Source organism: Sediminibacterium soli, from assembly GCF_009939225.1.
GTDB lineage: Bacteria > Bacteroidota > Bacteroidia > Chitinophagales > Chitinophagaceae > Sediminibacterium > Sediminibacterium soli.
Map to the genome: position 1 here is coordinate 57,672 of NZ_JAACJR010000006.1, position 57,671 is coordinate 115,342.

General features: G+C 50.7%; 52 protein-coding genes and 1 pseudogene (2 of these 53 cut by a window edge). 32 read left to right on the forward strand and 21 right to left on the reverse strand.

What is annotated here, in order from left to right:
* The 10 genes and pseudogenes from amaB to panC all read right to left on the reverse strand — a co-directional run.
* A protein-coding gene (amaB, locus tag GWC94_RS04185) for an L-piperidine-6-carboxylate dehydrogenase (RefSeq protein WP_161833774.1) crosses the window boundary here: on the reverse strand, nucleotides 1-672 show its start. 852 nt of this gene lie to the left of the window's left edge; the window shows 672 of its 1,524 coding nt (coding positions 1-672); its start codon is at nucleotides 670-672; the stop codon falls past the left edge of the window.
* Between the two features lie 241 nt (nucleotides 673-913).
* Complete coding sequence (locus GWC94_RS04190) at nucleotides 914-1,612, reverse strand: LytR/AlgR family response regulator transcription factor (protein WP_161833775.1); 699 nt, start codon at nucleotides 1,610-1,612, stop codon at nucleotides 914-916.
* Between the two features lie 2 nt (nucleotides 1,613-1,614).
* On the reverse strand, nucleotides 1,615-2,709 hold the full coding sequence (locus GWC94_RS04195; RefSeq protein WP_161833776.1) for a sensor histidine kinase: 1,095 nt from the start codon (nucleotides 2,707-2,709) through the stop codon (nucleotides 1,615-1,617).
* Between the two features lie 201 nt (nucleotides 2,710-2,910).
* Nucleotides 2,911-3,726 carry a 3-methyl-2-oxobutanoate hydroxymethyltransferase gene (panB, locus tag GWC94_RS04200; protein ID WP_161833777.1) on the reverse strand — a complete coding sequence of 272 codons (816 nt, stop codon included), beginning with the start codon at nucleotides 3,724-3,726 and terminating at the stop codon, nucleotides 2,911-2,913.
* A 38-nt stretch (nucleotides 3,727-3,764) separates the two neighbouring features.
* Nucleotides 3,765-4,058, reverse strand: a pseudogene (locus GWC94_RS04205) (four helix bundle protein); the annotation flags it as partial.
* A gap of 184 nt (nucleotides 4,059-4,242) precedes the next feature.
* The gene (locus GWC94_RS04210; RefSeq protein ID WP_161833778.1) at nucleotides 4,243-5,139 is read right to left on the reverse strand and encodes a Ppx/GppA phosphatase family protein; all 897 of its coding nucleotides are present in this window, start codon (nucleotides 5,137-5,139) and stop codon (nucleotides 4,243-4,245) included.
* The gene (gene ppk1, locus GWC94_RS04215) at nucleotides 5,120-7,210 is read right to left on the reverse strand and encodes a polyphosphate kinase 1 (RefSeq protein WP_161833779.1); all 2,091 of its coding nucleotides are present in this window, start codon (nucleotides 7,208-7,210) and stop codon (nucleotides 5,120-5,122) included. The genes GWC94_RS04210 and ppk1 overlap by 20 nt, the downstream gene beginning before the upstream one ends.
* A 123-nt stretch (nucleotides 7,211-7,333) precedes the next feature.
* A complete protein-coding gene (gene rfaE2, locus GWC94_RS04220) occupies nucleotides 7,334-7,831 on the reverse strand; it encodes a D-glycero-beta-D-manno-heptose 1-phosphate adenylyltransferase (protein WP_161833780.1) in 498 nt (165 codons plus the stop codon).
* Nucleotides 7,818-8,831, reverse strand: coding sequence for a lysylphosphatidylglycerol synthase transmembrane domain-containing protein (locus GWC94_RS04225; protein ID WP_161833781.1), 1,014 nt, complete (start codon nucleotides 8,829-8,831; stop codon nucleotides 7,818-7,820). Before GWC94_RS04225 ends, rfaE2 begins: the two co-directional genes overlap by 14 nt.
* Before the next feature lie 33 nt (nucleotides 8,832-8,864).
* Nucleotides 8,865-9,719, reverse strand: a complete 855-nt coding sequence (gene panC / locus GWC94_RS04230; RefSeq protein ID WP_161833782.1) for a pantoate--beta-alanine ligase — start codon at nucleotides 9,717-9,719, stop codon at nucleotides 8,865-8,867.
* Nucleotides 9,720-9,824: 105 nt separating this feature from the next.
* On the opposite strand from panC, the gene GWC94_RS04235 reads away from it, so the two are divergent.
* The 7 genes from GWC94_RS04235 (at nucleotide 9,825) to GWC94_RS04265 (ending at nucleotide 16,736) form a co-directional block, all read left to right on the forward strand.
* Nucleotides 9,825-10,643 (forward strand): glycogen/starch synthase, encoded by an 819-nt coding sequence (locus GWC94_RS04235; protein WP_161833783.1) that lies wholly within the window; start codon nucleotides 9,825-9,827, stop codon nucleotides 10,641-10,643.
* 13 nt (nucleotides 10,644-10,656) lie between these two features.
* Nucleotides 10,657-12,141, forward strand: coding sequence for a DUF4270 family protein (locus tag GWC94_RS04240; protein ID WP_161833784.1), 1,485 nt, complete (start codon nucleotides 10,657-10,659; stop codon nucleotides 12,139-12,141).
* 60 nt (nucleotides 12,142-12,201) lie between these two features.
* Nucleotides 12,202-13,455 (forward strand): methionine adenosyltransferase, encoded by a 1,254-nt coding sequence (metK, locus tag GWC94_RS04245; protein WP_161833785.1) that lies wholly within the window; start codon nucleotides 12,202-12,204, stop codon nucleotides 13,453-13,455.
* 75 nt (nucleotides 13,456-13,530) lie between these two features.
* Nucleotides 13,531-14,085: an NUDIX domain-containing protein gene (locus GWC94_RS04250; protein ID WP_161833786.1), complete on the forward strand. Its 555-nt coding sequence runs from the start codon at nucleotides 13,531-13,533 to the stop codon at nucleotides 14,083-14,085.
* Between the two features lie 12 nt (nucleotides 14,086-14,097).
* Entirely contained in the window at nucleotides 14,098-14,841 is a 744-nt protein-coding gene (gene rlmB / locus GWC94_RS04255) for a 23S rRNA (guanosine(2251)-2'-O)-methyltransferase RlmB (protein WP_161833787.1), read from the forward strand.
* Nucleotides 14,841-15,722, forward strand: a complete 882-nt coding sequence (locus tag GWC94_RS04260; RefSeq protein ID WP_161833788.1) for a hydroxymethylglutaryl-CoA lyase — start codon at nucleotides 14,841-14,843, stop codon at nucleotides 15,720-15,722. The genes rlmB and GWC94_RS04260 overlap by 1 nt, the downstream gene beginning before the upstream one ends.
* A gap of 9 nt (nucleotides 15,723-15,731) precedes the next feature.
* On the forward strand, nucleotides 15,732-16,736 hold the full coding sequence (locus tag GWC94_RS04265) for a GSCFA domain-containing protein (protein ID WP_161833789.1): 1,005 nt from the start codon (nucleotides 15,732-15,734) through the stop codon (nucleotides 16,734-16,736).
* 13 nt (nucleotides 16,737-16,749) lie between these two features.
* Here GWC94_RS04265 and miaE read toward each other — a convergent pair whose 3' ends face one another.
* A complete protein-coding gene (gene miaE / locus GWC94_RS04270) occupies nucleotides 16,750-17,364 on the reverse strand; it encodes a tRNA-(ms[2]io[6]A)-hydroxylase (RefSeq protein WP_161833790.1) in 615 nt (204 codons plus the stop codon).
* An 80-nt stretch (nucleotides 17,365-17,444) separates the two neighbouring features.
* Here miaE and GWC94_RS04275 point away from each other — a divergent pair, with 80 nt between their 5' ends.
* The 15 genes from GWC94_RS04275 (at nucleotide 17,445) to GWC94_RS04345 (ending at nucleotide 32,269) form a co-directional block, all read left to right on the forward strand.
* Nucleotides 17,445-18,554, forward strand: a complete 1,110-nt coding sequence (locus tag GWC94_RS04275; RefSeq protein WP_161833791.1) for an aminotransferase class I/II-fold pyridoxal phosphate-dependent enzyme — start codon at nucleotides 17,445-17,447, stop codon at nucleotides 18,552-18,554.
* A 177-nt stretch (nucleotides 18,555-18,731) separates the two neighbouring features.
* On the forward strand, nucleotides 18,732-19,889 hold the full coding sequence (locus GWC94_RS04280; RefSeq protein WP_161833792.1) for a homogentisate 1,2-dioxygenase: 1,158 nt from the start codon (nucleotides 18,732-18,734) through the stop codon (nucleotides 19,887-19,889).
* Nucleotides 19,890-20,150: 261 nt separating this feature from the next.
* Complete coding sequence (locus tag GWC94_RS04285; protein ID WP_161833793.1) at nucleotides 20,151-20,555, forward strand: hypothetical protein; 405 nt, start codon at nucleotides 20,151-20,153, stop codon at nucleotides 20,553-20,555.
* A gap of 90 nt (nucleotides 20,556-20,645) precedes the next feature.
* Nucleotides 20,646-21,800 (forward strand): TlpA disulfide reductase family protein, encoded by a 1,155-nt coding sequence (locus GWC94_RS04290; protein ID WP_161833794.1) that lies wholly within the window; start codon nucleotides 20,646-20,648, stop codon nucleotides 21,798-21,800.
* A gap of 87 nt (nucleotides 21,801-21,887) precedes the next feature.
* Nucleotides 21,888-24,674, forward strand: a complete 2,787-nt coding sequence (locus GWC94_RS04295) for a TolB family protein (protein WP_161833795.1) — start codon at nucleotides 21,888-21,890, stop codon at nucleotides 24,672-24,674.
* 120 nt (nucleotides 24,675-24,794) lie between these two features.
* On the forward strand, nucleotides 24,795-25,013 hold the full coding sequence (gene infA, locus GWC94_RS04300; RefSeq protein WP_026752042.1) for a translation initiation factor IF-1: 219 nt from the start codon (nucleotides 24,795-24,797) through the stop codon (nucleotides 25,011-25,013).
* A 61-nt stretch (nucleotides 25,014-25,074) separates the two neighbouring features.
* Nucleotides 25,075-25,191 carry a type B 50S ribosomal protein L36 gene (ykgO, locus tag GWC94_RS04305; protein ID WP_071790319.1) on the forward strand — a complete coding sequence of 39 codons (117 nt, stop codon included), beginning with the start codon at nucleotides 25,075-25,077 and terminating at the stop codon, nucleotides 25,189-25,191.
* Between the two features lie 101 nt (nucleotides 25,192-25,292).
* On the forward strand, nucleotides 25,293-25,673 hold the full coding sequence (gene rpsM, locus GWC94_RS04310) for a 30S ribosomal protein S13 (protein ID WP_161833796.1): 381 nt from the start codon (nucleotides 25,293-25,295) through the stop codon (nucleotides 25,671-25,673).
* Between the two features lie 163 nt (nucleotides 25,674-25,836).
* Nucleotides 25,837-26,247: a 30S ribosomal protein S11 gene (rpsK, locus tag GWC94_RS04315; protein ID WP_161833797.1), complete on the forward strand. Its 411-nt coding sequence runs from the start codon at nucleotides 25,837-25,839 to the stop codon at nucleotides 26,245-26,247.
* A gap of 146 nt (nucleotides 26,248-26,393) precedes the next feature.
* Nucleotides 26,394-26,999: a 30S ribosomal protein S4 gene (gene rpsD / locus GWC94_RS04320; RefSeq protein WP_161833798.1), complete on the forward strand. Its 606-nt coding sequence runs from the start codon at nucleotides 26,394-26,396 to the stop codon at nucleotides 26,997-26,999.
* Between the two features lie 115 nt (nucleotides 27,000-27,114).
* Complete coding sequence (locus tag GWC94_RS04325; RefSeq protein WP_161833799.1) at nucleotides 27,115-28,116, forward strand: DNA-directed RNA polymerase subunit alpha; 1,002 nt, start codon at nucleotides 27,115-27,117, stop codon at nucleotides 28,114-28,116.
* Between the two features lie 110 nt (nucleotides 28,117-28,226).
* Entirely contained in the window at nucleotides 28,227-28,757 is a 531-nt protein-coding gene (gene rplQ / locus GWC94_RS04330) for a 50S ribosomal protein L17 (RefSeq protein WP_161833800.1), read from the forward strand.
* Nucleotides 28,758-29,081: 324 nt separating this feature from the next.
* A complete protein-coding gene (gene carA, locus GWC94_RS04335; protein ID WP_161833801.1) occupies nucleotides 29,082-30,176 on the forward strand; it encodes a glutamine-hydrolyzing carbamoyl-phosphate synthase small subunit in 1,095 nt (364 codons plus the stop codon).
* Between the two features lie 99 nt (nucleotides 30,177-30,275).
* Nucleotides 30,276-30,698 (forward strand): type II 3-dehydroquinate dehydratase, encoded by a 423-nt coding sequence (gene aroQ, locus GWC94_RS04340; protein WP_161833802.1) that lies wholly within the window; start codon nucleotides 30,276-30,278, stop codon nucleotides 30,696-30,698.
* A gap of 32 nt (nucleotides 30,699-30,730) precedes the next feature.
* Complete coding sequence (locus tag GWC94_RS04345) at nucleotides 30,731-32,269, forward strand: ArnT family glycosyltransferase (RefSeq protein ID WP_161833803.1); 1,539 nt, start codon at nucleotides 30,731-30,733, stop codon at nucleotides 32,267-32,269.
* Nucleotides 32,270-32,329: 60 nt separating this feature from the next.
* Here GWC94_RS04345 and GWC94_RS16990 read toward each other — a convergent pair whose 3' ends face one another.
* From GWC94_RS16990 to GWC94_RS04380, 7 genes are all read right to left on the reverse strand, one after another.
* The gene (locus tag GWC94_RS16990; RefSeq protein ID WP_161833804.1) at nucleotides 32,330-36,994 is read right to left on the reverse strand and encodes a translocation/assembly module TamB domain-containing protein; all 4,665 of its coding nucleotides are present in this window, start codon (nucleotides 36,992-36,994) and stop codon (nucleotides 32,330-32,332) included.
* A 303-nt stretch (nucleotides 36,995-37,297) separates the two neighbouring features.
* Complete coding sequence (locus GWC94_RS04355) at nucleotides 37,298-38,551, reverse strand: response regulator (RefSeq protein WP_161833805.1); 1,254 nt, start codon at nucleotides 38,549-38,551, stop codon at nucleotides 37,298-37,300.
* Nucleotides 38,552-38,638: 87 nt separating this feature from the next.
* Nucleotides 38,639-45,064 (reverse strand): HAMP domain-containing protein, encoded by a 6,426-nt coding sequence (locus GWC94_RS04360; RefSeq protein WP_202628639.1) that lies wholly within the window; start codon nucleotides 45,062-45,064, stop codon nucleotides 38,639-38,641.
* Between the two features lie 189 nt (nucleotides 45,065-45,253).
* Entirely contained in the window at nucleotides 45,254-45,925 is a 672-nt protein-coding gene (locus tag GWC94_RS04365) for an energy transducer TonB (RefSeq protein ID WP_161833806.1), read from the reverse strand.
* A gap of 25 nt (nucleotides 45,926-45,950) precedes the next feature.
* Nucleotides 45,951-46,712 carry an MlaD family protein gene (locus GWC94_RS04370; RefSeq protein WP_161833807.1) on the reverse strand — a complete coding sequence of 254 codons (762 nt, stop codon included), beginning with the start codon at nucleotides 46,710-46,712 and terminating at the stop codon, nucleotides 45,951-45,953.
* Nucleotides 46,713-46,718: 6 nt separating this feature from the next.
* Nucleotides 46,719-47,447, reverse strand: a complete 729-nt coding sequence (locus GWC94_RS04375) for an ABC transporter ATP-binding protein (protein ID WP_161833808.1) — start codon at nucleotides 47,445-47,447, stop codon at nucleotides 46,719-46,721.
* A gap of 2 nt (nucleotides 47,448-47,449) precedes the next feature.
* Nucleotides 47,450-48,220, reverse strand: a complete 771-nt coding sequence (locus tag GWC94_RS04380) for an MlaE family ABC transporter permease (protein WP_161833809.1) — start codon at nucleotides 48,218-48,220, stop codon at nucleotides 47,450-47,452.
* 161 nt (nucleotides 48,221-48,381) lie between these two features.
* Between GWC94_RS04380 and GWC94_RS04385 the strand changes: the two genes are divergently transcribed.
* The 3 genes from GWC94_RS04385 (at nucleotide 48,382) to GWC94_RS04395 (ending at nucleotide 49,734) form a co-directional block, all read left to right on the forward strand.
* Nucleotides 48,382-48,930 (forward strand): hypothetical protein, encoded by a 549-nt coding sequence (locus tag GWC94_RS04385; RefSeq protein WP_161833810.1) that lies wholly within the window; start codon nucleotides 48,382-48,384, stop codon nucleotides 48,928-48,930.
* Nucleotides 48,931-49,018: 88 nt separating this feature from the next.
* Nucleotides 49,019-49,231, forward strand: coding sequence for a hypothetical protein (locus tag GWC94_RS04390; protein WP_161833811.1), 213 nt, complete (start codon nucleotides 49,019-49,021; stop codon nucleotides 49,229-49,231).
* 2 nt (nucleotides 49,232-49,233) lie between these two features.
* Nucleotides 49,234-49,734, forward strand: a complete 501-nt coding sequence (locus GWC94_RS04395) for a pyridoxamine 5'-phosphate oxidase family protein (protein ID WP_161833812.1) — start codon at nucleotides 49,234-49,236, stop codon at nucleotides 49,732-49,734.
* Between the two features lie 73 nt (nucleotides 49,735-49,807).
* Here the strand turns inward: GWC94_RS04395 and GWC94_RS04400 are convergent, their stop codons facing one another.
* Nucleotides 49,808-50,146, reverse strand: coding sequence for a response regulator (locus GWC94_RS04400; RefSeq protein WP_161833813.1), 339 nt, complete (start codon nucleotides 50,144-50,146; stop codon nucleotides 49,808-49,810).
* A 161-nt stretch (nucleotides 50,147-50,307) separates the two neighbouring features.
* Here GWC94_RS04400 and GWC94_RS04405 point away from each other — a divergent pair, with 161 nt between their 5' ends.
* The 5 genes from GWC94_RS04405 to GWC94_RS04425 all read left to right on the forward strand — a co-directional run bounded on the left by GWC94_RS04405 (nucleotide 50,308) and on the right by GWC94_RS04425 (nucleotide 53,828).
* Nucleotides 50,308-50,577, forward strand: a complete 270-nt coding sequence (locus GWC94_RS04405; protein ID WP_161833814.1) for a YtxH domain-containing protein — start codon at nucleotides 50,308-50,310, stop codon at nucleotides 50,575-50,577.
* A gap of 53 nt (nucleotides 50,578-50,630) precedes the next feature.
* A complete protein-coding gene (locus GWC94_RS04410; RefSeq protein ID WP_161833815.1) occupies nucleotides 50,631-50,981 on the forward strand; it encodes a phage holin family protein in 351 nt (116 codons plus the stop codon).
* Nucleotides 50,974-51,366, forward strand: coding sequence for a hypothetical protein (locus tag GWC94_RS04415; protein WP_161833816.1), 393 nt, complete (start codon nucleotides 50,974-50,976; stop codon nucleotides 51,364-51,366). Before GWC94_RS04410 ends, GWC94_RS04415 begins: the two co-directional genes overlap by 8 nt.
* Before the next feature lie 201 nt (nucleotides 51,367-51,567).
* Nucleotides 51,568-52,236: an OmpA family protein gene (locus GWC94_RS04420; RefSeq protein ID WP_161833817.1), complete on the forward strand. Its 669-nt coding sequence runs from the start codon at nucleotides 51,568-51,570 to the stop codon at nucleotides 52,234-52,236.
* Nucleotides 52,237-52,340: 104 nt separating this feature from the next.
* Nucleotides 52,341-53,828: an OmpA family protein gene (locus tag GWC94_RS04425; RefSeq protein ID WP_161833818.1), complete on the forward strand. Its 1,488-nt coding sequence runs from the start codon at nucleotides 52,341-52,343 to the stop codon at nucleotides 53,826-53,828.
* Between the two features lie 175 nt (nucleotides 53,829-54,003).
* Here GWC94_RS04425 and GWC94_RS04430 read toward each other — a convergent pair whose 3' ends face one another.
* Complete coding sequence (locus GWC94_RS04430) at nucleotides 54,004-54,168, reverse strand: DUF1328 family protein (protein WP_161833819.1); 165 nt, start codon at nucleotides 54,166-54,168, stop codon at nucleotides 54,004-54,006.
* 292 nt (nucleotides 54,169-54,460) lie between these two features.
* On the opposite strand from GWC94_RS04430, the gene GWC94_RS04435 reads away from it, so the two are divergent.
* The gene (locus tag GWC94_RS04435; protein ID WP_161833820.1) at nucleotides 54,461-54,790 is read left to right on the forward strand and encodes a hypothetical protein; all 330 of its coding nucleotides are present in this window, start codon (nucleotides 54,461-54,463) and stop codon (nucleotides 54,788-54,790) included.
* On the opposite strand, the gene GWC94_RS04440 is transcribed toward GWC94_RS04435, so the two are convergent.
* The gene (locus tag GWC94_RS04440) at nucleotides 54,765-56,093 is read right to left on the reverse strand and encodes a sensor histidine kinase (protein WP_161833821.1); all 1,329 of its coding nucleotides are present in this window, start codon (nucleotides 56,091-56,093) and stop codon (nucleotides 54,765-54,767) included. The genes GWC94_RS04435 and GWC94_RS04440 overlap by 26 nt on opposite strands.
* A gap of 256 nt (nucleotides 56,094-56,349) precedes the next feature.
* On the opposite strand from GWC94_RS04440, the gene rpoN reads away from it, so the two are divergent.
* Nucleotides 56,350-57,671, forward strand: partial view of an RNA polymerase factor sigma-54 gene (rpoN, locus tag GWC94_RS04445; RefSeq protein WP_161833822.1) — the 5' portion only. Its footprint extends 106 nt past the window's final position; the window shows 1,322 of its 1,428 coding nt (coding positions 1-1,322); the start codon lies at nucleotides 56,350-56,352; the stop codon falls past the right edge of the window.

A 57,671-nucleotide genomic window follows, 5' to 3' on the forward strand; every position in this document is an offset into this window, starting at 1 on the left:
CCATTCGCCGGTTTCGCGTGCACCCTGTACAAGACAGCATACGCCCTCGGGTACCTGGTTGGCGGCAAATACTTCTGCTATGATATGCTGTACGGCGATGCCGCACAAAGGTGTTTTTTCGCTCGGTTTCCAGATGGTTACATTGCCGCAAACCCAGGCCAGGGCGCTGTTCCAGCTCCATACCGCCACGGGGAAGTTGAAGGCGGAAATAATGCCCACCGCGCCCAGCGGATGCCATTGTTCGTACATACGGTGCGCCGGTCGCTCGCTGTGCATGGTAAGTCCGTATAACTGCCTGGATAATCCAACCGCAAAATCGCAGATATCGATCATCTCCTGCACTTCGCCCAGGCCCTCCTGCAGGCTCTTGCCCATTTCATAGCTGACCAGCCTGCCGAGGTCTTCTTTTTTTCGGCGCAGCGCTTCGCCTACCTGCCGCACGATCTCCCCGCGTTTTGGTGCGGGCCACATACGCCATACCGGAAATGCTTCCATCGCCCTGGTTACAACGGTGTCATAGGCGGCTTTGTCTGCAGAAACCACGGCGCCGATCAGGCTGCCGTCAACAGGGGAATAGGATTCGATGACCGGTCCTTTGCTGCCGAGCCATTGCGTTCCGGTAGACACGCCATGCTGCGATTCCCGGATGCCGAGTTGCCTGATAAAATCCATGGGTTGCAATTTGCGGATAAAGATAGGGGGGATAGGGGCAATTGCCGACAGACGCTGGCAGGGAAGGGGGTTCTAAAACAAAAAAGTACTGCCTCCGTTGAGAACAACCGGCAATACTTTTTGAATTGCAATGCTTGACACGTATGAAAAATATCAGGCATGAAGATATTTGTTGTTGTAACCGGTGGCCTAAAAATTAGGCGTAGGGCTTTTCTGAATCGGGGAAATTGCCCCGGAGACCCTATCTCGACTTTGAAAGCGCCAGTAACTGGTCGTACACCTGGCTGTAGCTGCTGCCGATGGGGATCTCTTTTCCGGCCACCCAGAGCCTGGTCTTGCTGAATTTTTCGATCCGGCTCAGCGGCACGATAAAAGAACGGTGCACCCTTACGAAATCGCGGGAAGGCAGCTTTTCCTGAATGCTTTTCAGCGTCATCAGCGTGAGTACCGGAGTGGGTTTGATATAGATCTTGATATAATCGTCCAGCGCTTCTATCAGTTCGATATCTTTCAGGTTGATCTTCATTATCTCGTAATTCACTTTTACGAAGATCGAGTTGAGCTGCATTTCCTGGCTGCTCAGGAATTCCATGTATTCATTGGCCTTGTAACAGGCTTTGAGAAAACGGTCGTACTCGAAAGGTTTCAGCAGGTAGTCAATGGCATCCACGCTGAACCCTTCAACGGCAAAATCCTTGAAAGCCGTGGTGAAAATAACCGGCGGTTTTTCCGTCAGTCCTTTATAGAACTGCATGCCGTTGATATCGGGCATCTGGATATCGAGGAACAGGAGATCGATCTTATGGTCCTGCAGGTACATTCTGGCTTCATCGGTGTTGGTGAACACTTTTTCCAGTTTCAGAAAGGATATCTTGCTGCAGTACTCGTTGATGAGCTGGAGCGCCAGCGGCTCGTCGTCTATGGCTATACAATGTATCATAATCACGTTTCTATCTCGAGGTGAACGGTATAATAGTTGTCTTTTTCAGCAGTTACCAGGCGGTGTTTTTCGGGATACATCAGCTCCAGTCTTCGCTTTACATTGGTGATGCCGATACCCGTATTTTCCAGCAGCGAATTATCGGTTGATACGATAAAGTTAGAAGAAGTAAAGTATACTTTGTTATCCCTGGTCCAGAGAGTGAACTGTATCTGCGATGCCTCCTTGGTGCTTACCCCGTATTTGAATGCGTTTTCCACAAAGGGAATAAACAGCAACGGTGCAATCAGTAAGGTATCGATGTCTCCGTCTGCAGAAAAACGCACCTGTACTTTATCGGTCAGTCGTACCTGCTGCAGTTCGATGAAATTATGGATAAAATCCACCTCGTTGCGCAAAGGCACCAGGTCGCGCTGCGTTTCGGTCAGTATGTAACGCATGATCGAAGACAGTTTCATCACCGCAGGCGCCGTTTTTTCGCTGCGCACCACGGCAAGCGAATAAATATTGTTGAGCGTGTTGAAGAAGAAATGCGGGTTTACCTGCTGCTTCAGGAAGGACAGTTCGGTGTTGAGTTTTTCGTTTTCGGTTTCTTTCCGCGTCTGTTCGGTACGCAGCCAGCGCTGGATCATAGAGGCGCAGGTGCCCACGGTAAATACGAGCAGGAACAGGAAGGTGTTGTACGGATCGGCAACAGGGCGGGTTCTTCTCGTCATCATACCCGGAAAGCGCGGCTTTCCCTGGAACGCGGGGTTGCGGATAAACTCGCGGTTGTTCGGGTTGAACACATCGGGCTCGGCGATCTGCAGCGCTATCTGTTTGGGAACGTATAAGAAGATCACCAGCGATGCTGCAATGGATATCACATACCACCACCATTTTTCCTTTACCAGAAAACGCGGTATCAGAAACAGCGTATTCAGGTAATAGAAAAACACAAGAAACACATTATTGCATACGATGGCCGCCAGCTGGTGATTGCTGATATTGAATTCGCGCAACCGCGGAAAGAATACGAGATACGGAAGAGTAAAGAAACCCACCCATGCGGCAATATGTGCGATAACGGTTAGTGCGGTTCGATTAGTGGTAGGCAAGGTATGGGGTTGAAGTCGGGTTCTTTAAAAACTTAAGATATGCTTTGTCTTTTAAACGGACAAACCTGCGTGTTCAGGTAGTTGCCGGGTCTTGACAGGCAAATAACCGGCTCTCATACAGTGCAGACAACCCAAATCTATTCAGCCTTCGGCATCTGTTTCCCGGATACCGGGGAAAACAGCGCACTTATCGGTGAATGCTTAATAAGATTCTTTTTCAGAAGGAAAATCTTTTGATTTAACATCACGGATGTATTGTCTTACCGCGTTGTCGATCGTATCCTGCAGATTGGCATACTGCCGAAGGAACCGCGGTTTGAATTCGTTGTTGATGCCCAGCATATCGTGCATCACGAGCACCTGTCCGTCGCAGTCGTTGCCCGCGCCGATGCCGATGGTGGGTATCGACAGACTTTCACTGACCTCTTTTGCCAGTGCGGCCGGTATTTTTTCGAATACGATCGCAAAGCAGCCGGCCTGCTGCAGCAGCAACGCATCGGCCCGGAGTTTGTCGGCTTCCGTCTCCTCTTTGGCTCTTACGGTATAGGTGCCGAATTTGTAGATAGACTGCGGCGTTAGCCCGAGATGCCCCATTACCGGTATGCCTGCCGAAACAATCTTCTGTATACTGTCCACCACTTCCGCGCCGCCCTCGAGTTTAATGGAATGGGCGCCTGTTTCCTTCATGATCCGGATGGCGGAAGCCAGCGCTATATCCGAGTTGGACTGGTAAGAGCCAAAAGGCATATCCACCACTACCAGGCTGCGATGAATGCCGCGCACCACGCATTGCCCGTGATAGATCATCTGCTCCAGCGTAATGGGCACGGTGGTCTCGTATCCCGCCATCACATTGCTGGCGCTGTCGCCCACCAGCACCACATCGATACCCGCCGCATCAAACAGCCGCGCAAACGAAAAATCATACGCCGTGATCATCGATATCTTCTCACCCGAAGCTTTCATTTTAGCCAGCGTATGGGTGGTGATTTTTTTGGGTTCTGAGTGGGTTGGCATATGGAGATTTTGGAATTGGGGATTGGGAAATCGGGGATTTATTTTGAACGGTTGCTCTTTGCGGTTTTTGTTGACGCCGTAAAAATAGCAGTTAATTGTTTTGCCTCCTTTAGCAAAGGTTCCACTTTTTCCCGGAATCCTGTCTGGGTTTCGGGGATGATACTTAACCAGAAGCAACTTTCATCGGCTTCCTCTTCCACGATAGCGATTTTTGAAATAAACTCCGAGTGACTTCTTGAACGACATGCCGCGCGGTAATTTGCTGCAACGGAACTCGCCGATCGGCCTAATTGATGAGAGATGATCGAAGCGCTTCGGGTATGTGGCAACGTGTCGACTGTCGACCAGTTGCAATATTTCTATGGAGAACATTCTCGTTCTGTCTTTCAATTCCTGCTCAGTCATAACGGGAATTTCTATGCAATTTCAATCAATCGTCATATAAAATTTCAGGTATTTATACTGAATAGTCAGGTCGGTCTCCAATTCCCCAATCCCCAATTCCAAAATTCCCAATTACGATGTGATTCCTTTTCCTTCCAGTTCGTAATACAAATGTTGCACGAGGCCGTCGGCGAGGCCGATTTTGGGGACGTAGATTTCTTCGGCATCGGCCCAGCGCATGGTGTTGATGTAGATCTGCAGGGCGGGAACGATCACATCGGCCCGGTCTTCGCGGAGTTTGTAAATGTTCATGCGGTCTTCGAGCGAAAAACTCGAGATCTCCTTGTAATAGTCTTTCAGCAGTTCCAGCGAAAGCGGTTTGCCGTCCTTTTTCTTGCTGAGCGAGAATATTTTATTGATGTTGCCACCGGTGCCGATGGCTGTCACTTTTTTGTAACCCTTTGTTTTTGCCTTGACATAGTCCTTTACATCGTTCCATTTGTCATCGTCCACCATATCCTTCAGCAAACGGATGGTGCCGATATTGAAAGATTTTTTGAACACGAGTTTGTTGTCGGCAAAAAAAGTGAGCTCGGTGCTGCCGCCGCCCACATCGATATACAGGTAGCTGTGGTCGGTGTCCATGTTTTCGGCCACATGGTTTTCGTAAATGATCGATGCTTCGAGGTCGCCGCTGATGACTTCGATCTCGAGACCGGTTTCGAGTTTTATTTTGCGGATAAGATCGGCGCTGTTGCCTGCATCACGCATGGCGCTGGTGGCGCAGGCTATCACATTTTTTACGCCGTATGCGTTGATGAGGTGGCCATAGGCTTTCATGGTCTGCAGCACCATACCTCTTTTTTCCTTGGAGATCTCGCCTTTATCGAAAACGTCAAAACCCAAACGCAGCGGAACGCGCACCAGGTTGAGTTTGTTGAACTGCGGCCTGCCTTCCTTGTCATGCGTTACATCCACGATCAGCAACCTCGCTGCATTACTTCCTATATCAATGGCTGCTAACCTCACTTGGCTCGTTGTTTTTCTTGAACAGGTACTGGTAGGTCTCTATCTGTGAACGTATCTTCTTTTTACCCGTGGAAGGTACATAGTTGTTGGATAACTCATTGTCGAGTATCCTGGCTTTCACATTGTCTCTTAATTGAATGTGGATAATCTCCCTGAGTTCCTGGCCTATTTCGGCATTTATAACCGGTATCGCCGCTTCCACACGATGATCCAGGTTGCGCACCATCCAGTCAGCGCTCGAGATATAGATCTTTTCCTTGCCCAGGTTATGGAAGATCATCACCCTCGCATGTTCCAGGTATTCGTCTACAATGCTGATGGCGCTCATATGTGCTTTTACTTTTTTGCCATAGATCATTGCGCAGAATATACCGCGCACGATCATCTGAACCTCCACGCCCGCAATGGCCGCTTCATCCAGTTTCCTGATCAGTATGGCATCGCTCAGCGAATTCACTTTCAGGATGATGGCAGCCGGTTTGCCGGCCCGGGCAAATTTGATCTCCCGGTCGATCAGCGTTATCAGCTGTTTGCGCATGGAGACCGGACAAACCAGCAGTGTTTTGCAGGCGCGCAGGTGCTGCACCCCTGTTTGCAGGTTCTCGAGGTAGCGGAAAATACGGTTGATATCGGCCATTACATTCCGGTTGGCGGTTAGCAGGCAATGATCGCCGTATACCCTTGCGGTTTTTTCGTTCAGGTTGCCGGTGCTTACAAAGCCGTACTGGATGGTCTTGGTGCCTTTGCGTTTTTTGATGATGCACAGTTTGGCATGCACCTTCATACGGTCGGGGCCAAGCAGCACTTTTACGCCTTCTTCTTCCAGCACTGTTTTCCATTCCAGGTTGGCTTCCTCGTCGAACCTGGCTTTCACCTCAAGCATTACCACAACTTCCTTGCCATTCCTTGCCGCATTGATGAGCGCGTTGATGATCTTGGAATTGGAGGCCAGCCGGTAAGCCGTGATCTTGATCGAGGTTACATCGGGATCCATGGCCGCTTCTCGCAGCAGGTCGATAAGCGCGTCAAACGAATGGTAGGGAAAATGAAGCATCACATCCTTCTTCACGATCACATCGGTTACGCGCATCGAACTTTTGAGGTCGCGGTGGGTAAACGAAGGACGGCGCGTGCTTTTGGTGGCAAATACATCGGGGAAATCCATGAAATGCCTGAAATTATGGATGCGTCCGCCGGGTATGATATTGCTTTTGCGGTTCAGGTTCAGCCTGCGGATCAGGTATTCCAGCAAGCCGGCATCCATTTCCTTGTCGTATACAAAACGCACGGGCTTGCCCTTGCGGCGGTTCTTCAATCCTTTTTCGATCTTCTCCACAAAGCTGGTGCTGACGTCGTTGTCTATGTCTATTTCGGCGTCCTTGGTGACTTTAAAAATATGCGCGTCGAAAATATCGTAGTCGAAATACGAAAAGATATTCGGCAGGTTGAAGCGCACCAGGTCTTCGAGCAGTATGATGCTCTGCACACCGGGTTTGGAAGGCAGCTGAATAAACCTGCCCACGGCCCTGGCGGGGATCTCGATCAGCGCATATTTCTGGTGATAGGCCGAACTGTTTTTGCGCATCACCACTCCCAGATAAATACTCTTGTCGCGCAGATAGGGGAGCTGTGGCAGCGACTCTATCATCAGCGGGATGATGTTGGAGCGGACTTCGTCGTCGAAATATTTCCTGACAAATACCTGTTGTTCCCTGTTGAGGCTTTTTTCATCCACCAGTAAGATATTCTCTCTCTTCAGCTCGCGCAGGATGTTCTGCCAGATACGGTTAAACTCGTTCTGCTGCTGCAGTACAACCACCTGTATCTGGTCCAGGATGGATTGCGGATCTTCCTCGAGATGCATATTCAGTTTTTTCCGTTTGCCCACGAGTTCCACCATTCGTTTAAGTGTGGCTACGCGTACACGGAAAAACTCATCGAGGTTATTGGAGAAAATGCCGAGAAAGCGGATCCGTTCTTTCAGGGGAACAGAAGGATCGTTGGCTTCCTGTAAAACCCTGCCATTGAAACTTAGCCAGCTAATATCGCGTTGAATCAGGAATTTCTTCATAGGAAAGCCATACGTTTTGATGAAATGCCCGCAACCCCTTACTGCCGGGCGAATGGATCAAATATAAAACAGGCCGTTACGCATATATGTTAAGTTTTCGTGCGCGGCAATAGGTATGCGGTATCAGGAATACGACGATTTGATGTGCTGGATGATACCCGTGGTGGAGAAACCTTCCACAATGGGGTTGATCACCACGCGGCCGCCGTTGGCAAGCACTTCTTTTGAACCGGCGATCTGTTCAACGGTATAATCGCCGCCTTTTACAAGTACATCGGGCAGGAGCGATTGAATAAGATGCAAAGGCGTATCTTCTTCAAATAGTACCACGGCATCCACCATTACCAGGGAAGCGAGAACAAGTGCGCGGCTTTTCTCGTGGTTAACCGGGCGGCCCGCTCCCTTGAGCTGGCGGGTGCTGCTGTCGCTGTTCAAACCCACCACCAGGTAATCGGCTTCTTTGGCTGCCTGCGAGAGAGAGAAGATATGCCCCTCGTGCAGTATGTCAAAACAGCCGTTGCTGAAGGCGATACGCTTGCCCAGTAAACGCCAGCCGGCCACCAGTCGCAGCAGGTCGGGTAGCGCAAGGATCTTTTTCTCTATCGATTCAACTGCTTTCATGTGTTTTCTTTTTGTTGTAAAGCGGCAGCAGGATCAGGCACAGAGACCCTACCAGCAATACGATGATGAACTGTGCAAACCATTGCAATGTGCCGTTGGCAAAACCTATCTCGAAGGGGATATTGTTTTTCTCAAGCACCGCGGCGATAAAATACGCATAGGCCCCGATGCCGCCGGGTGTGATGATCATGCCGATGCTGGCAAAGGCCAGCGCCGATAATGCGTGCTGCATACCGAGGCCGGTAGTGCCTTCTGTTGCCATAAACCCGATCCAGGTGCCGCCGATGTACAGTATCCAGATGGTGGCGGTGTATGCCAGGAACGCCCATTTGCGCTGCAGGTTGCGGATGCTGAGCAGCCCTTCCCAGATGCCCTTTAATATTTTTTTTGCGAGTATCACCACCTGCAGGTGCGAGAACTGGCGGAACCATATCCTTATCGCCACCACGATGGCCGCCAGGATACCGATCACCACGGCCACACGTATCCAGGAAAAATGGCCGGTGCTGTTCTCGAAGAGCTGTTTCAGCAGCTGCGAACCGTATTCGCCCACCACATCGTACTGCGTGATCATGGCCAGCAGGAAGATGATGGCAAGCGACAATACATCCACAGCTCTTTCGGCAACGATGGTGCCCACCAGTTTTTCTGCCGGCACTTTTTCATAACGCGCAAGAATGGTGCATTTCAGCACTTCACCCAGCCGGGGTACGGCCAGGTTGGCGAGATAACCGATCATTACCGCAAAGAAAGTGTTGGATATCCGCGGATGGTAACCCATCGGCTGCATCAGCACTTTCCATCGCAGCGCACGAACCATATGGCTCGCGGAAAGAATCAGGAACACGGGTATGATAAGGTAATAATTGGCTGTCTGCAACGAGCGTTTGAACTCCCCCCATTTCTCTTTGGGAATATGGTGAAGGCTCCACCATATCAGAAACACACCAATGCCCAGGAATATCAGGTATTTTAATAAGGGAACGATCCGTTTTTTCATAGCCCGTCTATGCATGCAAGTTACGCAAACAAATCAAGCACCGGGCAGCGGCATATTATCGATCAGCCTGACCCCTCCGATAAAGGCTGCAACCAGTGCTACCAGTGAACGATGGCCATCCCAGTTGGTTACAGGCGTTAAGGTATCAGCATCGCAGAGGGCTATATAATCCACCTTGTCGAAGCCTGCCTGCAGAATGGCCTGCGTGGCGGTTGCGGTTAATTGCGACAGGTTGCCGGGTTGAATAGACTGCCCTATTTGGGTAAGGGTGGTATAAAGTGCAGCGGCCTGCTGCTTCTGCATCTCGTTCAGGCGTTTGTTGCGGCTGCTCATCGCCAGTCCGGAAGCTTCCCGCACGGTGGGTACCGGCAACAGTGAAATAGGCCAGTGCTTCAGCATGATCAGTCGTTTTACCACCATGCATTGCTGGTAATCCTTTTTGCCCATGAACAGTTGATCGGGCATGACAATACCGAGCAACCTGTCCATTACCTGGCATACGCCCTGGAAATGCCCGGGTCTGTGAAACCCTTCGAGTATGGTTTCGAGATAACCCAGATCGTATACCGGCAGCCGGTCTGTTCCTTCGGAATAGATCTCTGCCACACCGGGCAGGAACAGGATATCGCAACCCGCTTGTTCAAGTGCCAGCAGATCCGTATCGAGGGTTACCGGGTATTTGGCAAAATCCTGCGGGTCGTTGAATTGCGTGGGGTTGACAAAAATACTGGCCACGCAAAGGGCTGCGCCCGATTTGCAGGCGCGGATCAATTGGATATGGCCTTCATGCAGGGCGCCCATGGTAGGCACAAAGCCGATCGACAGTCCGTTTTCAGATTTGGTTCTCAGGTATTTAGTAAGCTCATCCGCTTTTTTGAACAGGATCATCGGATCGGGTTAAATGGGGCAGAGCCCGTTAGTTATTGCTTTTCAGCGCTTTTTATGTACCTTCGCCAACTCTTTTTAGAGCATCGTATTAAAATTCATGCGCTGATGTCAACAAAGAAAAGGATTTTATTCATTGCTACTGAAATGTCGCCTTACCTGGAACTGACCGAGTTTGCAGAGGTGATCAACCGGCTGGCTATTAAGAGCAATGATAGCGGGTTGGAAGTAAGGTGCATCATGCCCCGTTTCGGTGTGATCAATGAGCGCAGGCACCGTTTGCATGAAGTGGTGCGTCTTTCGGGTATCAATGTCACGGTAGACAACGATGATTACCCTTTACAGATCAAAGTGGCTTCCCTGCCCAATGCCAGGCTGCAGGTATATTTTCTCGAGAACGAAGATTTTTTCAAACGCAAGCAGATATTTCACGATGAAGAGGAGAAATGGTTCGAGGACAATATGCTCCGTACCATCTTTTTCTGCAAGGGCGCGCTGGAAACCGTTAAGAAATTCGGCTGGCCGCCGGATATTATCCATTGCAGCGGCTGGATGACAGGTCTTATACCTGCGTATATCAAGACAGCCTATAAAAAAGAGCCCGTATTCAGCAACAGCAAAGTGATCTTCACCATCGGCCAGAATACGTTCAAGGACAAACTGGGCGCCGATTTTATACAGAAAGCGATTATCAACGCCAATATCAAGGAAAAGGATCTCGAGGTTTTCAAAGAAGCCAGTAATACCGCACTATTCAGGGGCGGGGCTGCTTATGCGGATGCCATTACGTTCGGCGCCGACAAAGTGGATAAAAAACTGGTGGAGGAGTTCGCCAAAGTGAAAGGAAAGAAGGTGGTTCCTTTCAAAGGATGGGATTCCGATTTAACAGAGTATTTAGAATTGTACAACGACCTTGCGGGCAAGTAACTTACTGATACACATGCATTCCCTTATTACACTGCGCAACACACTGATTGCTTTTATTGTTTCCGCTGCGTTTCTTTCTGCATGTACGCGTATCAGTTCCACCGAACTGGGGCGCGACCTGATACCACCCATCGACGGGGTGTTCACCAAAGATACCCTGCTGGATGTGATCACCGATTCGTTTGAATCTACCGATACCACAAGGATCTATTCCTCCGATAATGCCGTATTCGGCACCATCAGCAACGATCCCCTGTTTGGCAAGAGCCGCGCATCGATGTTTTTTGAGCTGAAGCCCGCGGCCTATCCGTTTTATATTCCGGGTCATAAAGACAGTATCGTGGTTGACTCTGCGGTGCTGATCCTGGGTTATTCGGGTTTGTACGGAGACTCGATGCAGCCGCTGCGTCTTACCGTTTCCGAGATCAGCCAGAGTACACGTCTGATCCTGAACAGGGCTTACCCCGCGGAATACCCGGGTGTAACGCCCGTAACCACCGCTGCTGCAATGGCTCCGCCTCTGGCGCTTGATATCAGACGTATTCCCGATTCGGTGAACAACCGGTTCGAGAATGCAAAGAACCAGATCAGGATAAAGATGAACGCGAATATTGCGAAGCGTTTCATCAAGGACTACGATTCCACGAACGCTTACCGCAGCGACTCTGCTTTCCGCACTTATTTTGCGGGCTTTGCACTGACCACCGATGCCGGTACGCCGGCCAATGCACTGGTAAAGATCAGCCTCGCCGATACGAATACCAAGTTTGCCCTGTATTACAGTTCAAGTTCTACCGGCGCAACCCGGAGAGACACTTCGGTAACCTATTTCAAATTCAGCAGTTCCACGGGCGGGTTTGCCAATTTTGTTGTTCGGGACAGAAGCGGAAGCGAGGCGGCCCAGCACCTGACCACTACCTCCCGGCCCGATTCGCTGGTGTATGTGCAAACCAGTCCGGGTACCTATGTGCGCATCAGGGTACCGGGTTTGGCAAGTCTCTCCAACCGTATTGTTCACCGCGCCGAACTGATAGCGGAGCAGGTGCCCGATGATGCCAACCTGCAGACCATCGAAAAACAGATGCTGCCCCCGCGCTACCTTTTGCTGAGTGTATACGACTCTGTAAAAAAAGTGAAACGCAACATCACCAACGACTATATACTGAGCTCCAATGGTCCGAATATGACGGATTTCGGTGGTTTTGTTACCTCCAAAGCCGCTACCGGGTACGACAAGATTTCTGCCTATACTTTCTCGCTGACCCGTTATGTGCAGGGTATTGTTACCCGAAAGGACACGGCATTTACCCTGCGGCTGTCGGCGCCCACCAATGATTCGCTGCTGTACAAAACGCCATATCCCGATCTAACGATGCCGCTGACATCCTATATCACGCCCACGCTTGCCAACGATGCGGGCATCGGACGTGTTCGTCTCGGCGGGGGTACGCATTCCCGGTTCAGGATGCGTTTACGGGTGATTTTCTCCCGTATCTGACGCTTTGACGATAGCGATTGTCATTTGCTTTATATTTGCACCCATTAAAACAAAACATATATGCCTTACCTGTTTACTTCCGAGAGCGTATCTGAAGGACATCCCGATAAAGTGGCCGACCAGATATCCGATGCGTTGATCGACAATTTCCTTGCATTTGATGCCCAGTCCAAAGTGGCCTGTGAAACACTGGTAACCACCGGACAGGTAGTGCTTGCAGGAGAAGTAAAGTCGAAAGCCTATCTCGATGTACAGGAAATCGCACGCGGTGTGATCCGTAAAATCGGTTATACCAAGAGCGAGTATATGTTCGAAGCCAACAGCTGCGGCATTTTCTCTGCCATTCATGAGCAGTCTTCCGATATCAACCAGGGTGTTGACCGCAAGAAAAAAGAAGAGCAGGGCGCAGGCGACCAGGGCATGATGTTCGGTTATGCTTCCAATGAAACCGAAGACTATATGCCGCTGGCACTCGACCTGGCACATAAGATCCTGATCGAACTGGCCGCGCTGAGAAGAGAGAACAAACAGATCAAATACCTGCGCCCCGATGCAAAAAGTCAGGTTACGCTTGAGTACGACGATAACAACCAGCCTGTCCGCATCGATGCGATCGTGGTATCCACGCAGCACGATGATTTTGACACAGAAGCGAAAATGCTGGCTAAGATCAAAGACGATATCGTTAAGATCCTGATCCCCCGCGTAAAAGCCAAATACAAGAAATACGCAAAACTGTTCAACGATAAGATCAAATACCATATCAACCCAACCGGCAAGTTCGTGATCGGCGGACCGCACGGCGATACCGGTCTGACAGGCCGTAAGATCATCGTGGATACCTATGGCGGTAAAGGCGCGCATGGTGGCGGCGCATTCAGCGGAAAAGATCCCAGCAAGGTAGACCGTTCTGCAGCCTATGCAACCCGTCATATCGCTAAGAACCTGGTGGCTGCCGGCGTTGCCAGCGAAGTGCTGGTACAGGTTTCCTATGCCATCGGTGTGGCACAGCCCACTTCCATCAGCGTAAATACATTCGGCACTGCGAAAGTGCAGCTGACAGACGGACAGATCGGTAAGATCGTGGAAGGGGTATTCGATATGCGTCCTTATTTTATCGAGCAGCGTCTGAAACTGCGTACGCCCATCTACAGCGAAACGGCTGCTTACGGTCATATGGGCCGTAAGAACGAAGTGGTGACCAAAGAGTTTACATCACCCGACGGTAAAGTGAAAAAAGTAAAAGTGGAACTGTTTACCTGGGAAAAACTTGACTATGTTGCGAAAGTGAAAAAAGCTTTCGGACTGAAATAGTTCTAATGAATAGGAACGGAAACCTCTGCTTTACAAGGCAGAGGTTTTTTATTTTCGGATATTGAAACCGTTGTTATGACAGAAAACCCATGGAAGATAACAGGAGAAAAACTGGTTTACGAAAATCCCTGGATATCCCTTACACAATACGATGTGATCACACCCGGCGGTACGGACAGTATCTACGGGAAAGTGCATTTCAAGAACAGGGCGGTTGGTATTGTTGCCCTTGACGGGGAAGGGTGTATCTGGCTGGTTGGCCAGTACCGTTTTGTGCTCGACGAGTACAGCTGGGAGATACCCGAGGGAGGCTGCCCAGTGGGCACGGATATGCTGGACAGTGCAAAAAGAGAATTGCTCGAGGAAACAGGCCTGAAGGCATCGGAATGGGAGCCGCTGCTGTCCATGCATGTGTCCAACTCCGTCTCCGATGAATGGGCAGAGGTATTTATTGCACGCGGCCTTACACAGCATGAGCCGGAACCGGAGGATACCGAGCAGCTGCAGGTAAAAAGGGTTCCTTTTGAAGAAGTCTATGCCATGGTGGAGAAGGGAGAGATCACGGATTCCATCAGCGTGGCGGCCATCCTGAAAACCAAATTAGGGATGGTGCAGGGAAAATGGAAATAGTACTTTTGCAAGATGCCTGTTAAACAAAGTTCACTTATTATCGGCCGGCAGCCGCTGGTGGAAGCCCTGCAATCGGGTAAAGCCATCGATAAAATACTGCTGCAGAAAAACGCTGCCGGAGAATCCCTGTCCCTGATCAGGCAACTGGCCCGCGAACAGCAGGTGCCCATACAGCAGGTGCCGGCGGAGAAACTCAATTACCTCACCAAGGCCAACCACCAGGGTGTGATCGCTTTTGGTGCGCTGGTGCAGTACATGGACCTGCAGCAGGTGATAGACCATGTGGTATCGGAGGGAGCGCCGCCTTTGTTCCTGATGCTGGATGGTATCACCGATGTACGCAATATCGGTGCCATAGCCAGAACGGCGGTATGCTGCGGCGCGCAGGCCATCATCATACCCGATAAAGGCGTGGGCGCCATGAACGAAGAAGCCATGAAAAGCAGTGCGGGTGCACTGGAAAAAGTGCATATCTGCCGCGTGAGCAGTTTGCTGAAAGCGATAGATACGCTTCATTTAAACGGCATACAGGTGTTCACCAGCGAAATGCGTGCGGAAAAAAATGTGTACGAACTGCCGTTCGCCGAACCCTGCTGTGTAATTATGGGAGCGGAGGGGAAAGGCGTACAGCCTTATCTTGCCAAAGCCGCAGATTATTTTTTCAGGATACCGATGGCGTCGTCATTCGACTCCTTTAACGTGTCTGTTGCGGCGGGTATCATTCTGTACGAGGCCATGAAACACCGTATGCAGTGATGCCAGCAGCCACCTCATCCATACAGAACCGGTTACCGGCGCTTGTCGAATGTCCGCGGGATGCCATGCAGGGCTGGCCGCACCCGATACCCACCGAAAAAAAGATCCGTTACCTGCATGCGCTGTTACAGGTTGGTTTTGACACACTCGATTTTGGCAGCTTTGTTTCGCCGAAAGCGATTCCGCAGATGGCCGATACAAAAGAAGTGCTGGCGAAGCTTGATCTTACCGGCTCCGCAACCAGGTTACTCGCCATCGTTGCCAATACCCGCGGCGCCGAAGAAGCGGCTGCCTTTGATGCCATCCGCTTCCTGGGATTTCCTTTTTCCTTGTCGCCCACCTTTCAGCTGCGCAATACCAACAGCACGATGGAGGAAAGCCTGCTGCGCCTGGATAAGATCCAGGAGATCTGCACCAAGCGCAACAAGGAACTCGTGGTGTATCTAAGCATGGGTTTCGGCAATCCCTATGGTGATCCCTACGATGCGGATACCTTGCTGTATTGGGCCGGCCAGATGGTGAAGCGGCAGGTGAGGATCATTTCGCTGGCGGATACCGTAGGGCTGGCCACGGCTTCGCAGGTACAGTCGGCGCTTGCTGCATTGCTTCCGCAATACCCGGGTACGGAATTCGGTGTTCACCTGCATGCCAGCCCGGCCAACTGGAAAGCAAAATTTGAAGCCGCCTGGCAAACCGGCTGCAGGCGTTTTGACGGTGCTTTAAAAGGCATTGGCGGATGTCCGATGGCGCAGGATGAACTGGTGGGGAATATGAATACGGAATGGATGATAGCCTACTTTGCAGAAAACGGTATCGATACCGGCATCCGGCAGCAGGCGCTGCAGAAAAGCCTGCTGCTGGCTTCGGAAATCTTTATGTAACGACCGCATATGAAATTTCATTTTTCGTTTGATATCAAAAAACCGGCGCAGCAGATCACGCATACGCAGAAGCTATTGCTGATCGGCTCCTGTTTTACCGAGAACATCGGTGAGAAACTGCATAAGCATAAGTTTTCCCTGCTGGAGAATCCAAACGGCATCCTGTTCAACCCTGTCAGCGTAGCAGAGGCGCTTCACCAGTATATCGACAAAAAACATTTCCAGGAACAGGATCTCTTCGAGTGCAACGAGGCCTGGCATAGCTGGAAACACCATAGCCGTTTTTCGGGGATCACGGCGGCGGAGAACATCGAAAAAATCAACAAAGCCACCGATCGTGCACACAACTACCTGAAAATGGCCGATCAGCTGATGGTCACCCTTGGGTCTGCATGGGTGTATACACTTACGGCCGAAGCACCGAACGCTGTTCCCGGATCAGTGGCTGCTAATAACCACAAGGCGCCGGCATCCTGGTTTTCCAGGCGGTTGCTGGAAGCGGGAGAGGTCATCGCTTTGTTTGATGCATTGTTAACCAAACTGAAAGCGGTTAACCCCTCGCTGCAGGTGATCTTTACCATCAGCCCGGTACGCCACCTGCGGGAAGGTGTTATCGAGAATAACAGGAGTAAAGCGGTGTTGATACAGGCCGTTCATACGCTGGTGGAAAAACACGAAACGGCTTATTATTTTCCTGCCTACGAACTGGTGATCGACGACCTGCGCGATTATCGTTTTTATGCCGATGACCTGGTGCACCCCAACTACCAGGCCACGCAATATGTATGGGAGAAATTCACTGCTGCCTGCATGACGGAAGAGACCCTGTTGCTGATGAAGGAGATCGCGGAGATCAATATCGCGTTCCAGCATAAGCCTTTTAACCAGAGCTCGGAGGCGCACCGCAGATTCCTGGGAAAATACCGGGACAAGGTAGAACGGCTGCAGGAAAAGCATCCTTACCTCAGCTTTGCCGAAGAACGAAACTATTTTGCAGGCGCATCACCGCAATAAAATGCTACAGCGATCAATGTATCCTGTCGCCGCGGATCTCCATATCGTTCATGACATCGCTCTCGTATGCCAGCCATTGTTCCCAGCGCTTTCTGACGACCGGTTTAGCCATATAGGTTTCGGCCAGATCGATAAACAGGGTATAATGCCCTGCTTCGCTCTCCATAAAACGGCGGTAGAACTGCTGCAGGTAGGTATCTGCAAGTCCCTCGCTTAACCGTTTGAATCTCTCGCAGCTCCGCGCTTCTATCAGGGCCATGGTAAGCAGGCGGTCAAGGAAGCGGTCGTCCGGGTGCCCGTCTTTTTTCTGAAACGCGAGCAGCTTGTTCACATAGATATCCTTACGCTGGCTGCCCAGCTTCAGTTTTCTTTTTTTCAGTTCGTTAAGCACCAGTCTGAAATGCCCCCATTCCTCCGCCACGATGGGCGCCAGCTCAAACACCAGTTTTTCCCTGTCAGGGTATTTCTGGATCAGGCTGATGCAGGTGGTGGCTGCTTTCTGTTCGCAATAGGCATGGTCGGTCAGTATGGCTTCGAGCGAAATCCCTGCCAGGTCCACCCATCGCGGATCGGTAGGTAGCTGCAGGCCAAGGATGTTTTTTGTATGATGGGAGAGGTCGTCAGACATATTTTATGCTGCTTTGCGGCAGGCGTTTACCGCTGGCCGATTCCCGGCAAATATCCTCCACAATCCTTTAGCTTTGGCAGATGTACCCCGACGATTTTTTACAGAAGAAATTGCAGGAGCGAAAACAGCGGCAGGCTTTCCGAAGCCTCTCCCTGCCGGGAACAGGGATCGATTTTTGTTCCAACGATTACCTCGGTATTGCCCGCAACGCCCTGTTGCAGACCCCCGGTCATGGCTGGTCCGCAGGGTCAACCGGGTCAAGACTTTTGTCGGGCAATTACGCACTGATAGTGCAGGCTGAAGAGGAACTGGCGGATTTTCACCAGGCAGATGCGGCGCTGATCTTCAATTCGGGCTATGATGCCAATACCGGGCTGCTGTCCTGCATACCGCAAAAAGGCGATACCGTTTTATACGACCAGTTATGCCATGCGTCTATCCGCGACGGGATACGTTTATCTTTTGCCGGCGCGTTTGCTTTTGCCCATAATGACCTGACCGACCTGCAGAAAAAACTGGAACGCGCCGCAGGAAACTGTTTTATCGTAACCGAATCCGTATTCAGTATGGACGGCGATACCTGTCCGGCCGAAGCGCTGGTGGCGCTTGCCGAAAAATACGGTGCCCACCTGGTCATCGACGAAGCGCATGCCACCGGTGTTATCGGTAACAGGGGCGAGGGCCTGGTACAGTCCCTGTCATTGCAGCAAAGGGTGTTTGCACGCATCCATACATTTGGCAAGGCCTGCGGCTGTCATGGGGCGGTGGTGCTGGGATCAGTTGCTTTGCGTGAGTACCTTGTCAATTTCGCGAGGAGTTTTGTGTTTACCACGGCGCTGCCGGAGCAAAGCATTGCGCATATCCGCAGGTCGTACCAGTTGTTTCCTGCTATGACGGAAGAAAGGGAGCGCCTGGCGGGTCTGGTCCGGGTATTTCAAAACGCAGCCATGCCGTATACCAGGCTCGCGTCGCAGACACCCATACAGGGTATCGTGGTGCCGGGTAACGAGAACGCCAGAAAACTGGCATACAGGCTGCAGCAAAAAGGGCTGGATATCCGCCCTATTCTGTATCCGACCGTACCTGCGGGAATGGAACGGCTACGCATTGTGCTGCATGCTTTTAACACCAGGGAAGAAATGGACCTGCTTACCGGTGAATTGCAACGCGAATATGCCGGGGTTTTGTAACTTTAGGTACCGATTGCCCATGCCGCACAACCGTAATTTTATATACTGGATAGACAAACGCAACTGGAAATATTATTTCCTCATGCTCTCTCTTGAACTGGCGCGATAGCGTCAATATAGTGTTTATTGCTGTCTGCCGTTTCATTCATTATTCATTACCAACTATTCATTTCAGCCATGCCGCATTACCATACGCTGGGATCCATCCCGCACAAACGTCATACCCAGTTCCGGAAACCCGACGGGGGATTGTATTCCGAACAGCTGTTCTCTACCGAAGGGTTCAGCAACGACTACTCCCTGCTGTACCATATGCATCCGCCCACACAGATCACACATACCGATGCTCCTGTGGATATGATGCCGATAGTTGCCGAGGAAAAAATGCTGAAGCACCGGAGTTTTGAAGGTTTCCGCATACAGCCTGAAGACGATTTTCTCAGGAGCCGCAAACCTGTTCTTGTCAATAGCGACTGCCATATCGTACTGGCATCGCCCAGGCAGGGCATGAACGATTATTTTTACAAGAATGCGGATGCCGACGAAATTTTGTTCATACACGAGGGCTCGGGCAAATTGCTGACGCAGTACGGGGAACTGTCTTTTGCCTACGGCGATTACCTGGTAATACCGCGGGGTACCATCTACCAGATCAGGTTTGAGACAGACCGCAACCGCCTGTTTATCGTGGAAAGTTTCAGCCCGGTGCGTTATCCGAAAAGATACCTGAGTAAATATGGCCAGCTGCTTGAAAATTCTCCCTATTGCGAAAGAGATATCCGGGCGCCGCAATTGCTGCAAACGATAGCTGCTTCGGGCGATTTTCTGATCAAAACAAAGAAAAAAGGCATACTGTACGGGTTGCATTACGCCCATCATCCCTTTGATGTGGTGGGCTGGGACGGGTGCTGCTACCCGTTCGCATTCAGCATACACGATTTTGAACCGATCACCGGCCGGGTACACCAGCCGCCACCGGTGCACCAGACATTTGAGGCCAATAATTTTGTGGTGTGCAGTTTTTGTCCGCGTCTGTACGATTACCACCCCAATGCAATACCCGCGCCGTATAACCACAGCAATATCGACAGCGACGAAGTGCTGTATTATGTGGACGGCGATTTTATGAGCCGGAAAAATGTAACCCGCGGAATGATCACCCTGCACCCCGCGGGGATCCCGCATGGTCCGCATCCGGGTGCTGTTGAAAAAAGCATCGGCAAAAAAGAAACCGCGGAACTGGCGGTCATGGTAGATACCTTTCACCCGCTTCAACTAACCACCAGCGCCCTCGAAATCGAAAACGAAGGATATACGATGAGTTGGGCGGAGTAGGTAATTTGAAAATTTGGTAATTTGAAAATTTGAAAATGGGGATGGGTAAGTTGTTTTATGGCTTTATTGTTATATGGCTGTAGGGTTGGGTGAATAGGGTTAAACAGTGTAGCAATGCAGCCATATGGCAATTTAACCAGGTAATCATGCAGATTTCTGCTTCGGTACGATTTTTTAACCCATAGTTCTGCATCTTCAAATTTTCAAATTGTCTGATCTTCAAATTTTCCTTAATTTTTACCATCTAAAAAACCAAGCCATATGATCAAATTCAGCGACATTAAAATCGGGGATTATGTAAAGGCGGAGTTCGAAGGAAAGAACTGGGAGGGTGAGGTGACACGCCTGAACGGAGACGAAAAGCAGGTGGAGGTAACCACCCAAGTACAACCCTTCTGGTTTTCGCCGGAGCACCTGTATCCGATACCACTGGACGAGGATGCTTTGCTTAAACTGGGTTTTCACCGCCAGACGAGCGACGATGGCTCGGTGAAATACATGAAGGGCTCTTTCCGGCTTGTAACACCCACACCGAACGATTTCTCACAGATCGAGATGTGGTACAGGGAAGACAGGCGGCATCATCCCGATGTACATTATATTCACCAGTTGCAGAACCACTACCTCGCTATGACCAAAGTGCATCTTACCGATGCGCCTATGTAATACCTGATTGCCCCATTCATCACAAAAGCCTGGGACACTTCCGGGCTTTTTGTATATTGGTTACCCCCTGGCTAATCCCAGGTAACAATCATGAAATACATTCTGTTGTCAGCATGGCTGTTTTCGGCACTGACCGCGGCAGCACAGGAACCCAAAAATTTTTCGATCAAAGGAACCATTGGCAGCAGCCGGCTGCCTGTTGAAAAAGTGTTGCTGAGTTACCGTTCGGGTGAACAGTTTGTGCGCGACAGCGTATTGCCGAAAGACGGACGCTATTCCTTCACCGGTAACATTCAGGAACCCACGCAGGCAACGCTCTATGTAAAATATGCCCCCGATGCCAAGGGTGAGCCCGTAAAGCCATCGCGCAGCCGGGATTATGTGTTCTTCTTCATGATGCCGTCACCGATGGATCTGAGCTCTGTTGATTCTTTTGCCAATGCAACGGTTACCGGTTCATCGGCCAACGATGATTTTCAGAAACTGACGGCACTACTGAAACCCGAGACAGAAATCAGCAATGCCTACGGCACCGCCTATACCAAAGCCAACAGGGAGAAAAATCCCGAAGCCAAAAAAGCAGCGGAGCACCTGCTCGATTCGATGGATCTGGTTATCCGGAACCTGTACGGTCAGTTCCTGAAAGCCAATCCCCTGTCGCCGGTGGCGGTATACGCGCTTACCCAATATGCGGGCTGGGATATCGATGTAAATGAAATAGAACCCCTGTACGGGAGATTAACCGCAGAACAGAAACAGTATGCATCGGCGAAAAGCCTTGCAGAGAAAATAGCAATAGCGAAAAAAACAGCGGTGGGCGTTATGGCGATGGAGTTTACGCAAAACGATACCCTGGGTGTACCCGTTACACTCAGTTCTTTCAGGGGCAAATACCTGCTGCTAGATTTCTGGGCAAGCTGGTGCGGCCCCTGTCGCGCAGAAAACCCCAACGTGGTGAAAACCTACCAGGCTTACAAAAACAGGAACTTCACCATCCTCGGTGTCAGCCTCGACAGGCCCGGCGACAAAGAAAAATGGATGGCGGCCATCCATGCTGATAACCTTACCTGGAGCCATGTTTCCGATCTCAGATTCTGGCAGAACGAAGTGGCCAAACAGTACGGCATACAGGCCATCCCCCAGAACCTGCTCATCGATCCGAAAGGAAAGATCATTGCCCGGAACCTGAACGGGGAAAAACTGGAGAAGAAACTTGCAGGGATATACGGAGGCAGGGGAGAATAACAAATTACCCGGCGCAGGTTGCCCGCACAATCCGCGATCGCCAACCGGAAAATCGCGCAATACCACCTATCTTGTATAAAAAACGGCATGCAGAGGCAAAGTCTGTTGGTGGTATCCCTGCTGTTGGGTGTAGCGTTGCAGGCGCAGCGGTTTGGCGGCAACCCGGCGTCCGTCAGGTGGAAACAGGTTAATACCGATACGGTACGGGTTATTTTTCCCGCGGGTATGGAAAGCAGTGCGCAAAGAGTGGCAGGCGCCGCGCACCTGCTGCAGCGCAACCATTCCCGTTCCATCGGCGACCAGGTCAGAAAGATCAGCATTGTACTGCACGACCAGACCCTTGTTTCCAACGGCTATGTGGGACTGGCGCCTTATCGCAGCGAATTTTACCTTACGCCTCCGCAGGATCCTTTTCAGCTGGGTGCGGTTAACTGGGCCGATAACCTGGCCGTGCATGAATTCAGGCACGTGCAGCAATACAGCAATTTCAACAAAGGACTTTCAAAAGCCGCATCGGTGATACTGGGCGAGCAGGGGCAGTTTGTGGCCAACGCGGCGGCGGTGCCCGACTGGTTTTTTGAAGGCGACGCGGTGTTCAACGAAACAAAACTTACCCGCCAGGGCAGGGGCGTGCTGCCTTTGTTCCTGAGCAGTTATCAATCATTGTATCGTTCCGGTAAACAATACAGCTACCAGCAGCTGCGTAACGGCTCGCTCCGCAGATACATGCCCGATCATTACGATCTGGGTTACCTGCTGGTGGCGTATGGACGTAAACAATATGGAGACGATATCTGGCGAAAAGTAACGGATGACGCCGCCAGGTTCAAACCGCTGTTCTATCCTTTCCAGGGCGCTGTGAAGAAGCACATGGGTATTCCGTTTAACCGGTTTGTAAACGATGCGCTGCAGTATTACCGGCAGCAATGGCAGGCGGAGAAAGAAGATACGCCCACATGGATCACCACGCCCGAGAAGAATACCGTAAACAATTACCATTGTCCTTATGTGCTGGAAGACGGATCCGTACTGGTATTGAAGAACAGTTACCGTAAGATACCCGCGTTCTACAAAATTATTTCCGGCAGGGAGGAGCGGATCGCGGTGCGGGGTATTGCGATCGATGATTATTATTCCTACAAAAACGGAACGATCGTTTACAGCAGCTACCGCCCCGATGCCAGGTGGGGGTTCCGGGAGTTTACCGATATCAGGACCATCGATATCAGAACCGGCGAAGAACAGACCCTTGCCACAGGATCAAAATACCTGTCACCCGATATCTCATCAGACGGAAAGCGTATTGTAACCGTGGAGATGGAGCCGTTTATGCGCAGCAGGCTGGTGGTGTTGGACAGGAACGGCGCCTTGCAGGATTCGGTTGGGGAAACCGGCATCCAATACTCCCATCCGAAATTTGCCGCCGATGACCGTCATTACTACGTGGCGGCAAGAAACGACCGGGGCGAAATGGCGCTGCTGAAATACGGCTCCGGCAAACAGGCACTGCTGGGTTATACAAACAACCGGATCGGCTACCTGACAGTGCGCGGCGATACCGTTTTGTTTACCATCAGCAACGGCGCACGCGATGAGATCTGGGCGCTGATCGACGGAAAGCAGGCCAGGGGGCCTTACCGGCTGGCTTCTTATGCAACCGGTCTTTACCAGGCGGTGATCAGACCCGACGGCAAGCTGCTGGCTGCCGCATTTACGGCCGACGGTTACCGGCTGGGGCTGTTCAGTCCGGCATGGCAGCCTGCGGCTGCGGAAACCGGGTCGGGGCAGCCCCTGTATATTCCCGGGGTATACCAAACCGCCGATCATGAGGCACTGGATCGTTTGCCGGCAAATCCTTACCCGGTGAGCGTTTATCCGAAATCGCACCGTCTTTTCAATGTCCATAGCTGGCGGCCCTATTTCGAAGACCCGGATTACTCCTTTACCGTATACGGGCAGAATGTGCTAAACACCCTGCAGACAGAACTGGCCTATTCCTACAATTACAATGAGCACAGCCATAAGCTGAGTGCGGCGGGTATATTCGGGGGCACCTATGTGCAGCCCCTGGTGGGGGTAAGCCAAACCTGGCAGCGTGCTGCTTCACTGACCCGCGATACTTCTGTTAGCTGGAACGAACTGGCGGGGTATGCGGGACTGCAGCTTCCGCTGAACCTGACGGGCGGGCGGCAATACCGCTACCTGACATTATCGGGCACCTTTCACGTGAATAAGGTAAGCTGGACGGGGCTGGCGCAGAAGTTCCTGCGGGACCGGGAGGTCGATTACCTGACGCTGCGGCTGCGGTATTCGGGACAGATCCAGCAGGCGCGGCAGCAGATATACCCGCACTGGGGGCAGGGGCTGCTGCTGCAGTACCGGACTGCGGTGAACCAGCAAACCGCCCGCCAGTTTCTGGGCGTGGCATCGCTGTACCTTCCGGCGCTGGCCAACAGCCATTCGCTGGTGCTTACGGCGGCCTATCATGGCCGGGATACCCTGAACAGGTACCTGTTCTCCAACGATTTTCCTTTTGCCCGCGGCTATCGCGAGGTGGATTTCCCGCGGATGTGGAAGTTCGGGGTCAACTACCATTTTCCCCTGCTGTACCCCGATCTGGGGCTGGGGCAGATCGTTTATTTTCTGCGGATAAGGGCCAACCTTTTCTACGATTATTCCCGGGGCAGGAGCCTGCGTACGGGAACAGCATTCCCCTTCAATACCGTGGGCACCGAAATCTATTTCGATACCCGCTGGTGGAACCAGCAACCGGTTACCTTCGGGGTCAGGTATAACCACCTGTTAAATAACGAGTTTCGGGGAGGTACCAACCCCGATAACTGGGAGCTGATCCTGCCTGTGAACCTGTTTTAACTGTGGATTACGCGGATTTTAAAGTAATTTTGGCAGATTTTTCCACAAATCAGGCATTTTTCCGGACATATTTTTCATATTTCGGTTGCCTTTCAATATCTTTGCAGCCCCAAAAATTGTATGTCGAAACAACCACTGATCAAACAAGATGGCGTAATCCTGGAAGCATTGAGCAATGCCATGTTCCGGGTAAAGTTGGAAAACGGTCACGAAATACTGGCCACCATCTCGGGGAAAATGAGGATGCACTATATCAGGATATTGCCTGGTGACAAAGTGGGAGTGGAGATGAGTCCGTACGATTTGAGCAGGGGAAGGATCATATTCAGGTATAAATAACAGGCTATAAACAATAACCCGCCTTCGCTAAAGCTTCGGCGGGTAAACAAAACCAGAAACAATGAAAGTTAGGGCTTCCATTAAAAAACGCAGTGCTGATTGCAAGATCGTGAAGAGGAAGGGTAAATTGTTCGTGATCAACAAAAAGAATCCACGCTTCAAGCAGCGCCAGGGATAATTTGAAGATGGGCTGATTTGAAAATTTGAAATGACATCAAGTTTTCGTCAGCGGCAATTTTCAGATTTTCAAATTTTCAAATTTTCAAATCAAATCAGAATATGGCTCGTATTGCCGGTATTGACTTACCAAAGAACAAAAGAGGCGAAATTGGTCTTACCTATATTTTCGGTATTGGCCGTTCAACAGCTCAGTACATCCTCGACAAAGCTGGGATCAACTATGACAAGAAAGTGAGCCAGTGGAACGATGATGAGCAGGCTGCCATCCGTAACATCATCAACAATGAGTTCAAGGTAGAAGGTGCGCTTCGCAGTGAGGTATCTATGAGCATCAAACGTCTGCTGGATATCGCCTGTTACCGCGGTCTGCGTCACCGTAAAGGTCTGCCCGTTCGTGGCCAGCGTACCAAAACCAACAGCCGTACCAGAAAGGGTAAGCGTAAGACGGTTGCAGGTAAGAAGAAAGCGACCAAGAAATAATTAATAATTTGAGAATCTGAAGATTTGAAAATGCAAAACTGATTTTCAAATCTTCAGATTCTCAAATTTTCAAATCCGCCAGTCTTGGATCCTGAAAAGGGGAGAGACTCCGGTGCCCGGTTTCCGGGTTTTCATTTTTTAAAGATTACCTCAAAGAACAAACATGGCTAAACCACAAAAGGCTCAGAACAGCGCAAAAGCTGTAGCCAAGAAAAGAATCGTGAAAGTTGATGCTGCCGGTGAAGTGCGCATCTCTGCAACTTTCAACAACATCATCATCAGCTTTACCAACAAATCAGGTCAGGTGATCAGCTGGAGCAGCGCGGGTAAAATGGGCTTCAAAGGCTCAAAAAAGAACACACCCTATGCCGCCCAGATGGCTGCCGCCGATGCTGCGAAAGTAGCACTGGACGCAGGTCTGAAGCGTGTGGAAGTGTTCGTAAAAGGACCGGGTTCAGGCCGCGAAGGCGCTATCCGCTCTCTTTCACAGTCGGGCATCGAAGTGATTTCCATCAAAGACGTTACCCCGCTGCCGCACAACGGCTGTCGTCCGCCGAAACAGAGAAGAGTTTAATGTATTTTGGAATTGGGGATTGGGAAATTTGGTAATTCAATTCCCCAATCCCCGGTTTCAAAATGTCAAAATACAACAGGGTTGATCATTGATTTTAGATTTTTACTGATGATCCGCCGTCATTAAAAAATCACAAACAAAAACAAATGGCACGTTACACAGGTCCCAAGACCAAAATTTCAAGGATTTTCGGAGAGCCCATCCTGGGCAATGGTAAATGGCTGGGTAAGAACAGCAATCCTCCCGGTCAGCACGGTGCTGCCCGCAAGCGTAAAACACTGGGTGAATACGCTCTTCAGCTGCGCGAAAAACAAAAGGCAAAATACACTTACGGTGTGCTTGAGCGCCAGTTCCGCAAAACATTTGAGGAAGCACAGCGTCTGAAAGGTGTAACCGGTGAAAACCTGATCAAACTGCTCGAAGCACGTCTTGACAATACCATTTTCCGCATGGGTCTTACCGCCAGCCGTCCTGAAGCAAGGCAGCTGGTGTGCCATAAGCATATTACGGTGAACGGCGAGGTAATGAACATCCCTTCTTACCAGTGCCAGCCCGGCGATATCATCGCGTACAAACCCAAAAGCGCCGATAATTCAGGCGTAACCAGCAAAAGCCGCGGCAAGAACCCCAAGTTCAGCTGGCTCGACTGGAACGAAGCCGAGAAAAAAGGCACTTTCATCACGTTCCCCGAGCGTGAGAATGTTCCTGAGAATATCAAGGAGCAACTGATCGTCGAGTTGTACTCTAAATAAGCGTGAACCGTGAGACCTGCGTGGCGAGAAGATAATCTCTTGTACCGGGTCTCATGTTCCACGAAACAAAATTCCCGCAATGATGCGGACAACGCAGTAAAAACCAAGTTTTAATATGGCCATATTAAGCTTTCAGAAACCGGATAAGATCGTTCTCCAAAAGGCAAATGATTTTGAAGGTCAGTTTGAATTCCGTCCATTAGAGCCAGGTTTCGGCCTGACTATCGGCAATGCTTTACGCAGGGTATTGCTCAGCTCTCTGGAAGGTTTTGCTATTGTAGGTATCAAGATCGAAGGCGTTGACCACGAGTTCGCCACCATCAAGGGCGTAACCGAAGACGTTACCGAGATCATCCTGAACCTGAAGCAGGTGCGTTTCAAGAAAACGGTTGATCACGACGTTGCCAACGAAAAGATCAACCTGTCTATTAAAGGCCGTACCGAGTTCAATGCCGGTATGATCGGTGAACTGAGCCAGAACTTCCAGGTGATGAACCCGGAACTGGTGATCTGCACCATGGACACAACTTCTAAAATGGATATCGAGATCACGATCTCAAAAGGCCGTGGCTATATCCCTGCGGAAGAGAACAAAATAAAAGATGCTGTATTTGGTTATATCGCCATCGATTCTATCCACACACCCATCAAGAACGTGAAATACGCCATTGAGAACTACCGTGTGGAACAAAGGACCGATTACGAGAAACTGGTTCTGGACGTGGCTACCGACGGTACCATTCATCCCGAAGATGCCGTTAAACAGGCTTCACGTATCCTGATCCAGCACCTGATGATCATCACCGACGAGAACATCACTTTCGATAACAAGGAAGACAAGAAAGAAGACGTGGTTGATGAGCATGTACTGCAGCTCCGTAAAGTGCTGAAAACACCGCTGGAAGACCTGGATCTTTCCGTGCGTGCCTTTAACTGCCTCAAAGCAGCGAAGATCAACAGCCTGAGCGAACTGGTGCAGTACGAGCAGGAAGACCTGATGAAATTCCGCAACTTCGGTCAGAAATCACTTTCAGAGATCGAGCAGGTGCTCACTGAAAGAGGCCTGAGCTTCGGAATGGATCTGAACAAACTGGGATTGGACAATTTAGATAACTGAGGTTGAATGGCTGATTGGGTTATTCGTAAATGATCGCCCAACAGTTTATCCCGCCTATTTTCAAACATCCTGCAATTCCTGACACGGTGCAGGGTTAAAAACAACAAGTCATGCGTCACGGAGACAAAATCAACAACCTGGGTCGTAAGAAAGCACACCGCGTTGCTTTGTTACAGAACCTCGCAAGCCAACTGATCACGCACAAACGCATCGTTACCACGCTGGCAAAAGCCAAAGCGCTGCGTACCTATGTAGAGCCGCTGATCACCAAAACAAAGAAAACGGAGAACGCCCTCCAGATCAGCCACAACCACCGCCTGGTGTTTGCCGAGCTGCAGGATAAGGCGGCTGTGAAAGAACTGTTCACAGTGATCGGTCCGAAAGTGGCCGGCCGTCCGGGTGGTTATACCCGCATCATCAAACTGGGTATCCGTCCTGGTGACAATGCCGAGAAAGCGATGATCGAGCTGGTGGACTTCAACGAGATCTACGGCAAAGGTGTTGAGAAAGCAGCTGAGCCAGCCAAGAAAACACGTCGTGGCCGCGCTCCTAAAAAAGCCGCTGAAACCGCCGCTCCTGCTGCCGAAGCACAGGCGCCGGTGGAAGAAGCTACTGCTACTGAAGAAAAAACGGCTGAATAACCGATGGTTAACAGAAAAAATAGAAAGGCATTCGTTTTACGGATGCCTTTTTTGTAAACCGGAAGGCGGGGGATTATGGATTAGCGGATGATGGATTCGCGGATTGGGTATTCTCTGCGAAACTCGGCCCCTCCGCGCCTCTGCGGTGAAAACAGGGTATCGCAGAGCAAGGGAGTTTTCGGCTACGTAACCGGCAGCCGCCGAGAAATACGAAAATCCACCATCCGAAAATCCGCAATCCGCTAATCCATATCCCATGTGAAAAATTTTATGCCGGATTTTAGAGAAGATGAACTTTTTTTGCAATCGAAATAACCCCACGCAATGACGCAGACAAGGCAACCCGCTACACTTTTACTGGCTGATGGACACGTGTTCCAGGGCTTCTCTTTTGGTAAGAAAGGAACTACCACGGGAGAGATATGTTTCAATACCGGTATGACCGGTTACCAGGAGGTATTCACTGATCCCAGTTATACCGGCCAGGTGCTGATCATGAACAATGTGCATGTGGGTAACTACGGTGTTAAAAGCGCCGATGTGGAGAGCGGCAGCATAAAGATCCGCGGCCTGATAGCCCGTAACCTGGAAGAGCAGTTCAGCCGTATACAGGCCGAAGGCAACCTGGATGAATACCTGGTAAAAAACAATATCGTAGCCATTGAAGGCGTGGATACCAGGGCGCTGGTGGCGCATATCCGCACCAAGGGTGCCATGAACTGTATTATCTCATCCGAGATCAGCGATATCGCCGAACTGAAAGCGGAACTGGCCAAAACGCCAGATATGGATGGCCTGGAACTGGCCAGCACCATCAGCACAACAGAGGAATACGAACTGGGCGATCCCGGCGCGGCGATGAAAGTGGCCGTACTCGATTTCGGGGTGAAAAAACACATCCTCGAATGCCTGGTAACCAGGGGTGCGTATGTTCGCGTACACCCGGCAAAAACACCGCTCAGCAGGTTAAAAGAATTCAATCCCGACGGCTATTTTATCTCCAACGGTCCCGGCGACCCAGCGGCCATGCCCTATGCGATAGATACGCTGAAAGATATCCTGAAAGAAGATAAACCGGTATTCGGCATCTGCCTGGGACACCAGCTGCTGGCGCTGGCAAACGGCATCCCCACTTTTAAAATGCACCATGGCCACAGGGGACTGAACCATCCGGTGAAGAACCTGATAACCGGGCAGTGCGAGATCACCACCCAGAACCATGGTTTTGGCGTAGATCCCGAGGCTGTGCGCAACCATCCTGATGTTGAGGTAACGCATGTAAACCTGAACGATTCATCCATAGAAGGCATCCGTCTCAAAAACAAAAAAGCCTTCAGCGTTCAATACCACCCCGAGAGCACACCCGGCCCGCACGACAGCCGCTACCTGTTCGACAGTTTTGTGGATATGATGAAATGATCTGTAGTCTGCTGTCTGTGGTCTTTGGGTTGTAGTTAACCACAGACCACAGACAGCAGGCCCAACACAACTATCCCCCTTCTTTAGTACATTAGCGCTATGAAAATCGCCATCATTAACGGGCCCAACCTGAACCTGCTGGGTAAGCGGGAGAAGGATATCTATGGGGATATGTCTTTTGAGAAATACCTGCCCGTGCTGCGCGAAATGTTTCCCTCCGTGACATTCTATTATTTCCAGAGCAATATAGAAGGCGAGCTGGTTGGCGAGATCCAGCGCACGGGTTTTGAATACGATGGCATCGTACTCAATCCGGCGGCCTATACGCATACCTCCGTCGCTATCGGCGATGCGATCGCTGCCATTAAAGTGCCGGTGGTGGAAGTGCATATCAGTAATGTGCATGCACGCGAAGAGTTCCGGAAACTGTCTTATGTATCTGCAAAAGCCGCAGGAAGTATTTTCGGGCTGGGTCTGCAGGGCTACGAACTGGCCGTGCGCTGGCTGATCGGTAAAGCCTGACGAACGGTACGATATTTGTCCATTGCCACACCATGAATCAACGATATTCCAGTAAGGTCCGCTGGCTGATATTGATCGCTGCTGTTGCGAAACTGCTTGTGTCTGCACTGCTCGAACTGGGTAATGACGAAGTGTATTACTGGATCTATGCCATCCAGCCCGACTGGAACCATTTTGATCACCCGCCGATGGTAGGCTGGCTGATCAGGGTTACCACCTTTAACCTGCTCTGGGTAAATGAGGTATCGCTGCGGTTGGGAAGCATTATCTGCGCCTCCGTTTCCACCTGGTTCATCTTCAAAACCGGGAAACTGCTTGCCAATGAGAGAGCGGGATGGTATGCGGCACTGATCTACAATTTTTCCGTGTACACGGGTTTTATCGCAGGTATGTTTATCCTGCCCGATTCGCCGCAGATGCCTTTCTGGACAGGCGCTTTGTACATTATGGCGCACCTGTTTGTCCGGAACGACGAACACAAACTGGGTATCTGGCTTTTACTGGGACTGATGATCGGGCTCGCCGCGCTGTGTAAAGTGCATGGCCTGTTTTTATGGGCCGGGTTCGGGTTATTCCTGCTGATCGTGCGTGCGAAATGGCTGCTGAACTGGCGTTTGTATGCCGCGGTGGCGGTGACACTGGTCTGCGTATTTCCCATCGTTTACTGGAATGTGCTGAATGATTTTATCACTTACCGGTTTCATTCGGAAAGAGTAACCCATACCTCGTTACAATGGGATATGCTGGGCAGGGAGATAGCAGGAGAGATCGTTTACCAGAACCCGGTCATATTTTTATTGGTCATTGCCGCCTTATTTACCATGCTCGCTAACCGGATACGTTTTAGCCGCAGATCAGCTTCCGTATGGCTGTTGTGTATGAGTTTGCCGATGATCGCCGTATTCTGGGGCATATCCCTGTTGAACCCCACACTGCCGCACTGGAGCGGTCCCGGGTATATTCCGCTGTTCCTGGTGGCGGGGGTGTTTCTTGAACAGCGCTCAAGGCAGTCTGTGCCCGGTATCCTCAAAGTGGCAGCCACGCTGGTATCGGTCGCCCTGGTAGCGGGTGTGTTGCTGGTGCGGTTGTCGCCGGTTAATTTCGGCAGCCACGACCGGCAGAATTTTGGCGAGTACTGCCCAACGCTCGATCTTTCCGGCTGGCGGAGCTTCAGTAAACGTTTTGCTGCGTTGAAGCAGCAGGATATCGACAATGGCAGGATGCGCGACAGCACACCTATTATCACCGACAAATGGTTCCCGGCAGGACATCTTGAATTCTATACCGCAAGAACCACCCATACCACGCTGCTGGGTGTGGGAAAGCTGGAAGACATACACAAATTTGCCTGGCTGAACAGGGAGAGAAGCCCGCTGCGGATCGGCCAGGATGCCTATGTGATCGTTCCCTCTAATTTGCCGCTTAATGTAAAGGAAGCGTACGGCAGTTATTTCAGCAAGATAGAAGTGCCTGCCATTATTCCGCAGAAACGTATGGGCAGGATCGTGCGCTATTTTTATGTATACCGCCTGAAAGATTGCCGCTTGCTGCCGAAGATGGGAGTATTGTGAATGAAGATGGTGGACCGCGGATCGTAAGAAGACTGATCCTGATCCTGCCGGAACAGCTTCCTAATTGCTTCCGGTCTGCGTACTGTCTGCAGGCGGACTGAACCGGATACTTTCCTCTTTTTTCCCAAACAGTTTTTCAAAATCCTTCCGGTAGGAGATACTGATACCCTGCCGGTTCCTCCGGCCAAAGCTGGTGCTGCTGAGCAGGTCCAGCGTATTGCGGTTAAAGATGATCAGGCGCAGTTTCCTGTCTTTGGTAAGAATGAACTCGATGTTCATATTGGGCAGCCACTGCGTGGCGCCGTTCGATACAACGGAACTTCCCACATTGAAATCGATATCGCTGCCCACCGTAACGATGATCTTGTCGTTGGCGAAAGCCCTTGTCAGTTTCAGGTCCACACGCGTACGGTCTATCCTGCTGGCCGCGCCGGCGCTGGTTGGATCAATGATACTGGCACTGCTGTAGGCGCTGGTGCCGATATCGAACCGTATGCTTCTGTCTCCCGTGATCTTGTACAGGATATTACTGAACAGTTTGTTCACTTCTTTTGTCAGCAGCTGTGAAAGCGAGTTATAGGTGATCGCGTACGGGTTTACAAATGCAGAACTGGAACTGGAGCCGCTGCCCGCAGGTACGAACTGGTTAAAGATGATCACATAGGCCACCTGGTTCAGCAGCAGGTTCTGGTCTTTTTCAAGACGGTTCAGGTACTGCATGAAATCGTTATCGGATTTCACCGGGCTCGACTGTGGGAAATCGAGCCGGAACTTGATATCGGGTTTGGTGAGTTTGTCTCTCAACTGTGCGATCACGTATACATCGCCGCGGTAGCCCTGTACGGCACTGCCGAAACGGTTATTACCGATCAGTTCGCTAAGACTTACCCGCTCTGCCGTATACTGTGCATCGATATGCAGATCGGCGCGGAAGGGATCCCCGGTCCAGTCTATATAATTGCCCGCATCGGGCAACAGCACGAACGGGCGTTTGATCAATCCCCGCAGGTTGAACAGGTAATTACCGCTGTCGATATAATACCGCCCACGCATGGTAAGCGATTCGGTGGTACCGGCGTGCATCAGCAAACGACCATTACCTACGGCAGAGATCACATCGCCTTCCAGTTCATCGAGGATCACATCGATCTTTACATTGTTGTTGGCAGTGAGATCCAGGTCAACGGTAAGATTGAACGGGTTGGTCTTTTCCGGCTGGGCTATCTCGGTGCCGTATTGCTTGAATACGATAAAGTCTGCGTTACCGCTTTGCCGGGTGATGGAGTTGGGTATAAAAATACGGGATGTGTCGTTTGCCACGGCGGTCATCGACATATGGCAATTGTACTCCGGCCCGGTAAAGCGCAGGTTGGCCCGACCGATCGCTTTTCCGTAGAATTGTTTGTTGTCGGACGAGCGTGTGTCGATCAGTAACAGTTTATCGGTGCTGAGGTCAAAATCGAACCGCATATCCTGGAATCCCTTCTCGTATAATTTTCCGCTGACACTGCCTGTGTTGTTGTACCTGTCCCGTATGCGGAAATTGCCGAAATCGATGCCATCCTCCTGGAAATTGATATCGGCCGAATCGATCCGGTAGGTGACCTGTGTATAGTTCACCTTCATGCTGGCATCCCGCAGCTTAATCCGGCCCAGCAGGTTGGGTGCGTTCAGGTTGCCGCTGATGGACAGGTTGCCCGTTGCCTTGCCGTGCATATCGCTGAACAGGGTATTGAGGAACCGGTGCAATATATCGATCTGCGATTCCTGCAGCTGTATATCGGTTGTAAGCGAATTGCCGGTGGTATCCTTGATATTGTAACTGCCTTTGGCCGTAAAGCGATAGCCCTCGTTGGGTGATTCGATGGTAAAAGGCAGATCGCCGGTTTGCCCGTCGTAATGTGCGCTGATATTTACCAGTCCGACAGAATCGTCATCCAGCCTAAACTGCTCGGCCTTCAGTTTTGCATCGGCGGAAAACGTGCCGAAGAAATTTTTCAGCACAATATCGCCCGTGGTCACGCCTTCCAGTCTTGGGTTTTTGAAGAGCAGGTAGGTAAGATCACCCATGATCACGTTCTTCAGTTTCACAATAAGGTTCTGCGTATTGCCGCCATCCTCTTCCTCTGTTTCAACCGTGATCTCCTGGAAGCCCTGTGAAAATTTGATGTTATTGGCGCGTACAAAATGTTTGCGTACGGTAAGCTCACCGGCTTTTTCTATCGCCCATTTCTTTTCATTCAGTACAAAAGAAGAGGGTCTGAACTGTACGCGTACGCCATCATCCAGCGTGTATACATCGGCAAACAGGTCGGCATCGTTCAGCGTATTGTCTGCGCTGGTTTTGACCGACACTTCCGAGTGGTCGTTAGACGACACAATGGCGAACTGTGTGTTCGGGAACCGCAGGCTGTCTGTGGCCTGCACACTGCCGATGGTGCCCCGTACAGAGAGGGTGTCGATGGTACCCTTGCCCGTTAGGCCCAGACTGGTAAAACTGATCTTCCCGATCTTGCCGAAAGGAACGGTAGCCACAACGTTGAGCGAATTGTTATAAGTGTCTATCGAACCGCTGACGGAGGCATCGTTGAAACCGGACAGTTTCTGATCGAACAGGGCCAGGTACGGCTCAAAATAGTTGGTGTTGACAATAAAACTGAATCGCTGGTTGACCGGTATCGAATCAGGCGGCTTGATATATGCCGGATAATAGTGGCTCAGGAAATTCTGGAAGCTGGCCGGCAATGCCTGTATGTTGAATTGCCCGCGTATAGTGGCATTCAGCTCATTGCTGCCGAGGTGCAGCTGTTTAACGGAATCAACATATTCTGAAACCAGGTTCAGCGAGTCGAATGACAGCTTTACCCTGGGCGAAGTGATGCCGGCGTTCAGGAACTTAGCGGTTCCCAGGAAGTTGTCGATATTGGTGCCTGTAAAGTTTACGTCGAGAAGCCCGGTTAACTGCAGGGAATCTTTCAGTTGGCCAAACAGGTTCAGCGCTTTCAGATTGGAATGCGCCAGATCACCTACAATGTTAAAACGCGGCAGCTGTCCCGTCAGGTCTACCTCTACCTGGCTGTTGAAATCGAGGTTGGGGTCGTTGATCTTCAGTTCGCCCGTAAAATATTTTTTCTGGAAAGTACCGTTGGTGATGATGTTGGTATACGTGTAATTCTTGTAGGCAAGCGATGAAATATTTCCCTCCAGCGTTGTGCGCAGCCGATCCACGTTAAAGCTGCTTCCGGTGATCTTTCCCTTGAAATCCACCAGTCCCAGGTCTTCATGGTTCAGGAATTTGCCCATGTTGAAACGGATGGTTTCGATATCACCGGTATAAACGGGGTCGCCGCTGCGGGGCAACTGCAGACTGATATTTGTTTTGACACCTCCCAGCTGCGTGCTGAAACTTCCCGCCGTGATGAAATTGTGTATGGTTCCGTTAAAGTTGCCGCGGTACAATATGGTGCCCAGCGCGGCCATATTGGGCGAGTTTACGTTCTTCAGCGCAGGAATAAATATACCCAGGTCGTAATGGTTGGTGGTGAGTGTGCCGCCGTTCAGCGATATCCGCGCGCGGTCAATATCCGGAAGCCCCTTCATGGCCAGCGTGCCCGATACATTTGTGGTGGCGCCTATACGGGCCGAGAGATTGTGTACGGTAAAATCGGCCACCGTTCCGTGAAAATTACCCGACAGTGTCGTTTCTTTTTTCCAGGTACGCAGCTCGGGGGCAAAGAAGGCAATATCGTCGCTGTTCACCTTTGCATTGCTGAAATGCGCATCCATTTTTACCCGGGTGGTATAATCGCCGAAATCCCTGTTGAAATCCGAGAAACGCATGGCATAGTAATTCGTCAGCCTGCTTTTGTTTGTCTGCAGGTCCAGGTTGGCAAACTCCATGATCTGCGGCGTGAACCTGAAATGCGCTTTCAGTTTTTTGATCTCTATACCGGATCTGTCTTTTACACCAAGATCCACCACCGCCCGCAAAGTGTCTTTCACAACAGAAAGATTACCGATGGTGCCGGTGAGTTTACTCAGTCTGATATGGCTGCCGTCGAAATAGGGAAGGGGTTTGTCGCCGTCGCTGTCGAGGTAAAGATTGCCGTTCCTGATCTGTATCTTTCCCACTTTCGCAACCATGTTGCCCGGGTTAAAGTACAGGCCGGTATCGGCGCCTGCGGGTTTGGGTCTTAATGAGTCGGGTCTCAGTGCCGGCAGGTTCTGGATGCCGAAATAGGGGTTATCGAGGGTGATCTCGTTGATCGCATACTGGTTGTTGGGCAGGTCGATGTTTTCTGCATCCACCAGCAGGCTGCCCACGCTTACCGTCATCCTTTCACCGCGCCAGCGGTCGTCCTGCAGGAACCGTACATTTTTGAAATCGATCTTTTTCAGGTTCAGCGAAATGCCGCCTTTCCTGTCGCCGGTGGAAGGTGAACGGAAATAATCCAGCACGAACTGGTAGTTCCAGACAGAATCTTTCCGGTTCATATACACTGTTGCATCTTCCAGTCCTGCATATTTCAGGTCTGCCTTGTCTTTCAGAAAGAACCAGTCGGTGATCCTTACTTTCAGCTGTCCGGCATACAGCAACGTATCTTTTTGCCTGTCCCTGATCAACGCCCCCTCCATATTGAGGCTGTTGAACAGGGCAATGTTAACGCTGCGTATGCTTACCTCGGTGCCCAGGGCCCTGGATAATTTGCCCGCGGCATAATGCACCAGCCAGTTCTGAACGGTAGAGGTTTGTATAGCAATAAAGATCAGTAATATAAAAGCTATCAGGATGAGGAGCGCGCGACGTAATATTTTCAGGAACCGCTTCAGGTACAGGTATTTAACGGTAAAAATAAGGCATCGCGTGATTACTGCAATTTTGGGGCCGGGAGAGGGGAGGGATTGAGGGGAATTGAGGGATAGCCGAAGGGCGATTGCCGATTGCTGATTGGGAAGAAAGCTGGTGGGTACCGGGCATTCCCCGAAAAAGCCAGACCCCCAACTCACGATAACCCACGCCTCCCGTCCTTACCCCACTTCTGCCGCAGCGGCAACCTCTTCTCTGGCTGGCAGGGAGATAATAAAGGTGGCGCCTTCGTTTTCGGCGCTTACGGCATTGATATAGCCGTTGTGTTTTTCCATGATCTGTTTGCACAACGCGAGGCCGATGCCGGTGCCCTCGTACTCGTTGTGCACATGCAGACGTTTGAACATATCGAATATCTGTTCGGCGTATTTCTGGTTAAAACCAATGCCGTTGTCTTTGATGAATATGCGGTAATAATGTGTTTGTCCGCGTTTGGGGGCCGCGTTCAGGTTATCGCAGTAGATATGGATTTCCGGGGGCACATTGGGTTTGCTGTATTTGATGGCGTTGCCGACAAGATTCAGGAACAGCGATTTAATGAGCACGGGGTTTACCGCCAGCACGGGCAGGGGGCCCACATCGATGCGGGCATCCTTGTTTTGTATCTGGGTATCGAGCTCATCGAGCACTTCCTGCACAAGGGGGTTGAATTCGGTTCTGACAAAAGGCTCTTTTTCTGTGGAGATCTTGGAAAAAGTAAGGATATCCTTGATCAGCTCCTGCATGCGCTCGGCGGCTTTCTGGATGATGCGGATTTTGGACTGCGCGTCTTCGTCCAGCTGCGCTTTGTGTTTGATGGCAAGCAGGTCGCTGAAAGTGCGGATCTTGCGCAGCGGCTCCTGCATATCGTGCGATGCCATGAAGGCAAAGCGGTCCAGTTCCTTGTTGGCGGTTTCCAGGCTTTCTATATTGACCAGCAGTTTTTTGTTCAGCTCGTTCACTTTTTCCTCCGACAGTTTCCGCTCCTTGATCTCGTTCTCGAGATTTTTGTTGATTGACCGGAGCTTTTCTTCCTGCGAAAGTAACTGGTGGTTCTTTTTGTACAGTTCCACGAACACAGACACTTTGGCCCGCAGGAGCTCGGGGTTGACCGGTTTGAAGATATAATCCACTGCGCCGGACCGGTAACCCTTGAATATGTTCTCCTCACCGTAATTGTTGGCGGTGATGAAAATGATGGGGATATGTTTCAGCTTCTCCCGCTCATAGATCAGCGCGGCGGTCTCAAAGCCGTTGAGGTTGGGCATCTTTACATCCATCAGGATAAGGGCAAAATCAAATTCGTTCAGCAGTATCTTCAATGCCTGCCTGCCCGAGCTGGCTTTCACAAAATGATATCCGTCTGCCTCGAGGATCGTCTCGAGCGAAAAAAGATTGTCTTCCCTGTCGTCAACCAGTAATATCTTTTGCGGCATGAGGGGAGGAGTAGTTAAAAATAATCGTTAAAAAATCGGTTTTGGGTGTAAGGTTCAAACGGATATTGATCAGTTGCCCATGGTTATTTATTTATAGAACCAGAGACGCATGAGCGATAGTAACTGGTCTATTTTTAACGGTTTGGTGATATAATCGGAAGCGCCGGCCTCAATGCATTTCTGTCTGTCTCCCTTCATCGCCTTGGCGGTTACCGCTATGATCGGCAAAGTGCTGTTTTTGTGCTCACGCCGTATCTTCTGCGTGGTTTCATAGCCGTCCATTTCGGGCATCATGATATCCATCAGCACCATATCGATCTTGGGATTGTCGTCGCTGATGATCTGTATCGCTTCCTTACCGCTTTCGGCGGTGATCACGTTTACATTATACCTTTCAAATACGGTGGTAAGGGCAAACAGGTTTCTTACATCATCATCCACCACCAGTATGTTCTTGCCTGTGAGTATATCTTCTTTCATGCGTATGTTCTCGATCACCCTGCGTTTTTCCTGCGGCAGATCCTTATGGGAATAATGCAGGTGCAGCACGGTTTCTTCGAGCAGGTGCTCCAGCGAATTCACGCCCTTTGTCATGACAGTATTGGAGGTGCGGTTGATGGTGTTCAGCTCCGATTTGGTGAAATCCTTTGCCGAATACACGATCACCGGTGTGAGTTTCTTCTTGGTCTCGCCCACCTGGTCTATCAGTTCGGTGCCGGATATATCGGGCAGGGTATAGTCCAGTATGATACAGTCGTAATCTTCTGCCGCTATGTTCTCCAATGCTTTCTTGCCGGTGGGCGCAATGGTTACCTGCATGGAATCGCTCTCGAGCATTTTGGCGATCTGTGACGAATCGAGCTCGTTGTCTTCCACCACCAGTATGTTCCTGGTTGGTTTGTTGGCGAAGGAGCGGATATCGTCGAACAGTTCGTTAAGCGCATCGTTGGCAAGCGGCTTCAGCAGGAAGCTTCTTGCACCGCGTTTCAATGCCAGGTTGCGGTTCTCTTCGCCTGAGATCAGGTAAATGGGAATATGACGGTAGTTGAGATCGTTGCGCAGCAGGTCGAGCACTTTCCATCCGCTGGTATCGGGCAGTTTCACATCGAGCGTGATGGCCACCGGTGCAAAACGGTTCACAAAATCAAACACTTCTATATAGCTGATGGCCACCACCGCTTTCATGCCGTATTCATGCGCTTTTTCAATGATGATCTTGCCAAAACGCAGGTCGTCTTCCACCACCAGTATCACCTTGTCGGACGTGGTGATATTGTTGCGGTCGTCGCCTGTTTCATTGATCATTTCGCTTACAATGTTCAGGTTCTTGGCATCCGCTCCTTCGTTGGTGGCGCGGATAGAGTGTATCAGCGTGTCTATCTCCGTGTTGTCCGGTCCCAGGTGGTAGCTGCCAAGATCGGGAGCTTCCTTGGTAACCACGCCGGTGATATTCTCTACCGGCAGGAACAGTGTGAACGTGCTTCCGGTGCTGGTATCGCTCTCCAGTTCAATGGTGCCGCCCAACAGTTCAGCCAGGCCGCGGCTGATCGACAATCCAAGACCCGTGCCGCCGTATTTGCGGCTGGTAGAACCCTCGGCCTGCTGGAATGCTTCGAAGATGATATTCTGTTTCTCCTGCGGTATACCGATGCCCGTATCGCTGATCGCAAAAGCCACCACGCGTTTGGCGTTATCGAGACTGGAATTGCCGGTTTTCCAGTTGCGGCCGGCTTCGTAGATCTTCAGTTTTACCTCGCCTTTTTCCGTGAATTTGAAGGCGTTTGAGAGGAGGTTTTTGAGGATCTGGTTCAGGCGCTGAAGATCCGTTTCCATCATCACCGGCAGCTTGGCATCGGTTTCGATGGTAAAGCGGAGATGTCTTGCTTCCGAGATCGGTTTAAATGTGGTCTCCACAAAATTGGCGATCTCCGCAAAACGAACGGTACCCATATTGGCGGTGATGAAGCCAGATTCGATCTTCGACAGATCGAGGATATCGTTGATCAGCTGGATAAGATCATCGCCGCAGGAGTGGATCGTTTTGGCGTAGCGGATCTGTTTTTCATTAAGATTGCCTTCCGCGTTTTCATACAGCTGCTGCGCCAGGATCAGCAAACTGTTCAGCGGTGTTCGCAGCTCGTGCGACATATTTGCGAGGAACTCCGATTTGTATTTGGAGGTAAGCGTAAGCTGTTCCGCTTTTTCTTCGAGCGATCGCCTGGCTTCTTCCACCTCGCGGTTCTTTTCTTCCACTTCGTTCTTCTGTTTCACCAGCAGCAATGCTTTATCCTGGAGCTCGTCGTTGGTTCGGCTCAGCTCTTCCTGCTGTATTTTCAACTCACCGGCAAGCGACTGCGATTGTATCAGCAGCTCTTCTGTACGGGTACTTGCCTCGATGGTGTTCAACACGATACCGATACTTTCCGTCAACTGCTCAAGGAAGTCGAGGTGCGTCTGGCTGAAGGTATCCAGCGAAGCAAGTTCGATCACCGCCTTCACATTGTTCTCGAACAATACCGGCAGGATGATCAGGTTGGCAGGTTTTGCCTTGCCAAGACCTGAATTGATCTTGATATAATTGGCCGGTATATTGGACAGGATGATCCTTTCTTTTTCAAATGCAACCTGTCCCACCAATCCCTCACCGATGGAAAAATCTACGGGAATGTTTTTGTCGGATTTGTAACCGTAGGCCGAGAACAGACTGAGTTTGGATTCCTGGGTCTCCTCGTTTTGTTTGAGGATATAGAATGCACCGTAGTGGGCAACCACCACCTGTGCCAGTTCAGACAATATTCTTTGGGTTACCGTTTTCAGGTCTTTCTGTCCCTGCAGCATCTGTGTGAACTTGGCCAGGTTCGATTTCAGCCAGTCCTGTTCCTGGTTCAGCAGGGTAGTTGCTTTCAGGTTCGCGATCATCTGGTTGATGGTATCCTTCAGGGCTTCCACTTCTCCTTTTGCTTCCACGGATATCTCACGCGTCAGGTCGCCCTTGGTTACCGCCGATGCCACTTCGGAGATAGAACGTACCTGCGTGGTCAGGTTCTGCGCCAGCTGGTTTACGTTCTCGGTCAGGTTCTTCCAGATACCGGATGCGCCCGGTACCGACGCCTGTCCGCCCAGTCTTCCTTCCACACCCACTTCACGCGCCACATTGGTTACCTGGTCGGCAAACAGGGCCAGTGTATCGATCATCTCGTTGATGGTATCGATCAGCTGTGCCACTTCACCGCGAGATACGATGGCCAGTTTTTGTTTCAGGTTACCGGTAGCCACCGCGGTTACCACTTTGGCAATACCACGCACCTGGTTGGTAAGATTGGATGCCATCATGTTCACCGAGTCGGTAAGATCCTTCCAGGTACCCGCCACACCTTTTACTTCTGCCTGTCCGCCCAGTTTACCCTCGGTGCCCACTTCACGCGCCACGCGCGTTACCTCAAAGGCAAAGGAGTTCAACTGTTCCACCATGGTATTGATGGTATTCTTCAGATCCAGGATCTCGCCTTTTACATCGATGGCCACGGTTTTTGACAGGTCACCCGAAGCCACCGCCTTGGTTACCTCGGCGATATTACGCACCTGCGCCGTCAGGTTACCCGTCATCTGGTTCACCGAGTCGGTAAGGTCTTTCCAGGTACCCGCCACGCCCGGTACGAATGCCTGTCCGCCCAGTTTACCGTCGGTACCCACTTCCCGCGCCACACGCGTCACTTCCGATGCAAAGGCACGGAGCTGGTCCACCATCGTGTTCAGGGTTTCTTTCAGCTGCAGGATCTCGCCGCGCACATCCACCGTGATTTTCTTCGACATGTCGCCGTTCGCCACCGCGATGGCCACATCGGCGATGTTACGCACCTGCGCCGTCAGGTTGCCGGCCATCTGGTTTACCGAGTCCGTAAGGTCCTTCCAGGTACCCGCCACGCCGGGCACGTTGGCCTGTCCGCCCAGTTTTCCCTCGGTGCCCACTTCCCGCGCCACCCTGGTTACTTCCGATGCAAAACCGCGGAGCTGGTCCACCATGGTATTGATGGTATTTTTCAATTCCAGGATCTCACCTTTTACATCCACACCGATCTTGCGCGAAAGGTCACCGTTCGCCACCGCCGTTGTTACTTCGGCGATATTGCGCACCTGCGAAGTAAGGTTGGACGCCATTTTATTTACAGAGTCCGTCAGGTCTTTCCAGGTACCACCCACGCCCGGCACATCGGCCTGGCCACCCAGTTTTCCCTCAGTACCCACTTCCCGTGCCACCCTGGTTACTTCCGATCCGAATGAATTCAGCTGGTCCACCATCGTATTGATGGTATTCTTAAGGTCAAGGATCTCACCGCGTACATCCACGGTGATCTTGCGCGACAAATCGCCTTTTGCCACGGCCGTTGTTACCTCGGCGATATTCCGCACCTGGCCTGTCAGGTTACCGGCCATATTGTTTACCGAATCGGTCAGGTCTTTCCATACACCGCCCACGCCTTCCACCGCAGCCTGTCCGCCCAGCTTACCTTCCGAACCCACTTCCCGCGCCACACGTGTTACTTCCGATGCAAAACCGCGGAGCTGGTCCACCATGGTATTGATGGTATTCTTCAGCTCCAGGATCTCGCCTTTTACATCCACATCGATCTTACGCGACAAATCGCCCGTTGCCACGGCCGTTGTTACCTCGGCGATGTTGCGCACCTGCGAGGTAAGGTTGGAGGCCATTTTATTTACAGAGTCCGTCAGGTCTTTCCAGGTACCACCCACGCCCGGCACATCGGCCTGTCCGCCCAGCTTACCTTCCGAACCCACTTCCCGCGCCACCCGCGTTACTTCTGAACCAAAGGAGTTCAGTTGGTCCACCATGGTATTGATGGTATTCTTTAATTCGAGGATCTCGCCTTTTACGTCAACGGTAATTTTGCGCGACAGGTCACCTTTCGCCACGGCCGTTGTTACCTCGGCGATATTACGTACCTGACCCGTGAGGTTGGAAGCCATCTGGTTCACCGAATCGGTAAGGTCCTTCCAGGTACCGGCCACGCCTTTTACCTGCGCCTGTCCGCCCAGTTTACCTTCGGTACCCACTTCCAGCGCAACCCGTGTTACCTCGGCAGAGAAGGAGTTGAGCTGGTCTACCATAGTGTTGATGGTATTCTTCAGCTCCAGGATCTCGCCTTTTACATCCACCGTGATCTTGCGCGACAAATCGCCTTTTGCCACGGCGGTGGTTACTTCGGCGATGTTACGCACCTGGGCCGTCAGGTTACTGCCCATCTGGTTTACGGAATCGGTCAGGTCTTTCCATACACCCGCCACACCTTTTACTTTCGCCTGTCCGCCGAGTTTACCCTCCGAACCCACTTCCCGCGCCACCCGCGTTACTTCGGAAGAGAAGGAGTTGAGCTGGTCCACCATAGTGTTGATGGTGTTCTTCAGCTCCAGGATCTCACCTTTTACGTCCACGGTGATCTGTCGAGACAGATCACCTTTTGCCACGGCGGTAGTTACCTCTGCGATATTCCGCACCTGGCCGGTAAGATTAGATGCCATCTGGTTCACCGAGTCGGTGAGGTCTTTCCAGGTACCCGCCACACCCTTTACCTGTGCCTGTCCGCCCAGTTTACCCTCGGTACCCACTTCCAGCGCCACACGGGTTACTTCGGAAGAGAAGGAGTTGAGCTGGTCCACCATGGTATTGATGGTGTTCTTCAGCTCCAGGATCTCGCCTTTTACATCCACCGTAATCTTTTTCGACAGGTCGCCCTTGGCCACGGCGGTGGTTACTTCGGCGATATTCCGCACCTGTGCGGTAAGGTTGGATGCCATACCGTTCACAGAATCGGTGAGGTCTTTCCATACACCCGCCACGCCTTTTACTTTGGCCTGTCCACCCAGTTTACCTTCCGAACCCACTTCCCGCGCCACACGCGTTACTTCCATAGAGAACAGGTTCAGCTGTTTCACCATGTCGTTCACCTCGCGGGCGATGCGGCCGAATTCACCCTGCAGGTTATGCCCGCCGATTTCCAGCGGCATATCCTGCGACAGGTTACCCTTGGCCACCGAGCTGATCACATGCGCGATCTCGATGGTGGGGTGAACAAGATCGGAGATCAGTGTGTTAAGCGATTCCACACCGGTGCCCCAGGAGCCTTTGGCATTGGGGACTTCTATGCGCTGTGTAAGTTTACCCTGTTTACCGATGGTATTACCCGCCTTGGTAAACTCCAGCATCATTTTTTCGTTAAGGGAGATGATATCGTTGATCGTGTCGCAGATCTTACCGCTCAGACCAACCTGGTCGATCGGCATGCGCACATTGAAGTTGCCGTTCTTGACCGCGGTGAGCACTTCAAGCAGGTAACCTTCATTGTAAGCCATATGTCCGTTGGAATAACCTGGGTGGGAAGCTTTCTTTTTCCCGTTACCGTTTCTTACGCCGGGGGCGGCGAGTTTGCGGGACACGACCGGTTTGGCCTTTGCCGCTGTGGCAGAGGCGCGTGTTTTGGATTTAGTGGTAGGCATTTCGTGGGTTCCTTGGTTTGTCAGTTCGGCTGCATGTGCAAACACATGAGCCCAGTAGGGTTGCCATATAAAAGAAGCATATACAATGCCATAAAAAAACAGCCTGTTTTAAGGCTGTTTTACCCCTGAATTCGCTTGCACTTACCGGGCAATAAGGTAAACTGGGGAAAAAAATCCCCAGTTTATGCATCATAAGTCACTGATCTGGTAGGTGATCGGCAGGGTAAACCTTGTTTTTACATTTTTTCCTTTGATCTGGCCGGGTGTCCATTTGGGCATCTGGCGTACAACGCGGAGCGCTTCGTCCTCCAGCCCGTTTCCGAGCCTGGGCGAGATCACGCCGGGGTTATAGATCCTGCCCTGCTCATCCACCGCGAAACTGATTTTGACCGTTCCCTGCACCTCGTTGTCGAGCGCCGCTTCGGGATAGACGATGTTGCGCTCGATGAACTTCCGCAGCTCTTTTTCGCCGCCGGGGTAGGCGGGCATGATCTCCGCGCGGTTATACACACCCTCGCGGTCGGCTTCCATTCTGTCTGATGCCTGGGTGTTCAGGCTGGCCAGGATGATCCTTCCTTTCCGGCTGGTTTTTCGGGTGCGTGTGGTGCTCACTGTTTCGCCGGCTCTTTTTTCGGCAGGTGGTGCAACCGTGGTGGCAGGTGCCGCATTTTTTTCAACCGCCTTATCGTCTGCGGGCTTTGTCATGGAGTCGGTAACAGGGGTGGGGGCTGCGTTGTAAGGGTTGGGGGTGGATGATACCGTGGATGTGTCCATATGGTTATCGTTACCCCTGTCGTTCTTGCAGGCGATAAGCCAGAGCATCATACAGGCTGATGCCGTAATTGTTTTCAGGTACTGCATATCGTGTTGTTTTGTTGGTGAATGATCAGGGTTTTGTTTTGGGTGCCGCGGGCCGGGTCCTGGCCTTGTTAACGGCGGCTATCGAGTCGGCTATGCGTTTTTTCTCCCGTCTCTTGAAATACCCGCGGAACAGGAAATTGTTTTTAACTGCCTCCATGTTCTCGCTGAAGCCTTCCGCACCTTTTTTGATGCTCTGCACGGTCTGTTGCGTGGAGGCCACGGTTCCCTCGAGGTTGCGCGCCAGCTGGTCGCTGTTGAGCAGGCGGCCGAGCGAGCCCTCGCCATTGTTCACTTTGTAAACGATCTCCGCCAGGTTGCCGGTAAGTATGGTTGCGTTGTCTGCCACATCTCCCATACGTGCCAGTATATCGCTCATCTCCACGGGATTTTCTCCCTCCAGGTAATCGTTCTCGCCGATCACAGCGGCCCCGGGGCTGCCGTGTTCGATGATCACGATCTTATCGCCCATCAGTCCATCACTGCCGATGGTGGCATAGGCGTCTTTCTTAATGAATTTCTGTACATGCTTCTGCAGCGCCAGTGTTACGTTCACGGTAGAATCGTTGATGATCCGTATCGATTCCACCGTACCTACGTTGATGCCGGTAAAGCGTACAAAATTGCCTGCCTGCAGGCCCGACACATTTGCGTACTTTACCTGTACCTTAAAAGTGCTGTCGAACAGGTTCTTCTGGCTGCCGATGAAAAAGATGGCGAGCACCAGCAGGATGAACCCCACAAGCACCAGTGCCCCTGTTTTGATTTTCTGCGATGCTAACAATTTCATAAACTATCATTTAAAGAATGACCTGATAAATGCATCCGGACTGTTGGAAAGCTCCTCAAATGTTCCTTCGGCAATAAACCCGCCATCGTCCATGATCAGTATCCTGTCTGCCGTGATCCTGGCGCAGGGAATATCATGTGTGATGATAATGGAGGTTGTCTGGTATTTTTTCTGCATATCGAGTATCAGCTGACTGATTTCTTTCGAGGTAATGGTGTCCAGTCCGGTGGTTGGTTCATCGTACAGGATGATCTCGGGTTTAACGATAAGGGTTCTTGCCAATGCCATACGTTTGCGCATGCCGCCCGATAGTTCCGAGGGCATTTTATCGATCGCATCGGCCAGGCCCACCGCTTCCAGCACCTCCCTGCACAAAGCGTCTATTTCCTGCTGGTTCTTCTGTTTCAGCACACGTGTCAGCGGAAATTCCAGGTTCTCCCGAACGGTCATCGAATCGTACAACGCGCCGCTCTGGAACAGGAAACCGATCCGTCTTCTCAGTTCCTTCAGTTCATCGGATGAAATACTGCGCATATCATGACCCAGTACGGTCAGTGAGCCCGCATCCGGTTCTACCATGCGTACGATGCATTTGATCGCCACCGATTTTCCCTGTCCCGATCTCCCCAGCACCACGACATTCTCTCCCCGGGCAACGGTTAAACTGATATCTCTCAATACCTGTATATCGCCAAAGGATTTCTGCAGACCTTCTATTTCTATTACGTTCTCCATAATCAGTTATACACAAATGCATTTGTTATCTGTACCATCACGGCATCAATGAGTATGATCCATACCGATGCTGCCACCACCGCGGTATTGGCGGCCACGCCCACGCTCTCGGTGCCTTTGTTGGAATGATATCCCTTATAGCAACCCACAAACCCGATGATGAAGCCGAACAGGAATGTTTTGATGAAAGCCGGGAAAAAATCACCGAATACCGCGGTATTGAACGACTTGGCGAAATACAGCCGTGCATTCATGCTCATGGTAAGACTGGTGCCGAAGAAGCCGCCTGCCAGCGCAATGGTATCGGCAACCAGGGTCAGGATCGGTACCATTATGGTGCAGGCAAGTATCCTTGTTACCACCAGGTACTGAATGGGGTTGGCGCCGGATATTTCCATGGCATCTATCTGTTCGGTTACGTTCATGCTGCCCAGCTCGGCGCTGATGCCGGAGGCGATCTTGCCGGCGCAGATCAGCCCGATGATCACGGGACCTATTTCACGCATCATGGAAATAGACACCATGCTCGGCACATAGTTCTGTGCGCCAAAGGCCTTTAAGGTAGGCAGCGACTGAAGCGTGAGAACAAAGCCAAGGATAAATCCGGTAAGTACCACAATACCGATGGATTTGTATCCTATCACATAACATTGCCGGATGAATTCATTCCATTCAAAACCATTCCTGAAAATGTTACGGGCAAAACGCAGGAAAAATGCAACCTGGTTCCCACTTTCTTCAAGCACTGAAGTAAGGTATGAGGCGATTTTCATTACGCAGGTTTATAAATTCTGTCAATGTAATAAATGAAAACATCGTACCCCATTCCCAAAAAGATAGCGGGGAAACTTTTCTACAAACAAAGGTTTCAGGTCGGTAAATCCATTCCGGTCATTGGCATAAATATTTCACACGATGAGATAAAACCACGATTATGTCAATTCATATACTGGAAGCCGTTCAGCGGAAATTGAATCTGCCCGGACTGGTGAAAGTAACACCCGATAAAGGTGTCACTCCGCAACAGACATTACCGCGGCCGGCGCTGCACCAGGTGGCGCTGGTAACCGTGGCCGCTGCATTGTACAAACTAACCCGCACCAGTGAGGGCGTTGTGCGGTTGTTATTATCGGGTAAGAACGATAACTGGCTGGATCTGCCCGGGGCGCTGGGCACCACCCTGCCCGATGTGGTGGCAAAAGTGAGTGAGTACGGCGGCAGCGATGAGGGATCAACTGAAGCACTGATGCGCAAATTTGCGGATACCCTGCTGCTTGTGCTGCACGAGCAACTGGCCAACAATGTGAACCCCGACAGCGTTCACGAATTCATGTCTGGTCAGAGACACCATATCCTTGTGTATGTTCCAGCGGATCTTAAGCTGGGAAAAATGCTGAACGACAGTACCTGGGACGACCAGACAAATCATATGGAAGGCCCGGTGTCTAATTTCCTGCATAAGATAGAGAACCTGATGTCCTGAGTCATCAGGGAATCGTAATCTGATAATAACCCGATGGCCGGCTTCCGGCCAACAACGCGTTTTTTAAATATCCATAAAACAAACAACCATGAAACCCTTAGGAATCATCCTTGTCATTGCAGGTGTATTGATGTGTATTTTCAATACTGTTTCGTTCACAAAAAAAGAGAAAGTGGTGGACCTGGGTCCGGTAGAGGTTAATAAAACCGAAAAACGCACCACGAGCTGGCCTGTGTATGCCGGTATCGGAGTGGGTCTGCTTGGGATCGGCCTGATTGCAATAGACAGAAAAAATAAGTAGCTATGGAAAAGAATCTGCAAAGCAGCGAGGCGGTTACCAAACTGCAGGATATCATCAAAACAGTGAGAACCTGTATGCTGATCACTTCGGGTAAATCCGGTAAGAACGCCACCCGGCCAATGGCGGTGGTGGATGTGGATGCGCACGGCAATATCTGGTTCTTTGCCGGTAACCAATCCAATAAGATACAGGACATAGAAGCGGACCAGCAGGTGCAGCTGGTTTTTTCGCATCCGGGCAAGGAAGCCTACCTGGATATACATGGACGGGCCAGCGTGGAAACCGACCGGAAATACATACAGGATAAATGGGATCCGCTGGTAAAAGCCTGGTTTCCTGAAGGGGCAGATGACCCGGCATTGTGCCTGATCAGGGTCAGACCTGATGATGCATACTACTGGGATATCGAGAATACAAAAGTGGGTGCTATGGTGAAGATCGCCCTCTCTGCCGTTACGGGTAAAAAACGGGAAGAAGGTGTACATGGCCAGATGCATTTCTGATACAACTCATTTCGCTCACAAAAAAATCAGCCCGAAGGCTGATTTTTTTGTTTCATAAGTATCGGAGATACCCTTATAAATACCGTTCGATATCGTTGAGTGAAATAGGTTTTTCCAGCACGTTTACATTGATATCGGAACTGCTGACAAAATCCTTGGGGCGCTGGTAGGCGCTCATCAGTGTAATATTGAGTTTCGGAAACCGTTGCTGGATCTTCTCCGCTTCCTTCCAGCCCATACCGTCCGGCAGGTTGTTATCGAGCAGCAGAATATCGGGCGTAACGGTCTCGAGCTTCCGAAAACCATCGGAAAGCGTATGAGCCGTGTATACCTCGTAGTTTTTTTTGCTGAGGTATCCTTTGATCAACATGCACAGATCCACTTCGTCGTCAACTATTAAAACACGTTTCATGGTTCTTTAAAGTTCTAATATCATGCCAGTATATAACGCTGGAAACGATGGGTTTATTGTAGAATAAATTCCTCTAAACAGGTATTGGTACTCAATGAAATAGGGGAATGGTTTTTTAAAATTAGAGATAAAAACATTTAATAAAACTTAAAAATGACTGTATGCAAAACTCTGGCAAAATCATCCTGGGTCTGCTGGGGGCAGCGGCAGCCGGTGTAGCCATCGGTATGTTACTCGCTCCGGACAAGGGCTCAGAGATCAGGAAGAAAATTGGCGAAAAAGCGGGCGATCTGGCCTCACGCATCGGCGACCTGGTTTCTTATGGCAAGGAAAAACTGGACGATATGGCTACCGCCGTGACCAAGCAGGCTGACGGGCTTATCAACGACGCGATGAAACGCGGTGAAAACATCAAGGAATCAGTTGCGTGAAAAACATTTGCAAAGGTGGATCGGCTGGTTCACCTTTGCTTAAATAAACCTGTATGGAAACCAAAGAGCGCCCTGGAGACGACGACAAGAACATAGTTGAACTGGCCACCGAATATGTAGAGACCTATCTGAAACTGGCCGTGGTGAACATCAACCTGAAAACGACCGAAATATCTGCGGTGGCTTCTTTCAGCATGATCGCGGCATTACTCGGTTTTTTTATCTGCATGTTCCTGGGTCTTGCCGCTGCCTTCTGGCTGGCCGATCTGCTGGGGAACACCGCTGCCGGTTTTCTGATCGTGGCGGGTTTCTTTTTACTGGTCTTCCTGCTCCTGTTCCTGACGCGCAAAAAATGGTTCTTCCCCTTTATTAAAAACCTGATCGTAAGGAGTATTTATGAATAACCCCGTTATCAAAACTTACGATGACCTGCTGCTGGAAAAGCGACGGCTGAAAAGCCAGCTTACAGAAAAAGAAGCCGCGTTGCGGGAAGAATTTTCCGATATCAAACGCAAACTGAAGCCGGTAACCAAAGTCATGGATTTTATCGAGAAACTGACCACCCGGGACAGTTCCAACCCCCTGCTGAACACGGGTCTGCAGGTAGGCGTGAACCTGCTGCTGAAAAACCTGCTGCTGAAAAAAGCCGGATGGGTTACCCGGATACTGATGCCTTTCTTCGTCAAAAATTTCCTTTCGCACGAGGCGAGCGAACATCCCGAATGGATGCAGAAACTGGCCAGGCTGTTCCGGAAAACCTTCCGCAAAAAAACCGCCGAAGACGAATAATACCCCCGCCACCGCCAATCCGCGTTTCAAGGCTTCCCCCTTCTCAAGATCATTCTTTATTCATCTGTTCCTTGTTCCTCTGTTCATTATTCCTTCCTCCCTTCCCCTGTGGAATTATTTCCACAAACCGGCCCGCTTTTTGCAGGCACATTTTTTTAACAAAATGATCTGGTAAAACTCATCTGAGAGAAGAAGAGATATATGCGTAAACTCATGTTGATACTCGGCACCACAGCGTTCATGTTCTGCGCTTGCAAGAATATGAGCAAAACCCAGAAGGGTATTCTGATCGGTGCGGGTGCCGGCGCCGCTGTAGGTGCCGGAATTGGTAAAGCCGCCAACAACAATACTGCTCTTGGTGCCATCCTGGGCGCTGCAGTAGGCGGTGTAGCGGGAGGACTTATCGGAAAAAAAATGGATCAGCAGGCGAAGGAAATCGCGCAGATCCCCGGGGCCGATGTGAAACGCGTGGGAGAGGGGATCAATGTCACATTTGATTCGGGCGTTCTGTTCGAAACAAACAGTGCCGGTCTGAACAGTGCGGCCAAAGAAAACCTGGCAAAACTGACAGACGTGCTGAACAAATATCCCGATACCTATGTAAGGGTGGAGGGACATACCGATAACACCGGCTCCACGGAGTATAACCTCGGACTTTCCGAAAAAAGGGCAAAGGAAGTGAGCAATTATCTGGCGCTGCAGAAGGTAAAGACAGACCGCATCAAAACAGCCTGGTACGGCGAGGCACAGCCCAAAGCGGATAATGATACTGAATCGGGAAGGGCATTGAACAGAAGAGTGGAGTTTGCGATTTATGCCAATGAAACCATGAAAGAACAGGCAAAACAAGAATCCTCAAATACAAAATGAAAAACCAATGAAACAGTATCTAACCATCAAAATCAACATTCTTAAAAATTAAATTAACTGTTATGAACATTAAAAAGCTAATACAACTTTCTGTTTGCCTTTTGATGGTCGCAACCATCCATGCGCAGACAACCACAACCAACTGGGGCTGGGACTGGGCCGACACATCCAAGATTCCCGCATCCAGCATGCCGCAGCACCAGGAATTCCTGAACAACCAGTACATCTATCCGGCCAAGCCCCGCAACATGTGGGAACTGGGCATCGGTCTTGGCATTGTTAAGATCGAAGGCGATGTAAAAGGTAAAGCAGGTTTTGGTGGTTCTGTTTCGTTCCGTAAAGCCATCAACAACACATGGTCTATCAGAATGGGGCTTACCGGTCTGTTACCCACAGGCGATCCTTCTGCCTACGGTGTTGCCATCGGCCAGGTATCTTACAAGAACTACACGCACCAACTGAGCGTGGATGCGATCTACTCGCTGAACGCAGCCAGTCATTACCGTGGCAATCCCAAAACCAATATATACTTACTGGCAGGTTGGGGACTGAACGGTGTTCGCGTATTGTACAAAGGTGCGCCGGGTGCACAGCCGGGCGGTTACAATGTATTCTACGGAATCGGCTGGCCTAACAGCCAGGCGGGTATCATTACCTCGTTTGGTGGTGCAAACATCAACAACAGCCATGCCTGGAGACTGATCAACACGCTTAACACCGGCCTGGGTATTGCTTTCAAAGTAAGCCCCCGCTTCAATATCGGTCTTGAGCACAAATTCTCTTTCCCTGTGTATGGATATGATTTCCTCGACGGATGGAGAGGTGGGAACAGCAACGATTTTTACGGATTCAGCAGCGTTCGCCTGAACTTCAACCTGGGTAACGCTTCAAGAAGAGTGGAACCATTGTGGTGGCTTAACCCGTACAATTACATCTACAGCGAACTCAATGTTCCCCGCCACATGAAACTGCCCAAAGTGGTACTGCCTGACAGCGACGGTGACGGCGTAACAGACCAGTTTGACCTGGAGCCCAATACACCGAAAGGATGTCCTGTTGACACGCACGGTGTATCCAAAGACACAGATGGTGATGGCGTACCTGATTGCAGGGATAAAGAGATCCTGACACCGCTGAAATGCTTCCCTGTGAACGCAGACGGCGTGGGTACCTGTCCTGAACCTGCCTGCTGTAAAGAGCTCCGCGATATGCTGGCACAGCGTCCTATTGAAACAACACCTGCCTGCACCATCGGAAGCCTGCCAAGCGTACAGTTCAGCAAGAACAGCGCAAGGCTCACCAGGGCCGCCGAGTCTGTACTTGCCGGTGCGGCAGCCACCATCAAGGCAAACCCGAACTGTAATATCCGTGTAATCGGCTACGGTGCATCCAGCAAGGCTGCACAGCAAATGAGCTGGGAACGCGTAAACGCCGTGATCAAATACCTCACTGAAAAGCAGGGTATCTCTGAGAGCAGGCTGCTGTTCCAGTACGGTCAGGATGGAGATGCCAATACGGTAGACCTGCAAGGCACTACCGAAACAGGTCCTACCATGGTACCTGCGCCGCATCCCAACCTCAGGAAAGGATAGTATTTGAAGATTCTCTCATAAGTGGTAATTGGTAGTCAGTAAGGCCTGGTTTCAACTGAAACCGGGCCTTTTTTATGGACATTGCGACGCGTTGTTTTAGGGGTTAGGTAATACTCAGGGCATAAAAAAAACCTTCTGCGAAGAAGGTTTTTTTATGCTGTAATACGGTCAGTGGCTAGTCTACGGTTCTTCTGCCGAACAGCAGGGAGAGAATAAAAAGAATGATAAAAATGAAAAACAATACTTTGGCTATACCGGCCGCACTGGCAGCGATACCGCCAAAGCCGAAAATGGCAGCAATAATGGCTACTACGAGAAAAATAACGGTCCAGCGTAACATAATTGTGAAATTTAGATGAACAATATTTATACAATGAATGAAAAAACCATACCCATTGCCGTGATGTGATTGTACAATTAATTCTACACGAAGGCGGTTTGTTTTTATGCGCTGTCTGGCATAGGCTTTTATCCGTGTGGTGTAAATCAATTCGGAAATAAAGCGTGAGCAATGAATAGTGTTATCAGGATATTGTGCGGTTGTGTATTTTTTCCCGGCGTGGATGTGGATATAGAATCCATCAGGTACTACCTGTTGTCTAAAAAGAATCTCCGTTCGTAAACTGCCAGCTATGGATAGGAATACAAAAGAACTGAAGCTGAAAATTTCTGTCGAAAACGAAGCCCTTTGCGGAAGCGCTTTTTTTTCGCTGATGAAGAAATTCATCGCCAAACTCGAGGACCTCTGCGCCCGGGGCGGCGTATGCACAATCGCAAACATCGAATTGGGTGAATCGCAGGATGCCGAAAAATCCCTGAAGACGGCGCTGTTCGATGTGCGGATGAACGACGGCCGTATCATACGCATAGCCACCGGGGCCAGAACGCTTGAGGACGCCATTTCAAACGCATTTGATGAATGCGCCCTGGAGATGCTCAGCTTACAGGAAAATAGAGCGTAAACGAAGCGCCCTTGCCGGAATGACCTGCGGCTTCGATAAACCCGTAGTGGTTGGTCATGATCCTTCTGGCAATCGTAAGCCCGATGCCCTGCCCTTCATACTCCTCCTTATTGTGCAGCCGCTGGAATATGATGAATATTTTTTCGCGGAACGAATTATCAAATCCGATCCCGTTATCCCTGATGGTGATCTCGTGGTACTGTCTGCCTTTCTGTAACAGGGTGCCCTCGGTTTCCATCAGGTTATAAGTGACTTCTATTTCCAGTTCTTTATCCTGGTTGCGGAATTTGATCGAATTCGACAGCAGTTGCAGGAACAGCAGCAGCACCTGCTGGCGGTGTCCCTGTATGATGGGCAGCTTTACATCTTTGTTCAGCGTAACCCGCATTCCCCTGGTTGTTTTTACGAACACTTCCATAAAAACATTATCCAGGTCAACCGAACCGATCTTCTCCGGGTGGGTTACCAGGTTGGTGAAGTCGATCAGGTTCTTCAGCAGACTGTGCATGCGCTCTGAAGAGCGTTCTATCCGCTCCACGATATCCTTTTCTTCACCGGGCAGGCTGGCTGCATATTTGGTGGCCAGCAGGTTACTGAGGGTGCGGATCTTGCGCAGCGGTTCCTGCAGGTCGTGTGACGCCGCAAAGCTCACCTGCTCCAGTTCCTCATTGCTGCGCGTGAGTTCGAACACCGTTTTCTCCAGCATTTTCTGGGTGCGTATGCGCATCCTCAGCTCGCGTATGATCAGTGCGATGGAACAGATGAAAATAAATCCGGCAAAAGAAAATGCATATTTGAGAAAGGAAATATTGAGATCCTGGTAGCGGTTCTTTTCCTTGTCGCGGTAACTCAGCAGCGCATACTCTTCCTGCTCCATGGTGCTTACATACAGACGGATCTTATCCATTACCAGTTTACCGGCGCGCAGCTGGTCGCGAAGACCTTTTTCATTCCGCTCGCTCATGTTCTGCTGCATCATGGCCTCGCGCTGCTTCACCGCTGGTTCGAGCAGCTTTAAATACACACGTTGCTTGGGGTTGTCGGCGATGATCGTTTTCAGGTGTTCCATCACCGAATCTATCCTGGGAATGGCGGCGGCATACGGTGTTTTGAAATGATCGTTGCGGGTGAGCAGGTAACCCCGCTGGCTTGTCTCCGCATCCGCCAGCAATTGCTCCAGGTTCCGCAGGGTAATGATCACGCGGTACGTGCGGTCTACGTCCATGGTGTACTGTAGCTGCAGGCGGTTCTGTAAAAGATAGATACGCCCAAGCCATACCAGTACCACCAATGACAACGCCATGGCGATATATAAAAATCCGTTTTTCACAGTGGATTGAAAAAGACAATGTTACGCCAAAAACCGTCACCGAAATGGGGAAATATTTCCCCGTTTTTTTGACGTGTGCTGACTGATTCCAGTTGCCCGGCTCCTGAGCATCGTTTCAGAAATTTGATAATCAATAGGTTGTGTAATAACCGGGTAAAAATCGTTTTTTGGAGCCTTTCTTGCCTTATCAAGGGAGAGGAATTAATCTGATGATCTTAATGAACTAACTATGCTGCAGCAATCACAATTACAGAAGCAGACATTCAAGATACTGCCACAGCAGATACAGATGCTGGGTATCTATCACCTGAATACCATACAGCTTGAGCAACGTATCAAAGACGAGCTTGACGAGAATCCTTTGCTGGAAACCGTAAGCGAGGAAGAGCATCTTGAAAACAATTCGGTTGACAAAGACCAGCCGCAGGATTACCAGGACTGGGACGAGTACGGCTACGATGATATTGCCGATTATAAAACCGAGAACGAATCGTTTATTCACAGCAACAACATGAATATTCCCATGCGCGATTTCGTGGATTTCCGCACGGGACTGAAGCAGCAGCTGATCAACCTGCAGTTGACCGAGGAGGAGACCATCGTTGCAGAATACATCATCGATTGCCTGGAAGACAGCGGTTTTCTGGAACGTGGCCTCGAAGAGATCGCCGACGATATCTCCTTTTCACAAAAGTTATTTGTAGAACCGGCGGTAGTGGAACGCGTACTGCTGCGCATACAGGAACTGGAACCCTATGGCGTTGGTTCCAGGAATATCCGTGAGTTTCTGCTGGGACAGCTGCTGCGCCAGAAACAGTGCCCCATTGTGAAGAAAGCATTCCAGCTGATCGACAGGTTCTACAACGAACTGCAGAAACGGAATTTTGAAAAGATCTACCACGGGCTGGATATCGACGAAGAAGAACTTCCCATTATACTGAAGAAGATCGGCACATTGCAGCTGAAGCCGATCAATGAATCCGCAACTGCGGGGCTGGTGAAAGAAACCATTATTCCCGATTTCATCCTTACCGTTGAGGGCGAAAATGTGATGGTGGACCTGTACCGCCAGCGCTCACAGAACCTGTACATCAATGAATCGCTGATGAGTTCTGTGGAGAGCAGCGAGGGCAGAACCTCCGAGGAAAAATCCACCCTGCAGTACCTGAAAAGCAAACTCAGTTCCGCCATCTGGTTTGTTAACGCCATCAAACAGCGGGAAGACAATATGCTGCGTATCATGAAAGCGATCATCAAAAAACAAAAACAGTATTTTCTCAGCGGCGATGTGGCCAATATCAAACCGATGATCCTGAAGAATATTGCCGATGAAGTAGGACTTGATATCTCCACCATTTCGCGGGTAACCTGTAACAAATACATCGATACACCTTTCGGCTATGTATTGCTGAAGAACCTGTTTACCGAAGGAATCATCAATGAGGACGGCACTTCCGTGAGCAACAAAGTGGTTCAGATCAAACTGAAGGAGATCATCGATGTGGAGGACAAGGAGAACCCTTACAACGACCAGCAGCTCGTGACCTTATT

Coding starts and splice junctions, on each gene's coding strand:
- GWC94_RS04190 (WP_161833775.1), bottom strand. CDS start 1,612: ATGATACATTGTATAGCCATAGACGACGAGCCGCTGGCGCTCCAGCTC.
- panB (WP_161833777.1), bottom strand. CDS start 3,726: ATGCCAACCCACTCAGAACCCAAAAAAATCACCACCCATACGCTGGCT.
- ppk1 (WP_161833779.1), bottom strand. CDS start 7,210: ATGAAGAAATTCCTGATTCAACGCGATATTAGCTGGCTAAGTTTCAAT.
- rfaE2 (WP_161833780.1), bottom strand. CDS start 7,831: ATGAAAGCAGTTGAATCGATAGAGAAAAAGATCCTTGCGCTACCCGAC.
- GWC94_RS04225 (WP_161833781.1), bottom strand. CDS start 8,831: ATGAAAAAACGGATCGTTCCCTTATTAAAATACCTGATATTCCTGGGC.
- panC (WP_161833782.1), bottom strand. CDS start 9,719: ATGATCCTGTTCAAAAAAGCGGATGAGCTTACTAAATACCTGAGAACC.
- GWC94_RS04235 (WP_161833783.1), top strand. CDS start 9,825: ATGTCAACAAAGAAAAGGATTTTATTCATTGCTACTGAAATGTCGCCT.
- GWC94_RS04240 (WP_161833784.1), top strand. CDS start 10,657: ATGCATTCCCTTATTACACTGCGCAACACACTGATTGCTTTTATTGTT.
- metK (WP_161833785.1), top strand. CDS start 12,202: ATGCCTTACCTGTTTACTTCCGAGAGCGTATCTGAAGGACATCCCGAT.
- GWC94_RS04250 (WP_161833786.1), top strand. CDS start 13,531: ATGACAGAAAACCCATGGAAGATAACAGGAGAAAAACTGGTTTACGAA.
- rlmB (WP_161833787.1), top strand. CDS start 14,098: ATGCCTGTTAAACAAAGTTCACTTATTATCGGCCGGCAGCCGCTGGTG.
- GWC94_RS04260 (WP_161833788.1), top strand. CDS start 14,841: ATGCCAGCAGCCACCTCATCCATACAGAACCGGTTACCGGCGCTTGTC.
- GWC94_RS04265 (WP_161833789.1), top strand. CDS start 15,732: ATGAAATTTCATTTTTCGTTTGATATCAAAAAACCGGCGCAGCAGATC.
- miaE (WP_161833790.1), bottom strand. CDS start 17,364: ATGTCTGACGACCTCTCCCATCATACAAAAAACATCCTTGGCCTGCAG.
- GWC94_RS04275 (WP_161833791.1), top strand. CDS start 17,445: ATGTACCCCGACGATTTTTTACAGAAGAAATTGCAGGAGCGAAAACAG.
- GWC94_RS04280 (WP_161833792.1), top strand. CDS start 18,732: ATGCCGCATTACCATACGCTGGGATCCATCCCGCACAAACGTCATACC.
- GWC94_RS04285 (WP_161833793.1), top strand. CDS start 20,151: ATGATCAAATTCAGCGACATTAAAATCGGGGATTATGTAAAGGCGGAG.
- GWC94_RS04290 (WP_161833794.1), top strand. CDS start 20,646: ATGAAATACATTCTGTTGTCAGCATGGCTGTTTTCGGCACTGACCGCG.
- GWC94_RS04295 (WP_161833795.1), top strand. CDS start 21,888: ATGCAGAGGCAAAGTCTGTTGGTGGTATCCCTGCTGTTGGGTGTAGCG.
- infA (WP_026752042.1), top strand. CDS start 24,795: ATGTCGAAACAACCACTGATCAAACAAGATGGCGTAATCCTGGAAGCA.
- ykgO (WP_071790319.1), top strand. CDS start 25,075: ATGAAAGTTAGGGCTTCCATTAAAAAACGCAGTGCTGATTGCAAGATC.
- rpsM (WP_161833796.1), top strand. CDS start 25,293: ATGGCTCGTATTGCCGGTATTGACTTACCAAAGAACAAAAGAGGCGAA.
- rpsK (WP_161833797.1), top strand. CDS start 25,837: ATGGCTAAACCACAAAAGGCTCAGAACAGCGCAAAAGCTGTAGCCAAG.
- rpsD (WP_161833798.1), top strand. CDS start 26,394: ATGGCACGTTACACAGGTCCCAAGACCAAAATTTCAAGGATTTTCGGA.
- GWC94_RS04325 (WP_161833799.1), top strand. CDS start 27,115: ATGGCCATATTAAGCTTTCAGAAACCGGATAAGATCGTTCTCCAAAAG.
- rplQ (WP_161833800.1), top strand. CDS start 28,227: ATGCGTCACGGAGACAAAATCAACAACCTGGGTCGTAAGAAAGCACAC.
- carA (WP_161833801.1), top strand. CDS start 29,082: ATGACGCAGACAAGGCAACCCGCTACACTTTTACTGGCTGATGGACAC.
- aroQ (WP_161833802.1), top strand. CDS start 30,276: ATGAAAATCGCCATCATTAACGGGCCCAACCTGAACCTGCTGGGTAAG.
- GWC94_RS04345 (WP_161833803.1), top strand. CDS start 30,731: ATGAATCAACGATATTCCAGTAAGGTCCGCTGGCTGATATTGATCGCT.
- GWC94_RS04355 (WP_161833805.1), bottom strand. CDS start 38,551: ATGCCGCAAAAGATATTACTGGTTGACGACAGGGAAGACAATCTTTTT.
- GWC94_RS04360 (WP_202628639.1), bottom strand. CDS start 45,064: ATGCCTACCACTAAATCCAAAACACGCGCCTCTGCCACAGCGGCAAAG.
- GWC94_RS04365 (WP_161833806.1), bottom strand. CDS start 45,925: ATGCAGTACCTGAAAACAATTACGGCATCAGCCTGTATGATGCTCTGG.
- GWC94_RS04370 (WP_161833807.1), bottom strand. CDS start 46,712: ATGAAATTGTTAGCATCGCAGAAAATCAAAACAGGGGCACTGGTGCTT.
- GWC94_RS04375 (WP_161833808.1), bottom strand. CDS start 47,447: ATGGAGAACGTAATAGAAATAGAAGGTCTGCAGAAATCCTTTGGCGAT.
- GWC94_RS04380 (WP_161833809.1), bottom strand. CDS start 48,220: ATGAAAATCGCCTCATACCTTACTTCAGTGCTTGAAGAAAGTGGGAAC.
- GWC94_RS04385 (WP_161833810.1), top strand. CDS start 48,382: ATGTCAATTCATATACTGGAAGCCGTTCAGCGGAAATTGAATCTGCCC.
- GWC94_RS04390 (WP_161833811.1), top strand. CDS start 49,019: ATGAAACCCTTAGGAATCATCCTTGTCATTGCAGGTGTATTGATGTGT.
- GWC94_RS04395 (WP_161833812.1), top strand. CDS start 49,234: ATGGAAAAGAATCTGCAAAGCAGCGAGGCGGTTACCAAACTGCAGGAT.
- GWC94_RS04400 (WP_161833813.1), bottom strand. CDS start 50,146: ATGAAACGTGTTTTAATAGTTGACGACGAAGTGGATCTGTGCATGTTG.
- GWC94_RS04405 (WP_161833814.1), top strand. CDS start 50,308: ATGCAAAACTCTGGCAAAATCATCCTGGGTCTGCTGGGGGCAGCGGCA.
- GWC94_RS04410 (WP_161833815.1), top strand. CDS start 50,631: ATGGAAACCAAAGAGCGCCCTGGAGACGACGACAAGAACATAGTTGAA.
- GWC94_RS04415 (WP_161833816.1), top strand. CDS start 50,974: ATGAATAACCCCGTTATCAAAACTTACGATGACCTGCTGCTGGAAAAG.
- GWC94_RS04420 (WP_161833817.1), top strand. CDS start 51,568: ATGCGTAAACTCATGTTGATACTCGGCACCACAGCGTTCATGTTCTGC.
- GWC94_RS04425 (WP_161833818.1), top strand. CDS start 52,341: ATGGTCGCAACCATCCATGCGCAGACAACCACAACCAACTGGGGCTGG.
- GWC94_RS04430 (WP_161833819.1), bottom strand. CDS start 54,168: ATGTTACGCTGGACCGTTATTTTTCTCGTAGTAGCCATTATTGCTGCC.
- GWC94_RS04435 (WP_161833820.1), top strand. CDS start 54,461: ATGGATAGGAATACAAAAGAACTGAAGCTGAAAATTTCTGTCGAAAAC.
- GWC94_RS04440 (WP_161833821.1), bottom strand. CDS start 56,093: ATGGCGTTGTCATTGGTGGTACTGGTATGGCTTGGGCGTATCTATCTT.